The sequence below is a fragment of the Victivallaceae bacterium genome (assembly GCA_036659455.1).
Taxonomy (GTDB): domain Bacteria; phylum Chlamydiota; class Chlamydiia; order Chlamydiales; family Chlamydiaceae; genus JAVXCN01.
On record JAVXCN010000001.1, the window covers coordinates 807,253 to 860,506 of the forward strand.

The 53,254-nt window shown below is 39.0% G+C and carries 39 protein-coding genes, 2 tRNA genes and 2 rRNA genes (1 of these 43 cut by a window edge); 18 read left to right on the forward strand and 25 right to left on the reverse strand.

The features are described from left to right. Positions 1–516 carry the 3' end of a tetratricopeptide repeat protein gene (locus RSA43_03800; protein ID MEG2496404.1) on the forward strand. The gene continues 831 nt to the left of window position 1, outside the view, so the window shows 516 of its 1,347 coding nt (coding positions 832–1,347); its start codon lies beyond the left edge, outside the window; the stop codon is at positions 514–516. A 153-nt stretch (positions 517–669) separates the two neighbouring features. Next, complete coding sequence (gene secA, locus RSA43_03805) at positions 670–3,486, forward strand: preprotein translocase subunit SecA (protein MEG2496405.1); 2,817 nt, start codon at positions 670–672, stop codon at positions 3,484–3,486. A gap of 34 nt (positions 3,487–3,520) precedes the next feature. Here secA and RSA43_03810 read toward each other — a convergent pair whose 3' ends face one another. The 7 genes from RSA43_03810 to RSA43_03840 all read right to left on the reverse strand — a co-directional run bounded on the left by RSA43_03810 (position 3,521) and on the right by RSA43_03840 (position 10,257). After that, complete coding sequence (locus tag RSA43_03810) at positions 3,521–4,051, reverse strand: pyocin knob domain-containing protein (protein ID MEG2496406.1); 531 nt, start codon at positions 4,049–4,051, stop codon at positions 3,521–3,523. Between the two features lie 85 nt (positions 4,052–4,136). Continuing rightward, positions 4,137–5,504, reverse strand: a complete 1,368-nt coding sequence (der, locus tag RSA43_03815; protein ID MEG2496407.1) for a ribosome biogenesis GTPase Der — start codon at positions 5,502–5,504, stop codon at positions 4,137–4,139. Positions 5,505–5,613: 109 nt separating this feature from the next. Next, a complete protein-coding gene (locus RSA43_03820; GenBank protein MEG2496408.1) occupies positions 5,614–6,849 on the reverse strand; it encodes a CCA tRNA nucleotidyltransferase in 1,236 nt (411 codons plus the stop codon). Positions 6,850–6,864: 15 nt separating this feature from the next. Beyond that, on the reverse strand, positions 6,865–8,136 hold the full coding sequence (clpX, locus tag RSA43_03825; GenBank protein MEG2496409.1) for an ATP-dependent Clp protease ATP-binding subunit ClpX: 1,272 nt from the start codon (positions 8,134–8,136) through the stop codon (positions 6,865–6,867). A gap of 12 nt (positions 8,137–8,148) precedes the next feature. Then, a complete protein-coding gene (locus RSA43_03830; protein MEG2496410.1) occupies positions 8,149–8,748 on the reverse strand; it encodes an ATP-dependent Clp protease proteolytic subunit in 600 nt (199 codons plus the stop codon). A gap of 108 nt (positions 8,749–8,856) precedes the next feature. Further along, positions 8,857–10,167, reverse strand: coding sequence for a trigger factor (tig, locus tag RSA43_03835; GenBank protein MEG2496411.1), 1,311 nt, complete (start codon positions 10,165–10,167; stop codon positions 8,857–8,859). An 18-nt stretch (positions 10,168–10,185) separates the two neighbouring features. Continuing rightward, positions 10,186–10,257, reverse strand: a tRNA-Gly gene (locus RSA43_03840). A gap of 265 nt (positions 10,258–10,522) precedes the next feature. Between RSA43_03840 and RSA43_03845 the strand changes: the two genes are divergently transcribed. The 5 genes from RSA43_03845 (at position 10,523) to RSA43_03865 (ending at position 20,396) form a co-directional block, all read left to right on the forward strand. Continuing rightward, on the forward strand, positions 10,523–14,026 hold the full coding sequence (locus tag RSA43_03845) for a DEAD/DEAH box helicase (GenBank protein ID MEG2496412.1): 3,504 nt from the start codon (positions 10,523–10,525) through the stop codon (positions 14,024–14,026). 39 nt (positions 14,027–14,065) lie between these two features. Beyond that, positions 14,066–15,130 (forward strand): rod shape-determining protein, encoded by a 1,065-nt coding sequence (locus RSA43_03850; GenBank protein MEG2496413.1) that lies wholly within the window; start codon positions 14,066–14,068, stop codon positions 15,128–15,130. 3 nt (positions 15,131–15,133) lie between these two features. Continuing rightward, the gene (locus RSA43_03855; protein ID MEG2496414.1) at positions 15,134–16,939 is read left to right on the forward strand and encodes a phosphoenolpyruvate carboxykinase (GTP); all 1,806 of its coding nucleotides are present in this window, start codon (positions 15,134–15,136) and stop codon (positions 16,937–16,939) included. 121 nt (positions 16,940–17,060) lie between these two features. Then, positions 17,061–19,211 (forward strand): CT620/CT621 family type III secretion system effector, encoded by a 2,151-nt coding sequence (locus RSA43_03860; GenBank protein ID MEG2496415.1) that lies wholly within the window; start codon positions 17,061–17,063, stop codon positions 19,209–19,211. Between the two features lie 12 nt (positions 19,212–19,223). Then, positions 19,224–20,396 carry a CT620/CT621 family type III secretion system effector gene (locus tag RSA43_03865; protein ID MEG2496416.1) on the forward strand — a complete coding sequence of 391 codons (1,173 nt, stop codon included), beginning with the start codon at positions 19,224–19,226 and terminating at the stop codon, positions 20,394–20,396. A gap of 8 nt (positions 20,397–20,404) precedes the next feature. On the opposite strand, the gene RSA43_03870 is transcribed toward RSA43_03865, so the two are convergent. The 9 genes from RSA43_03870 to RSA43_03910 all read right to left on the reverse strand — a co-directional run bounded on the left by RSA43_03870 (position 20,405) and on the right by RSA43_03910 (position 29,993). Then, the gene (locus tag RSA43_03870; GenBank protein MEG2496417.1) at positions 20,405–21,412 is read right to left on the reverse strand and encodes a hypothetical protein; all 1,008 of its coding nucleotides are present in this window, start codon (positions 21,410–21,412) and stop codon (positions 20,405–20,407) included. A gap of 128 nt (positions 21,413–21,540) precedes the next feature. Beyond that, the gene (locus tag RSA43_03875; GenBank protein ID MEG2496418.1) at positions 21,541–22,551 is read right to left on the reverse strand and encodes an NAD(P)H-dependent glycerol-3-phosphate dehydrogenase; all 1,011 of its coding nucleotides are present in this window, start codon (positions 22,549–22,551) and stop codon (positions 21,541–21,543) included. Next, positions 22,548–23,930: a UTP--glucose-1-phosphate uridylyltransferase gene (locus tag RSA43_03880; protein ID MEG2496419.1), complete on the reverse strand. Its 1,383-nt coding sequence runs from the start codon at positions 23,928–23,930 to the stop codon at positions 22,548–22,550. Before RSA43_03880 ends, RSA43_03875 begins: the two co-directional genes overlap by 4 nt. A 381-nt stretch (positions 23,931–24,311) precedes the next feature. Then, positions 24,312–25,595 (reverse strand): FliI/YscN family ATPase, encoded by a 1,284-nt coding sequence (locus RSA43_03885; GenBank protein MEG2496420.1) that lies wholly within the window; start codon positions 25,593–25,595, stop codon positions 24,312–24,314. Positions 25,596–25,599: 4 nt separating this feature from the next. Continuing rightward, on the reverse strand, positions 25,600–26,166 hold the full coding sequence (locus RSA43_03890) for a FliH/SctL family protein (protein ID MEG2496421.1): 567 nt from the start codon (positions 26,164–26,166) through the stop codon (positions 25,600–25,602). Between the two features lie 4 nt (positions 26,167–26,170). Then, entirely contained in the window at positions 26,171–27,253 is a 1,083-nt protein-coding gene (locus RSA43_03895; protein ID MEG2496422.1) for a hypothetical protein, read from the reverse strand. A gap of 133 nt (positions 27,254–27,386) precedes the next feature. After that, complete coding sequence (locus tag RSA43_03900) at positions 27,387–28,193, reverse strand: iron-sulfur cluster assembly scaffold protein (GenBank protein MEG2496423.1); 807 nt, start codon at positions 28,191–28,193, stop codon at positions 27,387–27,389. Then, the gene (locus RSA43_03905; protein MEG2496424.1) at positions 28,183–29,313 is read right to left on the reverse strand and encodes an aminotransferase class V-fold PLP-dependent enzyme; all 1,131 of its coding nucleotides are present in this window, start codon (positions 29,311–29,313) and stop codon (positions 28,183–28,185) included. Before RSA43_03905 ends, RSA43_03900 begins: the two co-directional genes overlap by 11 nt. A gap of 2 nt (positions 29,314–29,315) precedes the next feature. After that, the gene (locus tag RSA43_03910) at positions 29,316–29,993 is read right to left on the reverse strand and encodes a 2,3-bisphosphoglycerate-dependent phosphoglycerate mutase (GenBank protein ID MEG2496425.1); all 678 of its coding nucleotides are present in this window, start codon (positions 29,991–29,993) and stop codon (positions 29,316–29,318) included. A 151-nt stretch (positions 29,994–30,144) separates the two neighbouring features. Here RSA43_03910 and RSA43_03915 point away from each other — a divergent pair, with 151 nt between their 5' ends. After that, complete coding sequence (locus RSA43_03915; protein ID MEG2496426.1) at positions 30,145–30,867, forward strand: pseudouridine synthase; 723 nt, start codon at positions 30,145–30,147, stop codon at positions 30,865–30,867. Between the two features lie 146 nt (positions 30,868–31,013). Continuing rightward, a complete protein-coding gene (locus tag RSA43_03920) occupies positions 31,014–31,457 on the forward strand; it encodes a hypothetical protein (GenBank protein ID MEG2496427.1) in 444 nt (147 codons plus the stop codon). Here the strand turns inward: RSA43_03920 and RSA43_03925 are convergent. After that, positions 31,454–32,014, reverse strand: coding sequence for a biotin--[acetyl-CoA-carboxylase] ligase (locus tag RSA43_03925; GenBank protein ID MEG2496428.1), 561 nt, complete (start codon positions 32,012–32,014; stop codon positions 31,454–31,456). The two genes, RSA43_03920 and RSA43_03925, sit on opposite strands and share 4 nt — an antisense overlap. 30 nt (positions 32,015–32,044) lie before the next feature. On the opposite strand from RSA43_03925, the gene RSA43_03930 reads away from it, so the two are divergent. Beyond that, entirely contained in the window at positions 32,045–33,172 is a 1,128-nt protein-coding gene (locus RSA43_03930; GenBank protein MEG2496429.1) for an FtsW/RodA/SpoVE family cell cycle protein, read from the forward strand. On the opposite strand, the gene RSA43_03935 is transcribed toward RSA43_03930, so the two are convergent. Genes RSA43_03935 through serS form a run of 3 tightly spaced genes read right to left on the reverse strand, consistent with a single transcriptional unit; the run spans position 33,169 to position 37,190 of the window. Then, on the reverse strand, positions 33,169–35,154 hold the full coding sequence (locus RSA43_03935) for a cation-translocating P-type ATPase (protein MEG2496430.1): 1,986 nt from the start codon (positions 35,152–35,154) through the stop codon (positions 33,169–33,171). The genes RSA43_03930 and RSA43_03935 overlap by 4 nt on opposite strands. A gap of 6 nt (positions 35,155–35,160) precedes the next feature. Continuing rightward, positions 35,161–35,916, reverse strand: a complete 756-nt coding sequence (locus RSA43_03940; GenBank protein MEG2496431.1) for a VIT1/CCC1 transporter family protein — start codon at positions 35,914–35,916, stop codon at positions 35,161–35,163. Next, positions 35,913–37,190, reverse strand: a complete 1,278-nt coding sequence (serS, locus tag RSA43_03945; GenBank protein ID MEG2496432.1) for a serine--tRNA ligase — start codon at positions 37,188–37,190, stop codon at positions 35,913–35,915. The genes RSA43_03940 and serS overlap by 4 nt, the downstream gene beginning before the upstream one ends. Before the next feature lie 42 nt (positions 37,191–37,232). Between serS and ribD the strand changes: the two genes are divergently transcribed. The 3 genes from ribD to ribH all read left to right on the forward strand — a co-directional run bounded on the left by ribD (position 37,233) and on the right by ribH (position 40,162). Next, a complete protein-coding gene (gene ribD, locus RSA43_03950; protein ID MEG2496433.1) occupies positions 37,233–38,351 on the forward strand; it encodes a bifunctional diaminohydroxyphosphoribosylaminopyrimidine deaminase/5-amino-6-(5-phosphoribosylamino)uracil reductase RibD in 1,119 nt (372 codons plus the stop codon). 98 nt (positions 38,352–38,449) lie between these two features. Beyond that, on the forward strand, positions 38,450–39,655 hold the full coding sequence (locus tag RSA43_03955) for a bifunctional 3,4-dihydroxy-2-butanone-4-phosphate synthase/GTP cyclohydrolase II (GenBank protein ID MEG2496434.1): 1,206 nt from the start codon (positions 38,450–38,452) through the stop codon (positions 39,653–39,655). Positions 39,656–39,676: 21 nt separating this feature from the next. Then, a complete protein-coding gene (gene ribH, locus RSA43_03960) occupies positions 39,677–40,162 on the forward strand; it encodes a 6,7-dimethyl-8-ribityllumazine synthase (GenBank protein ID MEG2496435.1) in 486 nt (161 codons plus the stop codon). A gap of 18 nt (positions 40,163–40,180) precedes the next feature. Here ribH and RSA43_03965 read toward each other — a convergent pair whose 3' ends face one another. Then, complete coding sequence (locus tag RSA43_03965) at positions 40,181–41,548, reverse strand: hypothetical protein (GenBank protein ID MEG2496436.1); 1,368 nt, start codon at positions 41,546–41,548, stop codon at positions 40,181–40,183. Positions 41,549–41,805: 257 nt separating this feature from the next. Here RSA43_03965 and RSA43_03970 point away from each other — a divergent pair, with 257 nt between their 5' ends. From RSA43_03970 to RSA43_03980, 3 genes are all read left to right on the forward strand, one after another. Beyond that, the gene (locus RSA43_03970) at positions 41,806–42,474 is read left to right on the forward strand and encodes a hypothetical protein (GenBank protein ID MEG2496437.1); all 669 of its coding nucleotides are present in this window, start codon (positions 41,806–41,808) and stop codon (positions 42,472–42,474) included. 121 nt (positions 42,475–42,595) lie between these two features. Further along, a complete protein-coding gene (locus RSA43_03975) occupies positions 42,596–43,966 on the forward strand; it encodes an amino acid carrier protein (protein MEG2496438.1) in 1,371 nt (456 codons plus the stop codon). A 98-nt stretch (positions 43,967–44,064) separates the two neighbouring features. Further along, entirely contained in the window at positions 44,065–44,514 is a 450-nt protein-coding gene (locus RSA43_03980) for a YbhB/YbcL family Raf kinase inhibitor-like protein (GenBank protein ID MEG2496439.1), read from the forward strand. 2 nt (positions 44,515–44,516) lie between these two features. Here RSA43_03980 and RSA43_03985 read toward each other — a convergent pair whose 3' ends face one another. From RSA43_03985 to RSA43_04000, 4 genes are all read right to left on the reverse strand, one after another. Beyond that, positions 44,517–45,149 (reverse strand): SET domain-containing protein, encoded by a 633-nt coding sequence (locus tag RSA43_03985; protein ID MEG2496440.1) that lies wholly within the window; start codon positions 45,147–45,149, stop codon positions 44,517–44,519. Between the two features lie 47 nt (positions 45,150–45,196). After that, on the reverse strand, positions 45,197–46,003 hold the full coding sequence (locus RSA43_03990) for an MBL fold metallo-hydrolase (protein MEG2496441.1): 807 nt from the start codon (positions 46,001–46,003) through the stop codon (positions 45,197–45,199). A gap of 4 nt (positions 46,004–46,007) precedes the next feature. Beyond that, positions 46,008–48,281 (reverse strand): DNA translocase FtsK 4TM domain-containing protein, encoded by a 2,274-nt coding sequence (locus RSA43_03995; GenBank protein MEG2496442.1) that lies wholly within the window; start codon positions 48,279–48,281, stop codon positions 46,008–46,010. Between the two features lie 84 nt (positions 48,282–48,365). Beyond that, positions 48,366–48,439 (reverse strand) — tRNA-His (locus RSA43_04000). Positions 48,440–48,871: 432 nt separating this feature from the next. On the opposite strand from RSA43_04000, the gene RSA43_04005 reads away from it, so the two are divergent. Beyond that, positions 48,872–50,420 (forward strand): 16S ribosomal RNA (locus RSA43_04005). Positions 50,421–50,655: 235 nt separating this feature from the next. Then, a 23S ribosomal RNA gene (locus tag RSA43_04010) occupies positions 50,656–53,254 on the forward strand; the annotation flags it as partial.

A 53,254-nucleotide genomic window follows, 5' to 3' on the forward strand; every position in this document is an offset into this window, starting at 1 on the left:
AAGTATGGGGGAAATGCCGCGCAGAAAATACATGATTACCCTTTGGCCGAATATTGTTATGGAGTGGCATTCGATAAAGGAGATTTTGACTTGTTTTCCGAGCAAGATCTTGTGTCTTTCGGTGTTGTTTTGGAAAAACGAGGACGATATAGAAAAGCCGAAGAAGTTTATCGGGAAACCGTTAAACGCTTTCCGGGAAGTTATGACGGTTGCCTGGCTTTAGCCAGAATGTTCGGATTCGGAATCGGTTTTTCCATTCTTCCTGAAGAAGGTTTGCGATTTGCCGGATATATTGTCGAGTTGCGGCAAGATGAATATGCTCTTGAGATATTGAGTGCTTGTAAGGCAAGAATAGGCGATTTTTCACAGGCCTATAAACTTCAGCGTCTTTTGCGCTATTTTGATACTTCCCGGGAGAAAAAACAAAGGCGATATAGAATTTTACGTCATTTGAGAAATCAAATTCCTTTGGATGAAAATCATCTGCCGGATCTCCGATTACTAACGGCTGCTTAATATGAAAAATTTTAATTAAAGGTGTGATCTCTTATCAGGAGATTTGTTTTAATTTTGTTTTGAGCTATCATGGGGAACCAATGTAATTTATGACCGGAAAGCTTGTTCTTTTGGCCGTTACAGAGAATCTTAAAAAGACCGATAAAACTCTATATGTTTAGTGTTATTAAAAATTTATTTGGCTCTGCTCAGGAGCGAACTTTAAAAAAATTTCGTAAGATTGTTATTACTGTGAATTTGTATGACGAAATGTTGGCAGTCTTATCCGATGAAGAGCTGAAGGGAAAAACACAAGAGTTTCGTGAAAGATTTCAACGCGGAGAAACTCTGGATCATATGTTGCCCGAAGCCTATGGCGTGGTAAAAAACGCCTGTCGGCGTTTGTTCGGCACGCGAATGGCTGTTTCCGGATACAATCAAAAATGGGATATGGTTCCCTACGACGTTCAGATTATCGGTGCCATCGCTATGCATAAAGGTTTCATCACCGAAATGCAGACGGGCGAAGGTAAAACTTTAACCGCGATTATGCCCTTATACTTAAATGCTCTTACCGGACAACCGGTGCATTTGGTAACGGTCAATGATTATTTGGCTCAAAGAGACTGTGAATGGGTGGGGTCGGTGTTACGTTGGTTAGGGTTGACCACGGGAGTATTGACTTCAGGCACGGAGCTTACAAAAAGAAAAGAAATCTACCGGCAAGATGTAGTTTATGGAACTGCTTCGGAGTTCGGTTTCGATTATCTTAGAGATAATTCTATGGCTACGGAAGCTGTTGAACAAGTGGGCAGGGGGGGGTACTTTGCCATTATAGATGAAGTTGACTCCGTATTGATAGATGAGGCGCGCACACCTCTTATTATCTCCGGTCCCGGAGGCCAAACCAATCCGGTTTATCAAGAACTTAAAGACAAGGTATCGGTTTTGGTTAAACTTCAAAGAGATCTTTGTAATCGTATCGCTACCGAGTCCAAAGAATTTTTTTCGGATTGTCTTGAAACGGAAACATTGCCTAAAAACACCAAAATGATCGAATCCGTTCAGGATATGTGTCGTCGACTATGGGTTGTAGGCAAGGGTATGCCGTTGAATAGGGTTTTGCGACGAGTAAGGGAGCATCCCGATTTAAGGGCGATTTTAGATAAATGGGATACTTACTACCACTCTGAACAAAATAAGGAAGAGGCCACTCAAAGGCTGTCTGAATTGTATCTGGTTCTTGATGAGAGGAGTAATGATTTTGAATTAACCGATAAAGGGATCCATGCCTGGGCTGAAATCGTCGGCAGTTCCTCGGATGATTTCGTTATGCTTGATATGGGACATGAATATGCGTTAATCGATCGAGATGAGTCTTTACCCGAAGCGGAAAAAATCAATAGAAAACTTGCTTTAACCGAACAAGATACGATTAGAAAGATGCGAGTTCACGCCTTGCGGCAATTATTACGTGCGCATCTTTTAATGGAAAAAGATGTGGACTATATCGTCAGTTCAGGAGAAGTAGTCATTATTGACGAACATACGGGACGACCTCAGTCCGGCAGACGATTTGCTGACGGCTTACATCAAGCTATAGAAGCTAAGGAAGGACTTGTTATCCATAAGGAAACACAAACATATGCAACAGTTACTTTGCAGAATTTTTTCCGATTGTATGATAAGTTAGCGGGGATGACGGGAACTGCTATTACGGAAGCTACCGAATTCAAAGAAATTTACGGACTCTACGTTTTACAAATTCCGACTTATAAGTCATGTCTTCGTAGTGATCATAATGATGAATTTTATATGACGGAAAGGGAAAAATATAACGGTATCATAAAAGAAATCGTTCGTGTCCATTCCGAGGGGAAACCTATTTTAGTAGGTACCGAATCGGTAGAAGTTTCCGAAAAGTTATCGAGAATTTTAAAACAGCATGGTATCGAACATACGGTTCTTAATGCCAAAAATCATGCCAGAGAGGCTGAAATCATAGCTGGGGCCGGTAGGCTTGGAGCCGTCACGGTTGCTACTAACATGGCGGGTCGTGGCACGGATATCAAATTGGACAATGATGCCGTTATCGTAGGTGGTTTGCATGTGTTAGGGACCACTCGACATCAATCTCGTCGTATAGATAGGCAGTTAAGAGGACGTTGTGCACGTTTGGGCGATCCCGGAAGTTCGAAATTTTTTCTGTCTTTTGAAGATCGATTGATGAGGTTATTTGCTTCTCCTAAATTAAATGCTTTGATTCAAAGATTTCGACCTCCCGAAGGAGAGTCGATGTCCGACGGTTTTTTGAATCGATTGATTGAAACGGCTCAAAAAAGGGTTGAAAGTCGTAATTATACGATGAGAAAGCATACCCTAGATTATGACGATGTTATGAATAAACAACGTCAGGAACTTTATAATTTTCGAAATGTTATTTTGCGTTCGGAAAACATTTTTGAAGAAGCCGAGAATATTCTTGGAGCAGCTGTCAGTATAGCTGTGCATTCCATGTTCGGTGGAGATAAAGGCAGATGTGATTTGGAGGGTTTTAGTAATTGGGCGATGAGTGTTTTTCCGATTACTATCGATTCTCAAACATTATCAAAAAATCCGAATACCGTGATTGACGTTGTAACGGATGATTTGATTAAGGTTTTCAGACTGAAATACCAAGAAATAGCTAAGAGCATTTCTCTTGCCGAAAAGGCATGGGATTCTCATGAAATATGTTCCGGTATTATTCGCTCGGTCATTATTTCGCATGTAGATTCTTTGTGGAAAGAACATCTGATAGATATGGATTTATTACGTTCCGAGGTCGGATTGAGAACCGTTGGTCAAAAAGATCCTTTATTGGAATTTAAACAAGAAGGATTTTTATTGTTTGAGGGTTTGGTAAGGGATTTAAAAATAGCCGTTGCAAAACATCTATTTGTTATTGAATTTTCCCAAAGGCCTCAAGCGGATGTTATCATGTTTTCTTAGATGATACTTAAGGCTCTTTGAGAATTGATAAGGTTTATATAAAGATTTGCCATGAAGACCATTCTTGACTTGCGTAATGCCTGATCCAGAAGCTTCTTTTTGTTTCAGAGACTAAAAATTGAACGATATGCTCTTCTTCTAGAGATAGACAGATAAGCATGTTGTTTTTATCACCGTGTTCATCTTCGAAATTTTCCGGTGCATTTGAGTAGCCCGATATATTTTCCAGTTTAATCAGAGCAGCTTCTTTATAGGTATTGAAGTCCAAGTGTTGTTCCGATAATTTCTCATGTTGAACAATGAACCATGATGACCAGGTTTTGTGAGATAGAATACGAGTAAATATTTTCTCGTCGTTCGCAGTAATATAAAACTGTCTTAGATGAGAAGGCAAAAATTCTTCACCAAGAACAATTAATAAATCTCCGTATTCTTTATTTTCTTCAACATAAACACCCGTTGTTACGTAAGTATCTAGAGGTTGACCTTCTTTATTTTCGGTTTCTTGAACCGACTCGAGTTCATTTTCATTATAAGCTGATTCTTCGCGTTCAGGTTGCGTCATACGTCCTCCAAAGAGATTATTTTATTTGTTTTAATTTAATTAATTTAAATATCAATATTAATTATTTTTTAACAATTAAAATTAATTATCTTTTTGGTTTTTCTTTTATCTTAATTTTAAAAGGAATCGCATGGTAATTAAAAGCATCTCGAATATAGTTTTTAATATATTGTTCGTAATTCTTATCAAATAGTGATTTGGAATTTATAAAAAATAAGAACTCAGGAGGACGAGAACCTATTTTAGTCGTATAATAAATACGCAATCGTTTACCGCCGATTATCGGCGGATGATGTCTTTGAATAGCTTGTTCAAGAAGTTTATTGATGGAATGGGTTGTAATTTTTTGATCCAATACGGTTTCTATACCGTTCATAATCGGAAAGACTTTGGAAAGGTTTCTTGATTCAAGAGCGGAGATGCATAAGACGGGAGCATGTTCGAGAAGAACGTCGAAATTACGAACATCTTGGATATAATGTTCCATTCGAACTTCCTGCAACAAATCCCATTTGTTTATGATAACGATAAAAGGTTTGCTTTTAGCCGCAATTAAAGAGAGAAGACGTTTATCTGCCGCTGTTAGTCCGGATTCGGCATCTATGATAAAGAGACAAATATCCGATCTCACAATGGCTTTTTCGGAACGAGAAGTTGAGATCCAATCTACGGATGTTTTAAGGGATTTTTTTTTCGAAATACCTGCCGTATCAATAAAAAGATAATTTTGATCTTGGTAGCGATACATGATATCGATATTATCCCTAGTCGTACCCGGAACATTATCGGTAAGACAGCGATTGTCCTTTAAAAGAGAATTAATAAAGGTTGATTTCCCTACATTGGGTCTACCGATTACGGCTACTTTAATAGTAGTAGTAGTAATAGTAGTAGTGCTATCGGTATTATCGGAGTTTATTTCTTCAATTTCCGAATTCGTATTTTCGTTCTCAATCGGCTTGTCAGCGAGTATCCGCCGGACGGTTTCGAAAATATTCTCAATATGTCTTCCGTGTGCAGCCGAAACCGCTATCATATTAGAGATCCCCAATCCGTAAAACTCAATAATTTCTTTAGAGTCTTTGGGTGTATCAGCCTTATTGGCGATTAAAATTACCGGTTTGTTTAGTCTACGAATGGATTCGGCCAAAAGTAGATCGGGATGAGTAATTCCGCATTTGATATCCACAACGAAGAGAAGAATATCGGAATTGGAAGCGATCTGAAGAGCATGGCTTTTAATGGCTTTTTGGAATTTATCAACGGAAGCATCATCGACGCCTCCGGTATCTATAATTTCATAATCGAACCCGTCTTTTTGAATAATTTTGTGTAGACGATCTCGTGTAGTCCCTTCCGTTGAATTGACAATCGCAATAGAACGTCGACATAGACGGTTAAAAAGAGAGGACTTTCCGACATTAGGTCGGCCTAATATTGCGATACGAATCATGATAAGCTTAGAATAATAAGTAAAATAAAGACAAATTATCCGATATTCAAGATTTCAAAGAAATAAAAACCTTAATTTCATAGAATTCATTGATTATTATGGCTTGTTTTTATTTCCAAAACCCTTTTGCTCGAAGTTTAGCTAAAACTTCGTCCTTATTCGCATAATTGTGTTCTATAGTCAGATATTCGGCTTCTCTTAATAAGTCGCCTAACAATCTTCCCTGGGGAACGCCTTGCATGATCAGATCTTCTGCCGAAAGTAACGGACGTTGAGAAATCAAGCGAAGAATATGAGGCTCTAACTCTTCTTTTAAATTCCGTATTTTCGCCAAAAAATCACTTTTTTCTTTTTGATCCGGTATTAAGATTAGCGCAAATTTCAGAAGCAGATCCGAATTGACGTCGATAAAAAAATGAGTCCAAAAGATTCGGTCAGTTCTTTTAGAGTGAAGATGAGATTTAAGAGAACACCATTTCTTTAATATATCGAACTCTTTATTCGAGATTTTGAATCTTCGAAAAGCTTTTATAATTGTCTCTTCATCAAGACCATTAAACAACGGTTGCAGTAATAATATAGTCGGAAATGATTTAGAGGATGAAATGCTTTCCAAAGCTCGAAAAGATTTTTTAATATGAAAAGTTGTTTGTTGCTTTAATTCGGGAAAGATAGCGACTAACAAACGTAACTCGTGCAATAGAGATAAAGCAATCGTAAATCCGGGGTGTTCGTTCATTTTTTTTAATTCCAACCAAATTCTTTCTACGGAGACGCTTGGAATTAAAGAGGGAGCTGCCTTTGCAATGGCTTTTTTTGTGTTGTCTTCGATTGTAAAATCCAATTTTGCAGCGAAACGCACGGCTCGTATAAGACGTAATTTATCTTCCGAAAAACGTTGGCGCGGAAGTCCTATCGTTCGTAGGATTTTACGTTCTAAATCGGAACGTCCTCCCACGTAATCATAAACTTTTTTGTTTTCAGGATCGTAAAACAAACCATTAATCGTGAAATCTCTTCTGAACGCGTCCTCTTTCATTGAGGCCAATTCAATGCTAACAGGATGTCTTCCGTCGGCATAGTATCCGTCTGAACGAAATGTCGAGATTTCAAAAGAAATATTTTGGTGACGGACGACAACTACTCCGAAATTAGCACCCACCGTGGTGCTCTTAGGAAACATCGTCGTCAAAATTGCGGGAGAAGCAACGGTAGCTATATCGATATCTTTCATCGGAAGATTTAATAACATATCCCTGACACAGCCGCCGACGAAATAAGCCGGACAATCGACCTTACGAAGAATATGTATGATTTCAAGAGCAGCTTGAAAGATAGGATTCATGAGGCCTTCCCTTTTTCAGGCAATTCCTTGCGGAGCATCCCTTCTCGTAATTACCGGAGGTATATTATCGGTAATTGTGCTTTTTTGAATGACGATGCTTTCTATGGAAGGATCCGATGGTACTTCAAACATCAAATCTCTAAGAAGATTTTCTAAAATCATACGCAAAGCGCGAGCACCTGTTTTAGCCTCTTTAGCTTTTTTAGCTATAGCAAACAAGGCTTCTTTTTCAAAAACCAATTTTACACCATCTTCTTCAAACAGTTCGGTATATTGCTTGACAATCGCATTCACGGGTTCCGTTAAAATTTTAACAAGGTCATCAAGAGACAGTTCTTCGCAATGGACTATGCAATTGAAACGCCCAACGAATTCCGGAATCAAGCCGAAAGCAATTAAGTCCTCCGTTTCTACTTGGGAAAGTAATCTTTCTTTCTTATGTTGATTCGTTGCCGATTTTTCATCTGCAAATCCGATTGTTGTTTTGCCTAGACGTTTGGCAATAATTTTATCCAAACTGACAAAAGCTCCTCCGACGATAAATAAAATATTCTCCGTATTGACTTTGATGTACTCTTCTTGAGGGTGTTTACGCCCTCCTTTAGGTGATACATTGGCAATCGTTCCTTCGACGATCTTAAGAAGAGCTTGCTGAACTCCTTCGCCCGACACATCTCTGGTAATGGAAACGTTAGCGGTCGTACGACCGATTTTATCAATCTCATCGATATAAATAATACCTTTTTCAGCCCTTTCGACATCATAATCTGCTGCTTGCAATAGCCGAAGAATAATATTTTCAACATCTTCTCCGACATATCCGGCTTCCGTAAGGGTTGTAGCATCCGCGATGGTAAAAGGTACATCCAAAATTTTAGCCAAAGTTTTGGCTATCAAAGTTTTTCCGGAACCGGTCGGACCGAGTAATAAAACATTCGATTTGCCGTAACTAACTTGTTTATTATGCATCATGGCGCGGATGCGCTTGTAATGATTATAAACGGCAACGGCAATCGTTTTTTTAGCATGTTCTTGCCCTATAACGAATTGATTGATTTTATCGGTTATTTCCGAAGGAATTAACAGTTTGAATTCCTTATGTTCCTTTTTATCAATACTTGTTTCGGCAAAATTTTTAACGTCGGGTTTACTCGCAGAAAGAGCTTGGGAACAAATACTCACGCAGCTCTCGCAAATATAGGCTGATGGGCCGGCAATTAATTTTCTAACGTCTTTTTCACTGCGACCGCAGAAAGAACAAATGGCTAAAGTATTCTGTTTATTCATATCACTACGGTTTTATTTATTCTCTTTATCTTTAGCGGACACAACGACTTTGTCGATAAGACCGTAAGCAATTGCTTCTTCGGGACCCATAAAGAAATCTCTTTCGGAATCCGTGACGATTTTTTCAACGGACTGTCCTGTACATTCGGATAGAATGTTCGACAAATGTTTTTTCAAAGTCAAAATTTCTGCCGCTTGTAACTGAATATCGGCTGAGGTTCCGATGATTCCTCCTGAAGGTTGATGAATCATCATTCGACTGTGAGGAAGAGCAAATCTTTTCCCTTTGGTCCCTGCCGATAAAAGAAGAGCTCCCATGGAAGCCGCCTGTCCTATACAGTAAGTGTTAACGTCACAACCCAGGAATCGCATGGTGTCGAAAATAGCCAATCCTGCGTTGATATATCCTCCGGGAGAATTAATAAAGATTTGAATATCTTTCTTCGGATCTTCGGACATAAGAAACAGTAACTGTGCAATCACAATGTTAGCCAAACCTTCGGTAATTTCCTGTCCGATAATGACTATCCGATCTTTCAGCAAACGAGAGTAAATATCCATGGCTCTCTCGCCGCGTCCCGTGTCCTCTACAACATATGGTACAAGTGTCATAATAAAAACCTTTGATGTTGATTTAATAAACGATACATTCAATAAACACTGGATTCTATGTTTAGAAAGTCGTTAGGTCAAGCTTTTTCAAACTCGAAAAGTCTTTACTTATTGAAGGGACTTAACAGCTTTTTCCAGAACCGCTTCGATCGCTTTGCGATAAACAAGCCGTTCTTTAGCTGTATCCACAATTTCCTGAATGTCTCGATTGGAAAGATCCCGTGGAGGAGGAGTGCCGCCGAATTTTTCTCGCGAGCACATTTCTATCGCATGTTGTAACTCTTCTCTCGAATAACCTAACTTTTCTTGCGTAAAAACTTGTTTAGCCAAGAAGGTAAGTTTCACGAACTCTTCTGCTTTTTGGCGCGCATAAGCGGAAATTTCTTCTTCCTGTCGTTCGATCTCATCATCTGTTTGTGATTTGACAAGCCGAAGATGAATTAATCGTTCTCGTCGAAAATCATCCGTTTTTTCTTTCAGAAACGTTTGAGGTAACTCAAAATCAATGGATTGAGCAAGAGTGGTTTCGGCAAGCATAAATCGCTTGGATCGGATTTCGTCCGCTTTACGATTTTCCAACTGGATCTTGAGCTTTTGTTTAAGGTCGTTAAGGGAATCGGCTTTTAAAGCTCGTGCCGTCTCGTCCGTTAATTCCGGTAATTCGAGTTTCAATACGTCATCTACCACGAAGACCAGTGTATCGCCCCTTAAACTATCTTTCAAATCGGCATACGATACCGTATCCGTTATCGTATCGCCTTTCTTTAATCCCAATAACTTGTCCTTGAAGACCGGAGTCATTTCATCATCACAAAGCTTAAAAAGCTGATTTCGAAAAATAGGAGTTTTTTCTCCCTCTTGATTGCCAATGAAAAGGGATAAAGTTAAAAAGTCTCCTTCAACGGCTGATGTTCCTAAAGAAACCCTATTGGCTAAAAAGAATCGAATTTCATCAAGACCTTTAGCCAGATCTTCATCTGAAATCGTCAAAACTTCTTCCTTTTCCTGCAGCTTGACATTTTTCCATTCCACGGACGGAACTTTTGGAAAGGCTTCATAGGCTAATCGAACGCAGGCTCCTTCGTTTAGATCGAAACTGATCAGATCAACCGTATCGACATGCCTTCCTGAAAGCGGAAAAATACCCGATAGTTCAAGGGTGGCTTTATAAGCACCTTCGACTACGAATTGCGCTCTTTTTTTCGACAATTCCTGCCCCAGACTTTTCTCAACGATTTCGTCCGGTGCTTTCCCTTTTCTGAATCCAGGCAGATTCATATCTTTTTTTAAAACTTTCAAAGCTTTTTTGTGCGCGTCGCGAGCGGTTTCCGGAGATACCTTTATGTCTACGGAAACCCGACAACCCGGAAGTTCTTCCAATTCTAAACGATAAGATGCGTTTTCGAAATTTTTAATCACAATATCCTCGAAATAAAAAGCGGGTGATGAGGCTTGAACTCACGACCTTCACGTTGGCAACGTGGCGCTCTACCACTGAGCTACACCCGCAGCGGGTAAAGGATTCTAGATTTTTCATTTTTTTTTGGCAATGACTTAACAGAAAGGTTTTTGCGAGGTAGTGCGAGACGGTAATATTATAACATTTGTTCGTTACACATTAACCGAGAACGCATCTGTAAAATATTATTTTTATTTTTTTGTCTTTTTGAAGTATTGATTCGTTTTTAAAATTTTTCATTGATTTAGAGAAGCTAAACAGTAATAGTGAACTGGTATAACGAGTAAGAACGCCAGGAAATATTGTAGAGGGTAAATGCTCAACTTCCGCAAGTTAAGAAGAGATTTTTCGACCAATATATTACAAGAAGGGAAAGAACTTTACGAACAGAAAGCTATTCTCAGTGCCAAAATTTTGTCCATAGATGGAGATACGGTACGGTTAGCCGCTAAAGTCAAGGGCCTATATAATAATATTTATGAGTGTGAGATAGAGGTTGATCGAAATGAATCGAACGTTATCGATTCCAATTGCGATTGTACTTACAACTATGATTGTCAACACATCATAGCCTTATTATTTTATTTGGAAGATCATTTTAATGAAATAGTCGTTTCTTATTCTCGAGAAACAGACATTGAATGTAACGAAGATATAAACGAAGACGTTAAACAGGCTCTTAAACAGGCTTTCGAGCATGCCGCTACTAGAGAAGATGAGCGGAGAGACAGAGAATATCAAAAAGAAATCCTTAAGGAATATATTCATGCCTCGCATCTTCTAAGTGCCAATCCCTTTTTCCTATCGCCCGAACGAGTAGAAAAAGACGTTGCCGAATTGGCAATGGTTTTCGTTTCGGCGTCTTCTAACGGAGAATTATTCGTTCACGGTCAACCCGTAGATTTTCAATTGGTATTGAGATTTCCGAATAGGACAAAGCCCTTTTGCATTCCTAACGTAAAATCCTTTTTAGAAGGAGTTTTGTATCAGGAACCGATTTCTTTAGGTGGGAAGAGGCACTTTTTTACGATGAGTTCTTTCAATAAATTGGATAGACGTTTGATTGGCTTGTTATTGAGATATGCTCGATATACCAATAATGCAACCGATGAAAAATTTTTAAGAGTCGCACATATTTTTCCTCCTTCTCTCGGTGTCGTGTTATCCAAGGTTTATGATCTACACATGAGTGAAAAACATACTTATTCTTTTGATAAGGAATGTTTTTCGAATATTTTTTGCAGCAATTTGGAAGAGCCTTTGTATTGGTCAACGTCTCCTGCAAAGGTAAAATTTACTTTGGATTATTTCGAAACGCCCTATAAAGCATTATTGATGACGCCTTCGATTGTCATAGACGAAGAGGAACTACAGCCTGAGCAGATTTTTCTTTTGGAATCGGATGATCCCGGTTTGATTCATGGAGGTGTTTATAGACGATTTACTCCTCAAATCAGACGTATGCATTTGCGCTCGTTAACTCGGTTACGAGAGGTTACCGTACCGGAAGCTCTTTTCGGTTCTTTCAGAGAGAATTCTTTACCTATTTTTCAGGAATATGCTGAAGTGGCAAATATTAAGTCCTTGAACTCGTTCGTGACCTTGCCTTGGGTGGACGAAATCAAATGCATTTGCGATCTAGTGTATTTGGATGGTGAATTGGAAGCTAGGTTATATTTCCTGTATGGCGATATAAAGATATCGGCCTCTCCGGCTTTGTTACAATATCAAGATGTTACGGCATTTATCGGTACGGAAGGAATTTTAGCAAGAAATCTCGTTAAGGAAAGAAAGATTTTGGAAGAAGTTTTTTCCGATTTTATCTATGACGAGAGAGACGGCAATTATAAAATTAAGAGCGAGAAAAAAATTGTTGAATTTATGACTGAAACGGTTCCTCTTAACCAACATAGAATCGTTTTCAACTGTCCAAAAAATCTTTCGGAACAATTTATTTATGATGAAACTGGATTTGAGTTGCGACTTAGAGAATCTTCAGTTATCGGGTGTTATGAAGCGGAGTTGGTCGTACACGGTTTACTGAAAGGCATTAGCATTGATCTTTTATGGGATTGTATCGGTTCCAAAAAATGTTTCTTGGAGTTACCCTCCAAAAACAATCAAAGAAAACAAGGTAAACGCACGACGCGGCAAGGCAGTGCCGGATTGCCGTGTATTTTAGTTTTGGATTTGGAAAAATTAGCTCCCGTCGTTCAGGTATTCAACGAAATCGGTTTTTCTGTTTTAGACGATACCGTGAAAGTTTGTCCGCTTTGGAGTTTAACCGATATTTCCGAAAAACAATTCATCAATCTTCCTGTTGATTTTCAGATTACGGACACGTTACTTGAAATTCAAAAGCAAATTAACGGTGACATCGATTTCTCCGTTCAGGAAATTCCTTCTCAAATAAAAGCCGTTTTACGTAACTATCAAAAAGAGGGTGTCCATTGGCTTGAACGTCTGAGAAAGATGCACTTAAACGGTATACTTGCCGATGATATGGGACTAGGTAAGACTTTACAAGCAATCATTGCTGTTACTCAGAGTCGTTTCGAAAAGCAAGGGGGAAGATCTATCGTAGTCTGTCCTACTTCTTTGGTTTACAATTGGAAAGAAGAGTTTCGTAAGTTTAATCCGGAATTACGGACTTTAGTAGTGGACGGCGTCCCGGTTCAAAGGCGGAAGCAATTAGCCGTTTTACCCGATTATGATGTTATCATCACCTCTTATAATTTACTGCAAAAAGACATAGACGTTTATAAAGAAATGGCATTTGATTACGTAGTTCTTGATGAAGCTCATCATATCAAAAATAGAGCTACGAGAAATGCCAAATCGGTCAAATTAATAAAAGCCTCTCATAAACTTATTCTTACGGGTACTCCAATTGAAAATTCTTTGGAGGAATTGTGGAGTTTATTTGATTTCTTGATGCCCGGCTTTTTGAGCACGTACGATAAATTCGTAGGTAAATATATCAGAACATGCGGATTGATGGGCAACAAGTCCGATAATATGGACTCTCTCAAGAAAAAGGTAGCTCCTTTTATTTTGAGAAGAATGAAGGAAGATGTGCTCGAAGATTTGCCTCCGGTTTCTGAAATTTTATATCATTGTCACTTAACCGATTCACAAAAAGAGCTTTATCAATCATTCACGGCAAGTGCTAAATTGGAGTTATCTAGGTTAGTGAAACAGGAAGGTTTCGATAAGATACATATCCATGTTTTAGCTACGTTAACTCGCTTGAAACAAATTTGCTGTCACCCGGCTATCTTTGCTAAAGATAAACCCGAACCCGGTGACTCGGCAAAATATGATATGTTAATTGATTTATTAAATTCTTTGATTGAGAGCGGTCATAAGACTGTAGTATTTAGCCAATATACGAAAATGTTGACTATCATAAAATCCGATTTGGAAGACAGAGGAATTCCATTCGTTTATTTGGACGGTTCCATTAAGAATCGATTGGAAATAGTCAACAAATTTAATGAAGATTCTACCATTCCCGTTTTCTTGGTATCTCTGAAAGCCGGAGGAACCGGCTTGAATCTTGTAGGAGCCGATACGGTTATTCATTATGATATGTGGTGGAATCCTGCCGTTGAAAATCAAGCAACGGATAGGGTACATAGAATCGGTCAAAATCGTTCGGTTTCTTCATATAAATTAGTCACTCTTAATACCATTGAGGAAAAGATTCTAAATTTACAGAACAGGAAAAAGAGTCTTGTAAAGAAAGTAATCAATTCGGATGATGAGGTTATTTCCAAATTGACTTGGGAAGAAGTATTGGAATTACTTCAGATTTAATATATGGCTCATCATAAAAACTATCCCGGTTTCAGAACCATGTACAACGTGATTTACAATACTACTTTGCGTCGATTGGATAAGTTCTTCAATTTTTTTTCGGGTAATATCGGTATAGATTTAGGAACGGCCAATACTTTGGTTTATGTAAGAGGACGAGGGATTGTGCTTAGCGAGCCTTCCGTTGTTGCCGTTGATGCTCAAACGAATGAAGTTTTAGCCGTCGGACATAAAGCCAAAGCCATGTTGGGGAAAACTCCCAGAAAGATATTGGCAGTGCGTCCTATGAAAGACGGTGTTATTGCCGATTTCGAAATAGCCGAAGGCATGCTTAAAGCACTTATTAAAAGAGTTACTCCCTCCAGGAGTCTATTCCGTCCTAAAATTTTAATAGCCGTTCCTTCCGGAATTACCGGCGTTGAGAAACGTGCGGTTGAAGACTCCGCGCTTCACGCAGGAGCGCAGGAAGTGATTCTCATTGAAGAACCTATGGCTGCTGCCATAGGGGTGGATTTACCGGTTCATGAGCCGGCTGCCAGTATGATTATCGATATAGGTGGTGGAACTACTGAAATAGCGATCATTTCATTAGGAGGTATCGTAGAGTCGAGATCTCTGAGAATTGCCGGAGACGAGTTTGATGAATGTATTATCAATTACATGAGACGTACTTATAATTTGATGATCGGTCCGAGAACTGCGGAAGAGATTAAGATTACTATAGGTTCTGCGTTCTCGTTAGGAGATAAAGAGCTTGAAATGGAGGTCAGAGGACGTGATCAGGTTGCGGGATTACCTGTAACGAAACGTATCAATTCCGTTGAAATTCGAGAATGTTTAGCGGAACCGATTCAACAGATTATTGAATGTGTCAGATTGACTTTAGAAAAATGTCCACCCGAATTATCTGCCGATCTGGTAGAAAGAGGGATGGTGCTGGCAGGCGGGGGTGCCTTGATAAAAGGGTTGGATAAAGCGCTGACGAAAAATACCGGTTTATCGGTCATTATAGCACCGCATCCGCTATTAGCCGTTTGTCTCGGGACTGGGAAGGCTTTGGAAAACCTCGATAAGTTTAAAAAAAGAAAAGGTGCAATGGTTTAAACTATGGGCTTTAGTTGGGAACTTTCGATAAAGAATAAGTCTTTGAAATCTTGGATTCAAGAAATCGCTGAATTGGTTACTCCCGATTCGATAATGGTTTGTGATGGGTCGGATCAAGAATATGAAGCTTTGTGTCGTCAAATGGTTGAAAAAGGATCATTGATTCAATTAAACCCTGCTTTACGTCCGAACAGTTTTTTGGCAAGGTCTTCTCCGGAAGATGTAGCTCGAGTTGAACAACGAACATTTATTTGCTCCGATAAAAAAGAAGACGCCGGACCTACTAATAATTGGGAAGAACCGAAGGTCATGCGAGATCGTTTATTGAAATTATTCAAGGGATGCATGCAAGGAAGAATTATGTATGTCGTTCCTTTTAGCATGGCTCCTATCGGATCTACGTTTTCCGTAATAGGTGTTGAAATTACCGATTCTCCTTATGTCGTGTGTTCTATGAAAATAATGACGCGGATGGGCAAGCTTGCTTTAGATGCTTTAGGTGAAACGGGCCGGTTTGTGAAATGTTTACACAGTGTCGGTTATCCTTTGAGTTCCGGCCAAAAAGACGTTGCCTGGCCTTGTTCTCCTGAAAATACTTATATTGCACATTTTCAGGATGATTACAGCATTATGTCTTACGGAAGCGGTTATGGAGGCAACGCTTTGTTAGGTAAAAAGTGTCTTGCCTTACGCATAGCTTCTTATATCGGAAAAAATCAAGGCTGGTTAGCAGAACATATGTTAATCATAGGGGTCACGAATCCTGAGGGACAAAAGAAATATTTTGCTGCCTCGTTCCCTAGTGCTTGCGGTAAAACGAATTTGGCTATGTTAAGTTCTACTTTACCCGGATGGAAGGTAGAGTGTGTAGGGGATGATATTGCTTGGATGAGAATAGGTTTTGATAATCGGTTGTATGCCGTCAATCCCGAAAAAGGTTTTTTTGGAGTTGCTCCCGGCACCGCTGCCAAGACGAATCCCAACGCATTGGCTTCTTGCAGTAAGAACTCTATTTTTACGAATGTTGCTCTTACTTCCGAAGGAGACGTATGGTGGGAAGGTCTGACTGACGTCCCTCCGGAAGGTCTGATCGATTGGCTTGGAAAACCTTGGAAACCCGGAGATAAGCCGGCGGCTCAGCCGAATTCACGGTTTACCGCTCCAATCGAACAATGTCCGGTATTGGATCCTTTATGGAATGAAAGCGAAGGCGTCCCGATAGATGCCATTATTTTCGGAGGTCGGCGTTCCGATACGATTCCTTTAGTTTATGAAGCTTTGGATTGGAATCACGGTGTTTTAATAGGTGCCGGTATGTCTTCCGTGACAACAGCGGCAATAGTAGGAAAACAGGGAGAGTTAAGACATGACCCTTTTGCCATGCTACCTTTTTGCGGCTATAACATGGGCGAATACTTTAATCATTGGTTAAGCTTACCCTTGTTGCATAACGATCTGAAATTACCTAAAATATTTGGAGTAAACTGGTTTAGAAAAGATTCGGAAGGTAGATTTGTGTGGCCGGGATTCGGAAACAACGTCCGTGTTTTGGAATGGATTTTTAAAAGAACGAATCAGGAAGAGGGAATTTATCAAGAAAGTCCTATAGGACGTCTTCCGAATCAAACCGGATTGAATACGGAAGGATTGGATTTAAACGAAAAAGATTTTCAGCATCTTACAGGTATCGATCCTTTATTGTGGAAAGAAGAAATGGAAAATATTCGTAATTATTTATTGATGTTCGGTGATAAATGTCCTTCGGTTTTATTGCGGACGATTGATTCAATAGAATCGAAATTAAAATAATAATAGTTCGAAGTTGTTTTAGTTTTATATCTTAATTTTTTATTTAATAATTTTTATTTATAATAATTTATTTTTAATAATTTTATTTTTAAAATGTGAATAAAAGTATTAAGAATATTTTATGACCGCTCCACTGTATTTTGTTAATTATGCCAAACAGGTAACTTCGGCTTTAGCAGGGGATCCTTTAGATTTGGAGGATTCGTTAAAAACCGTCTCTTTTGATTTTCAATATCTAAACTCGCAAGTCAGTGATCTCAAGCATCTTCTCGGCGTTCTTAAAAATGATCGATCCGATAATGTTAATTTTTATCGAGAGCTTTTACGTAGATACGAAAGAAAGGATCTTTCCGAGGTCGGAAATATTTGGTCGATGGCTATCGGAGCTTCTTTGCCTACTGAAGTCGAAAATATAAATATTAAAATCGCCATTGACGGTTTACTAGCGCTTAATGCGAAATTAAGTATCGATTGCACCCCGGAAGAAGCTAAGGTTTTATCGGCATATTTGGGCATACTTCTTATTTTAGAGTCGGCATATCCTAGTTTATCGGCTGATCAAAAAACTACTTTAGATCAACTTCCTAAAGTAATGGCACAAGATCTCGAAGCAGTATCGGATAAGGATTTTATGAAAGTCTATTGGCAAGGGATCATAGACATTTATCAGAAAATACAGACTAATCTTTATCAAGCCGTACAACCTTTAGATGATCAAATAACTGCCGTCGAAGGAGAGATTCAAGAGGCGGAAGTAATGAATCAATTAGTTTCGCAGTTAAACAATACTTTTCGTAATTTCGTGAATGTTACTTGGTCTATTGAACCGAGTTATATAGATGGTTTGAAAACTTTGGATGATCCTAGTCTTTTTTCTTTAGTTCGATCGTTGGAAGGGATTACTCAGCTTTATTTTGATTTACCTCAAGTATACGACGGAGTATCTCCCACAGCTCAAAATATTTTAAATGAAATTATTCAGGTTTTCGATAACGCTCTGATAACGCCTACCGTAAGATTAGGAGATATAATCGCTTTATGTTGTCTCCAGCATATTGCTTGTATTGAGAAAGTGAAAAATCCTTCAGTCACGGGAGCTGATTTACAACAGCTAATACGAGAGTTTTCGGGCAAATATAATTTATCCGGTCTTACTACTTTCAAAAGGAGATTGGATATAGCGATCGAAGCTATTGGGAGAGGCGAACTGGTTACTTATATGGGTCGGAATGTCTTTGACAATCAATGGACTCCGAGCAATGAATTTATTTCCGGAATTAATAAGCTTGTGATCAAGGAGCGTAAATTCAGTTTATCCGATTATACTAATTTGATTGCTCCTGTTTATAAAAATTATTTTGATAAGTATCAAAAATATTTAACGGATCAAAATCTGACAACCAATAATCTTAAGGCTTCATTGGACAGTTTAAACATCGACAAACAGTCGTTTTATCCGGTCATGGTTGAAGCTCAGGATAATTTCGTAGTTATTATGCCTCTACAGACTTCTTTGGCTTCTTTAATGTTGGATAAATATCTTCCTGAGCAAGAGTTTTATCTGCAATCCTTAGGAGTGCAATTATCTTTTTCGGATAAAGCGGCCGGGTACATTAATCGCATTCTAGATTTTTGTCGTCGTTTTCAGACCGCCGATGTGTACTATGCCGGTACTATTTATTTTAGGCAGATGAATTTTGCGGGCATTAAGAATGCTATTCGAAATGCTCAAATAGTTTTGTCTGATGAGATGACAAGATGTAAGGCAGATATAGCCAGGGCTCAATTAGCTATTAAGACAATTCAGGATATTCAGTCTGAAATTAATGCGGATACCGCTCTTTCAACCGTCCAGAAGCAAGAGTTATCAAAGGTGATGAGCGGTTATAAAAACAATTTTGAGTCTCTTATCAAGAATTTATGTATTTTGTATAACCTCATTTCAGGATTAACCGTTAAAGCCAAAGAAAAGCCGACTGAAACTTATGAAGCTTTTGATGTCGTGGGGCCTGAAGGATGGGCTCGTCTTCTATCATTGTATGAGAGTTTTGTAATTGACGGAGGACAGGTAGGCATATTCTATGGGGGGGAACAAACTGTTCAAACCGTTTTGGAATCCGCTCATCACGGTTATAGCGATTTTAACCAAAATCAGCAGCTGGCTCTTCAGTTAGAGATAGCTTCCGTTCAACAGGAATGGACGATTATTTCTACTTCTCTAGGCATTATTAACCAGATTTATTCAGGTATCACTCGAAAAATTAAGCAGTAAGGATAAAGATTTATGGACTCTTTTAATGTGAATAAAGTACATCATTCGGTGACGGGAATTATTTTCGAGAATCATCTTGAATCCGAAAAACAAGGCATTATGAAGCCTTCGTTAAACTTGTACAGCGATTTTATGCAATTGGAACAGCAGTCTAAGAGTTTGAAATATTTTTTGAGATTTTTAGAAAATCATTATGTCGATCGACAAATTCTAAGATCATTTAAAAAATCTCTTATTGAAAACAGCCAAGCCGCTTCTCTTATCACAATGTTAATAAGCGAAAAAAATCAAAAAGATTGTCGTAAAGCTGATGAAAAAGCGTTAATGAAAGAGGCGGAACAATTTGCCGCGGTACCTGCTCCTGCTCCTGCGGATCTACCGATGATTTCTTTGGAAGACATGCCCTTACAATCGGCTTTTGCGAGCATATTATTGAATAAATATATGCCTCGTCAAGATGATGATTTAAAGATTCTTGCTAAAGAATTTCATTTTTCGACGATCGGGCAGTCTATAGTTTCCGAATTATTCGGTTATTTAGCCGATTTCAACTCTGCTCCCTTGTATTATGATTTGTGTGGTTATTTGTCTCAGACCGAAAGCATGAATGTTTATACCGAGGGTTATGAAGACGCTCGGAATAAAATAATAAGAGAAAAAAGTTTTTGTGCAAGAGATCTTGAAACAATCGGCATGTTGAATCAGAAAATAGATAACATGATGGGATTGTTATTGACGTCGTATGGTGATCTTTCCGATGAACAGAAACAGAGTATCAAAGTTCAATTAAACGGCTACAAATTACATCTTGAAATCCTGGAACAACAAGTTAGTGATCTGGTCAGTTTGTTGAATAGATTGGATTTGTCTCCATTAGGCCCGGATGCTGGGGGAGCTTTTGAAATTTTGAATGCCGAGACCATTATGCCGATGTTAAAAAAAACGGAAGGCAATGTCGTTGATGGAGAAATCAATGTCACCACAGGGGAAATCAAAGGTGGTTTTTTACCGTTTTTCAATACTTGTAATTCCGATTTACAGTCTTACGGTGACTTAGCTCAAACGCAACAAATGGCAGTGCAACTCGAGATGGCCGCCATCCAACAGGAGTGGAATATAGTTGCTACCTCTTTAAAGACTTTGCACAAAATCTATAAGGGCATTATCTCTGACATCAAACGATAAACATTCGTCTAAAGTTGAATTTTGAAATGGCAAGAAACGGCTCTTTGATACCCCCAGGTACCCTCGAGATTGAGGCTCGCGCTGTCTTGAATGACGTAACTGAGTCCTGCGTTTACGTTTAAATGATGAGTATTTTTAATTTTTCTCATTAAGAATTTCAAATCCGGAAAAGCTGTTGTTAATTGAGTAAACAGTTTTTCCGGAGATCCGGCTTTGAAGTACGTATTTCCGGTAGCTAGGCTAACATAAGGTACGAGATTATTGGTAACACGTGTCGCAATCCCCACGTTAATCGACCATTCCTTGTATCCTATGGAATTGTTTGAAGTATCGTCTTCATGTTCTATGAAAAGTTCCGGTTCCGCCGCTTGATGGAGTATTACGTAATTCAAAGGACAGGAAGCATGCTTATAATCCACACCCCCAGAGAGGAAACTATTGCCGTCTTTCCAAAAGACTTTTTTAGCTCCGAGATGCCACATAAAGCCGTAATTCGTTTGTACTTCAATTACTCCGTCCGTAGGAGCGGATAAAGCCGTCGGAATCCTAAAGGCAGCCATAGGTAAACGATAATAGGCCGATAAGCCCCCGATAGTTCCATATAAATCGATATCCCAAATAGGTGTGAAACAGTTACTGGTATCTTGAATAGTAATGGTTCCGGTTGCCCCGCTACTGGCAATCGTCATATTATTGACCTGAAGTTCTTTGTAAAGAGTCGGTCCGTTTGCAATCAAGATAATAGGAACTTCTTTAACTCCGGCACTTTCAGAATAAATATAATTTCCCGAGAAACCGAATCGGGAGGATATTTTGAAATCCGCAATCGAACGTGCACAAGACGACGAGATCAATAAATTATAAGTCGAATCATTACCCCAAGTCGTACGTGATAAGAGTATGGGATCAGCAGGATTACCTGAAGAAAGCCCGAAAGCTTGTTTGGAAAAAATAATACAAATAAAGAGCAATAAAAATTTGATAGAATAAGTCCGTATGCTTTTAAAAAGTGACATAGCGTAAATCGAATCCTTTATTAATTGCGGTTGTCGTCAGTATTCGCCAATATAACCAACTGAAATCAATTTAACCATTTTCTTTTATTGGACCAATAAAAATTTTTCTAAATAGTCACTTCGTAAAATTAAAGGTACTCTTCCTTCGTATGACGTTGCATAAGCAGTTTGACTCCGTCAAAAGGATCTAATCCTTCATAGAGGGTTTTATAAACGGTATCGGTGATAGGAAGTTCTATTTTATGATGTAAAGCGATTTGACTTGCCGAAACGGCCGTATAAGCTCCTTCTACTGCCATACCGATTTTATTTTTTGCTTCTTCAAAAGTCAATCCTTCGGCAATTAATTTGCCGCAACGATAATTGCGACTTAATTTCGAAAAGCAAGTCACGCAAAGATCGCCCATACCGGACAATCCGTTGATAGTGTCGATACGGCAACCCAGGACGGATGCGAATTTGCGAATTTCATGTAATCCTCGGGTTATTAGACCGGCTTTTGCATTATCGCCGAATTTTAAACCGTCGGAAATTCCGCAAGCAATAGCAATGATATTTTTCAGTGCGCCTCCTAAGGAAACGCCTCTAATATCGGAATTCGGATAAACACGAAATTTTGGTGAAGAAAAGGCTTCGTGAATGGCCGAAATGACGGAAGTATCATATCCGCTGCAAACAACGGAACACGGCATATTGCATAAGACTTCCTGTGCTATCGATGGCCCGCTGAGACATCCGATGTATTTTTTTGCTTTTTCTCCGAAAATCTCTATTACGACGTCACTTAGAAATAAACCGGTGTTTTGTTCGATTCCCTTTGAAGTCAATATGAAAGGAACGTTAATTTCTTCTGAAATTTTTTTCAGTTGATTACATACCGGACGTATACCGGCACAAGTGACACTTTCAACAATCATTGATGAATCGGCGATGGCTTCAGTTAGATTATCGGAGAATTCAATATTTTCATGGACTTGAAAATCCGGAATTTTCGGATGAACTCCCTTATGTATGAGTTGATCGAACAGCGCTTTATTATGGGACCAGCCTACGACTCGATAACCCTTTTCGGCTAATAGGTTGGCTAAACAGAAGCCCCATATTCCCAAACCGAGACAGGTGATTTTTTTTTTAATCATAAGGCCTCAATAAAAGATTCTTCAAAGAACGCTTTTTTTCGCCATTGATGAACGGAATTCAGAGCCGAAGGGTAATAAAAATCGGCATCTAATTCAAATGTCGCATTTGGAGATAATTCTACTCCAGTGAGATCTTGAAACAATTGTCGTTCTCTTTGAGAAAGAGCTTGATGAACGGTAATCAAACTATCGTTACCTTCCAAATTTTTTAGAGGAGCAAAACATTCGGCTCGAGGATAAACTAAGGTACCGCATTTATCTGCAAAAGTAAATAAATCAAAGACGAATTCCTCAAACTTCCAAGAATCGATAATTTTAGACTGATTTTTATCATCACAATTGCGATTCCAAATTTTAGCCGATTTTTTGTTTTTATATATAGGTAGTTGAACATGATGAACCTTTTTGATAAAGTCCATGGAAAGGCAATACAGGCCTATATTGGCAATCGGATAAGTCAACGTTTCCTCAGAATTTATTGAAAAGCGTTGTTCATCGGAGATTTCGAAGTATTCAATGACAATGGTTTTCCCCGTTTCGGGCTGTCTCGCCAAAATACCGACGTTTTCTTTAGGGGTTTGTCTGAATGAAGCTTTGATGGTGACATCATTGCGGTGCTTATTGTGAAAACCGAAGAGATCGGCATCGAAAGGGAGTCCAAGAGGGTTATCGATAGGGATAATGCTAGCCATTTCCACTCCCATCTCCCGCCATTTCCCGTAAATAGGACTTTGAAATAAATTTTTTGCTACGCAGCCGTTACCGTTGGGGCCGAAGGCGATCTTATCACATTCTTCAAAGAATAAATTTCCGGAACCATCCAAGAGAGGCCATAGTGGCTGACAAAAAAAATCGACTTGTGAAGGATTTAAGCCGAAATAATCGTTATCTCGGAAATAAGAGACGATCTTATCGGCGTTAAGCGGAGAAACCATAAAGGCTAGAGGTAAGTCTTGATTAGCCCATTTGCTTGCCGATTTCGTTTTTTCTGCAATCAGTTGAAATAAGGATTTCTTTTTTACGGGAGAGACAGGAAAAAATCCTTTGGGAGCGTCGTATTTTAAACGTGAACCTTGTCCTCCGGCGAGAACAATACAAGCAACTTTTTTTTCTTGTAATAAACGGTTCCCTAAAGAGCAATAATCCCCATCAGACCCCACCAATACAAAATCGGAAGGAGGTTCGAAATTTCTTACCGATTTACCTTGAGTCAATAGTCTGCGAAGATAAAGAAAAAACTTCGAATCTAACCGCTCAATTTGCCGAAATACTCTTTCTTTCTGTAAAAGAGTCAAATCATCCCAATTATCAAAAACATGCAATTGATTGATTTGACGGATTTTCTCGGTTATATACTCACGACTCGAGGCAGGAGGCATGTTTAGCAACCTCTTGCTGTATTATTTTTTTTTTCCATTTGAAGTACTGTTCGATTTTTATTCGGTTAGCGATTCTTATTTTAGTTATAGCAGTTTCCAGCTTTTTATGGATTTCATACAATTTTTTTTCTTTGATTTTGATATGATTGCGTATATTTATTTTGTTTTTTTCCGATTTTTCTAAAAAAAAATCGTATTCGGCGACATTTCTACCGGAAAAAAATTCATTGGTTTTGATTTTGGATAATTTTTGATGCAAAGTTTCAATTTGTTCCAATTCGTATTTTTTCGACGATAATTCGGATAAAAGTGTCCCTGCTTGGTGGAGCAATCGACACTTATCAACAAAAAATAACTTTAAAAAAATCGGTTTTAGTTCCGTCACGATGAGATCAAATTTTGTAGTTCGGTTACAACCTCTTGGAATGAATAATAATCATTAAAAGATTGTTTAATAAACATCTGAATAGAGGGTAATTTTTTGATGGCCTTATCCAAGAGTGGATTGACGCCTTGATGGTAAGCACCTAATTGAATCAGATCACGGGAATCTAAATAAATTTTCAGCAATGTTTTCAGATATTCGGCATCTTTTAGGTGTGAAGAAGATATTATGGAAGACATGACTCTGGATAAGCTGTTCGTTATATTAACGGAAGGATAATCGAACAATCCTTCCAAAGGATTTGAAAGAATGATATGTCCGTCCAAGAAAGAATGAACTCTGAAAGGATTCGGCTCCATTGTTTTTTCTTGAGATAAGGCAGAAAAAATTCCCGTTATGGATCCTTTCTTCGTATTACCGGTCCGTTCCAATAATTGAGCCAAAGAAAGATTTACCGAAGGGAAAAGCGTTGAATTTTTTTGAGAACCGGAAGATACGGCGAGCTCTTTAAGAGATTGCTCATAACGGGATATGGAATCCATAATGAGCAGCACGTTCAAATTCAGATCTCTGAAGTATTCGGCTATGGACATAGCCGAATTAGCTGCTAAAATTTTAGAGGCCGGTGTTTCATCGGATGTCGATAAAACAAGGATGGATTTTTTAAGTCGTTGTTCCCCTAACTTCTCTATAAATTCTTGAGCTTCTCTTCCTCGTTCTCCAATTAAGGCAATGACGTTCAGATCCGAAGTGCGTGATTTCGAAATTTGAGCCAGTAAGGTGGATTTTCCGTAACCGGGTTCGGAAAAAATTCCTATTTTTTGTCCGATGCCTATTGTACAGAAAGCATCTATGACTTTTATTCCGGTTTCGAATACCGATGTGATGGGTTGTCTTTTGAGAGGAGGAGGAGGAGGGTTCTCCACTAAGCGTCGTTTCCCTTTAATCGGTCCTTTTTCGTCTATAGGGTGTCCTTCGGAATTAATCACTCTTCCCAAAAGCTCATAGCCGACTCGGATTCGATGACGCAATCCTGTGGGATAAACGAGATCTCCGGGCGATAATGCCGTTAAGGAGCACACGGCAGTCAGGAGAATCATATTTTCATTGAATCCGGAAACAATCGTGGTAAGCATCCCGGATTTTCCATAGATGTAACAGACTTCTCCTATGAATCCTTTAAAACCGGATACTTCGATAATCGTACCCGCGATTCTTAAGACATAACCGCATTGCTTAGGACATGTCCAGGACACCAGTCGGGTGTCGTATTCGAGCATACAATTATAATTCCAAGTGGTTGAGTAAGTTATCTATTTCAGTTGGTATATCATAAAATATAAGAGAATCGGGAGTATTAATTTTGAAACTTCCCTCATTTAAGGATTCTTCCGAAGACCAAGTCACGTTCAAAGGTAGATGACAATCATTTCTTCGTGCCCAATCGTTTAATTTTTTTAAATCTTTGGGGGAAAGAAAAACTTTGACTGACTTCGGAAAACATTCCAAATGTTTGGAAATAACGTTTGAGACGGTTTCCGTTAGACCTGAGATCGTCGTTAATCGTTTCAATAATATTTTTTCACATAAGCGAATACAAAAGGTAATCAATTCGGATTGAATATCCGTTTTTAAAGTCGTAGTTTTTTCCAAGAGATTGTTTACTACTTTTTTAAATATGTTAATGAGTATATCCATTTCATTTTGGGATTTTTCATATCCGGAGATTTCTCCTTCTTTAAAACCCTCTTTGAAGGCTCTCGCTGTCTCTTCTTTTATCAAATTTTCCAGATGGGATTTTGATTTTTGAGGGCCGGAGGTGATATCGAGAATATTTTGGGTTTCGTTCATAAAGTTATTTACCGTATTCATCTAAAAAATTGCGCATGTTTTCGGGTAGGAGGTTTTTTATTTCTCGAGTTCTCTTTTCATCAAGATAGGAGAGTATTAAAGCGACCTTATCCACATCTTGTTTGCTCAATAAATCCGCTAATTTTTTCAGAGGATTTTTTTTATCCCTTACGGGTATATCGTAACAACCGGATCCGGTAGAGGTAGTCTTTTTCAACAGATAGTAGTAGGCCGCCAATATGAATAGTCCGCTGATTGTTAAATATACGGTTCCGAAAATCCATTTCGGGAGTCTTAAAAGTCTCGTATCCATGGAATGTTCGGAAAAAAACGGAACCGAATTTACGGATACAATGGGAACCAGCCCTTCTTTTGAAATAAATGTTTGGGATTTATTGATCAGATTATCCATTAATAATGCTTTGGATTTCGAAGAAATCGTTTTTAAAAAATCGGTATTTAATATGATGTCCAGATAACCTTCCCAATCATTTCTGGAGTTTTTTTTTAACTGAAAATTTAGAAAATAGTGTTTTTTCGGCATTAGGTTACTTATATGCAGTGACAATGAGTTTTTGATTTTATTTTCTTGTTGCTCGACAGCAAGTTCCTCTTGATGAAATTCCGTAGAATAAGATACTCCGTTATGATCCGTAACGGAAATCATGTTCGTATGAATATGTCCTAGATGTCCTTTGATATAACCGATAAGAGAGTGTACCTGATTGTTCGTAAGTATTTTTATATCTTCGGTAGGAGTAATAATTAAAGAAAGCTTGGATAGTTCTCGATCATTTTCGTCTAAGAAAAAAGCTGCTTTAGCGGATTCTATAAAACTGAATGAAGTTAAATCTCTTTCTATTTGTTCTTTAAAAAGTCTTTGTCCCGTTAGATCGAATTCTCCGTTTTCATTGAATTTCATCATTCCCGAAAATGAAAAGGGTTTATCGGTCATTTGCAACGAAGTTTTTTTTTCCGAATGAGAATTTAAAGGAGTTATAGGGGCATTTTTCATTTTTAGATTTAGAGATATGAAAACAACGACGCCTCCAAGAATCAAGAGGAGTAATTTTTTTCTTTGGATCATGGAATGGATCCGGTTAAGAATATCTTTGCCGTACGTCACGTTTGTTATCTATCCCCTTTTTTAACAACCTGTAACAAAAATAAAAAAAATTTACAATTTTTTATGGATGGGAACGGATGATTTCAATTATGCCTCAGGCATCCGAAGGTTTGAAAAAGAGAGAATTTTCTTCTACTTGAACTTCAATATCTGAATACACATAAGATTTTAATATTTCAATGATGGAATTTAACGTAGAACCGACGGCAGAGTAACAACCCGTACAAGCCCCTTGGTATGCTATAGTTACCGTGTTATGAATCACGTTAAGAACGGAAATATCTCCTCCGTCCATTCGGATATAAGGAATTATACAAGCCTCCAGTGCAACTAGAATGCGTTGTTTTTTGTCGTCATCCGATAAACCTTCCCAATCTTCCTTGTTTAGCGGAGGCAGAAGAGATTCAAGATCAGGATTGTCTTCTTCCCGAGACACGAAAGAAGACAAAGGAATTCCGGGAATCATAGTGCAACTTTCGGCCAGACCATCGAGAACATCTATAATAAGTCCGAAATACATTATGCAGGATGAAGGAAGAGATACCCCGGAAGAATCTTTGAGGTTGAGATCGATAGTTTCGAAAGATACGTTATAGGCGTTCGTGTATTCTTTACCGATCATCATTTCACAGGCCGTTTCACCGATAGCAATCAGAGCAGGGTTTCCGAATGCCTGAAATTTGGCATCAACGATAAATCCTGTTTCGCTATCGATTAACCAATATATATGGATCATGTTTCCGACCAGAACATGTCCTTTGTGTTCTTTGATTAGGGTCAATTCTTGATTACGAGCTTCTTCATCGGTAAAAGTACCGACGCAACGGGGAGAAAGAATTTTATTAACGGCTTTTTGACCGTAAGATTCCCAGCCGTAAAGAATTTCGGGTTTAAAAGTCATATCTTATATCCTCGGTTATATGACTCATAAGTTTGTCGACTCCACCGGCGATATGGGTTATTGCCGAGGCGATATCCTTTTCGATAATGAAAGGAGATAGAGCAAAAGATAAGCAGGAAAAAGCTTGAGTTGCAGAAATTCCCGAAGCTTGAAGAATTTCAGGAAGAGATTGGAATATGTTGTTTCCTAGAGCCGGATAGATTTGATTTTGATTGAGAATAAATGCGAGAGATTCGGCAGCTATTCCTTCAAAATGCACAACGGTTACATCCGGTACTTGATCGATGCCCTCAAAGACTATGGAAGCAGTCGGAATACGGTCAATAATACGGTCTTCAAGTAAATGTTTTAGTCGATTGATTTCCAGATTTATAAAATCACTTTCTTTAGCTAAACATAAGGCCGTTTCTCCGAGAGCAATATTACCTGCCAGTGTTTGAGAGGGGTGAGTCTCGTTAAAATCGGGAAAGAAGACCTGTAAATTACGAAAAAGTTTTTTTTTAATGAAAATACCGCCGGTTCCGGGAATCCCATTTAGGGAAATTCCAGAAAAAGAAATGAAATCTGCTTGAGTATTTAAAGGCGTTAAAGGAATTTTTCCTAAACCATGGGAGATATCCACATGAATCAAGATATCTCTTTGTTTGCAAATGTCGAAAATTTCTTCCCACGGTTGTATAATACCGGTAAGACCATTGACCAAAGAAAAAGAGAATAAAAGAGTTCTAGGTGACAGTGAAGCAATAAGAGCTTCTTGTTTTATTATTCCGTCCGTACAAGGAACCCAATCATATTGACTACCGTAAATTTGCATATTTTTTACCGTAGCAATGTATTGTTTCTCGGCGGTAGCAGGTATTAAAAAACCGTTTTTACCTTGATGTCGCAAAGAATTTAAAAAAACGGCAGGAAATAACGACGAAGCGGGATGTCCGCCGTTCCCTAAAAATCTAAAAACATAATCTTCCGGCGAACATCCCGTTAAGGCTCTAATGGATTCTTCAGCTTTCGCTAAAAGACTTCTTATGTTTTCTAAAGAACCGAAAAAATCGGAATAAGAGCAAAAAGCTTCTTTTACTTGTGGGAATAAGGGGCCGCAAGTGCGGTTATTAAACCACATCATCAGCGATACTTCGAAAAATTGCCGTTTTCATATTTATATATGATTGGATATCCCGTAGGAATTTCCAATGAAAGGACTTCTTCTTCACTAAGCCGGTCTATTTCCATAACTAGAGAACGCAACGAATTACCGTGAGCGGCTATTAAAACGTTTTTATCGTTATCCAGATCTTTCTTAATAAAGTCATTGAAGTAAGGAACTGCCCTTTGAGCAGTGTCGAAAAGACTTTCTCCTTCAGGAGGTTGAGTTCGGAAACTTCTTCTCCAAAGAGCCACTTGTTCTTTCCCGAATTCCTTTTCCGTAGCGGCTTTATTTTTTCCTTGAAGCTTACCGTACATTCTTTCGTTAAGTGACGAATTTTGAATAAGAGGAATAAGTTGCTTTTTTTCTTCCGGGTTATCGAAAAATGATTTTTCAAACGCCTTGGAATCTTCATCATGAACCAAAAACGGAACTTTACCCGATTCATGACTTGTCATCGCGAGTAAGGCGGTCATAAGACTTCGGACCAAGCAAGAAGTGTAAATAATGTCTACCGGTAAGTGACGAATGACCGAACCGGCTTTTAAAGCTTCGTTAATTCCGGTCTCGCTTAACGGGATGTCTACCCAGCCCGTAAATAAATTTTTTTCATTCCAAACGGATTTTCCATGACGTAGTAGGATGAGTAGAGGCATAAAACGATCTCGAGTGATTAATTAGTTTTAAAAGAATCTTAATATTGAATCAATGTCAAGTTTAATTTAAGATACCTTATTATTTCAATATATTAGACACTAATTCATTTTACGGGCAAAATATCTGATTTTATATGAGTAGATTTCGCAAGTGACAAAGATCAGATTGAATAAATTTTTATCCTCGGCGGGAGTGGCTTCACGAAGAGGCTGTGACAAGTTGATTTTTGACGGCAAAATCATGGTTAATGGCGTAGTTGCCGAAGGACCGTTTATTGCCGTCGATCCTCAAAAAGACGTCGTGATGTATGACGAAGAAAGAGTCATATTGCAAAACAAAGTATATTTTATGCTGCATAAACCGGAAGGTTATTTGTGCTCGTCTCAAAAAAAATTTCTTAATGATAAATTGGTTATAGATCTTTTTGCTCATTTGCCCTACAGAGTTTTTACGGTAGGTCGATTGGATAAAGAGACGACCGGTTTGCTTTTGATTACGAATGACGGTGATTTTGCCAATAAAATCATTCATCCTTCATACGGAATTACGAAGGAATATCTTTTAAAGGTGTCGCAAGACGTCTCCGATTTTCAATTAAAGTCTTTTATGAACGGAGGTCTGATTGACGGTTCGATCATAAAACCGGTTTCGGTTACGAAAATACGTAGGGGAACTCTCAAAGTAGTAGTGGGCGAAGGCAAAAAGCATGAAGTTCGCTTGTTAGCCGAAATAGCAGGATTAAACCTATTATCTTTAGCTAGAATTCGTATAGGAAGCTTAGTGCTCGGAGGACTGCCTTACGGCGGATATCGTGAATTGACGACCTCTGAAATCGATGCTTGTTTACATAATCGTGATAGGATAAAAAGATAAATTTTCGACCGATAAATAAGGTATTCGTCACCGTGTTTGTTTGTGTTTCAGTTTTGCTCATTTGTTTTTTGTCCGGACTATCTTGGGGCAGTTATATCCGTTTGAGGAATCTTGTTCGATCAACAGTTGTATCTTGGCAATTAATAATGATTCAGGAAACGGAAAAACGACTCGCTTTAAAGGAAGCGTTCAGTCATTCATTATTTGACAACGAATTTAAAAGCGAATCGGACAATCTTTCGGAGGAGATCGATATTCTGATTAGTATGCGGGAGGTTTCTTGGAGATGTTTTTTAAATAAGGCGGAAGATTTTGCGAGTTGTTTGGAAGAGATGACAGCTGGATTGAAACAATGTTTTGAGCGATTAGATGCATGTATTGAATCCATGGACGTAATGTCTGAAGAGGATAAGTTGTTTTTTATGACGCGATTAGAAAATTTTTGGGCTGCAGCCAATTTATCTTCTTTTTATGAAAATTCGTTGTATAAAATCGTTGAAGCTTATAACTGTCAAAGAATGGGATTGTTCTATAGCTTAGCCAGAGAAGGGTTTCGTTTTAAGGAGCTTGTCATGGGCGGTTATTTCTAATCCCACATCGTTAAATGTCCAAATGTTTGTAGTACGTTTTTAATAATATATTTCGTAATCGTTTTTTTTATTTTCGATATATCATGTTTTTTTCCGATTTCTTGAAAAAGAGAAGTGGCGGGTTGAGGGATTAGATTTAGAAAATCGATACCGGTATTGATATTCAATCCTAAGCCTAAGATGATGCAAAGCTTTTCGTTGATAGGGATTGTTTCACAAAGAATTCCGGCTATTTTTTTATCGTTTACCATCACATCATTAGGCCATTTGATGCGAAAGTTTTTAATATTTTCTTTTTCGAGCAAGTTGCATATCGCTCGGGACCCGATAGTCGTTAACAATGCATTGTCAAGCTCTTGTATTTTAAGAAAAAATGCAAAAGATGTTGTCAGATTTTTTTCCGAAGATAACCACGATTTTCCGAAAGTACCTTTTCCTTCGGATTGATAGAGAGCATGGAGTACCGTTAGAGCTTCCGTTTTTAAGGAATGAATGATTGTTTTCATTAATTGATTAGTCGAGCGTACTTGTAAAAAATTGAAATAAATTATCTTCATAAGATTTGTGAATTTCCTGATAATTCGGATATGAGTAATTATAAGTACTTAAGATATATTAATCGGTTTAGCATCATAATTATTTTAATATTGATGGGTATTAGTCTTACAGTGATTTCTTCCGTTGATCCATCCTTGAGTTCTTCCGGAAAAACTTTTTTTACTCCGAAATCCTTGATGCAACTCAGACATTTTATTTTGGGATGGGGAATTTTTTGTTTCTTTGCTGTGATTGATTACAACAGCCTTAGAAATTGGGCTTTACCTATTTATATAATCACTATTATTAGTTTAATCGGACTTTTTTTTACCCCGGCTGTTCAAAGTGTTCATCGGTGGTATCGGCTGCCTTTGATCGGGCTTAGCGTTCAACCTTCGGAATATGCTAAACTTGTGATTGTTATTATGTTAAGTTTTTTTTTAGACAATAAAAAATATGTAATATCTTCTTGGTTAACTGCAGGTTGGGCTTTTACAATCGTTTGCATACCTTTTTATTTGATTTTAAAGGAGCCGGATTTAGGCACTGCTTTAATTTTATGGCTGAATGCTCTCGTTGTTTTTTATTTAGCTAAGATTAAGCCTTTATTGATCCGTATTTTATCTTGTCTGGGAATAGTAAGTGCCTGTGTTTTATTGACTGTTTTTTTAGGTGTTCTACCCTTCGATAAAGTCAAACCGTCAGCTTTAAAGATTTTGAAAGAATATCAATACGAACGTCTCAATCCGGATAATCATCATCAACGCGCTTCAGTAACTTCAATAGGTATCGGAGGGTTTTCCGGACAAGGTTGGCGTTCGGGAGAATTTGCCGGAAGAGGTTGGTTGCCTTATAGTTACACCGATTCTGTTTTTTCGGCTTTTGGAGAAGAGTTCGGTTTTATCGGTTTGTTATTTTTAATTTCTCTTTTCTACGGACTGATTTATTTCGGCTATAAAACTACAATGGTTGCAAAAGATGATTTCGGTAAATTGTTATCCGCAGGGATTACGGTTTATATTACCATGCACGTGCTTATTAATATCAGTATGATGTGCGGATGTCTTCCCATTACCGGAGTTCCTTTAATTTTAGTTTCATACGGAGGTTCTTCTGTCGTGGCTACGATGTCGGCATTAGGAATCCTGCAAAGCATTTACAGTCGCCGACTTTTTTAGGTTTTCAGTAATCTTAATGCATTTAACCCGACGATTATCGTGCTGCCCTCATGGAGAATAACGGCTAACCAAAGAGGGATTATTCCGAATAACGCGGGTACGGAAATAAGTAAAATGATAGCGGCAGCCAGTCCGAGATTTTGCAGAACAATGTTTTGAGTTTGCTTAGCTTTATTGATTAACCAAATTAAACCGGTTAAATTATCCCGTAATAAAACTACATCCGCTGCCTCTATTGCAGAGGCACTACCTACTTGTCCCATGGCCACTCCCACGGTGGCTTGTGCGAGTGAAGGAGCGTCATTAATACCGTCACCCACCATAATTAAGTTGTGTTTCTCTGCCAAATTACGGATTGCATGTAATTTTTCGGCAGGATCGAGATCATAAAGAACTTCAGTAATATTTAATTCGGAGGCAATATTGAGAGCACTTGTTTTATGATCACCCGTTAGCATAATGGTTGTCATATTAAGATTTTTCAATTGCTTGATGACTTCGCAAGCTTCCGGTCTAGGAGAATCTTTAAAGCGAAACAAAAGCACTCCCGTGGTTGTTTTAAGCAAAGAACAAGTGTCTCCCTTTTCCTTGGATTCCGTAATGCATCTCGTTAGCTCAAGACGTAGATCTTCGGATACCATAGGCATGATAAATTCCGATTTTCCGATGAATACCTTTTCTTCCTCGATCAGAGCCTCGACTCCGATCCCGGGGATCATATGGTAAGCAGTCAAATGTAGAGGAACAACTCCTTCTTTTTGTGAAAAATCAACGATAGCTTGAGCAATCGGATGAGAAGATGACTGTTCTAAGGCCATTGCAAGAGATAAAGGATTGTAATCGGGAAATTTTCCGAAAATTTGATATCCTATGCAAGTGAGTTCGCCGATGGTCAGAGTTCCCGTTTTGTCCATAACTATGGCATCACATTTATTTACGGCATCCAGAGTGATTCCTCCTTTTAAGAGAATGCCTTTTTTGGCGCACGCATTGATGGCACTCAAATAAGCAATGGGTACGGCAATAATTAATGCACAAGGAGAAGCCGCTATGAGAAAAGATAATGCTTTATAGAAAGAGCTTTCTTGTCCCAAAAAAGGTGTGGATGATATGAGAGGTAGCCCAATAGCAACAACAGTAGCAATAATAAAAATAGTTGCTGCATAAATCGAAGAATATCGATCTAATTTTCTTTGCAAACGCGGTTTCGTATTTTGAGCTTGAACTACCAGTTGGATAATACGTTCTACGGTAGAATCCGAACCTAGTCTGGTGACTTCCAAATCGAAAGCTCCTTCGATGTTATAGGCACCCGCAGGTATTTGATCGGCTTCTTTACAGGCTTGCGGAATTTTCTCTCCTGTGAGGTGCATAAGATTGAGAGATGAAGACCCTCTTATGATAATACCGTCTAAAGGAACTACCTCTCCGCTTTTTATCTTAATAATTTGTCCGACTTTAACTTGTTTAATCAAAGTTTTGGCAAGCGTTCCGTCTTCATTAATGACCCAAACTACATTGGGAGTTAATTTTTTAAGAGAGGAAAGAGTATTTTTTGTTTTAGAGGAAACCATTTGGCTCATAGCTTCCGAAATAGCGAATAATACGAGTAGAAGAGCTCCTTCTTTTTCTCCATTGATAAATATGGAGCCGAAAGCCGCTACGGTCATTAAACTATCGATATTAACGGATTTATTCAAGACGTCTTCGATAGATTTTATAACGGCAGGAGTGCCTGCTATGAAAAATGTGAGTAGGATTAGAAAATTGCATAAATTAAGAGCATGTAATTTATAGGCAAGGAGACCCGATGTGTATATAACGGCTGAAAATAGTGCGGATTTCAGAGATAAATAAGAACTGAATTTACGATCTTTCTTAGAGAGTAAGGGACTGGTATTTTCCGACATGCCCGATTCGAAAAAATCCGTTAGCAATTCCGGATTAAATCTATTCGGTACAAAAAAAAACTTTTTAAACATAGATACCTACTTCAGTAGATTAACGAATATTCGCAATGATTCGAATACGGTTATAAAAAAACCGATATTCCAAACGAAAGAAGTAACCGTATTAGTGCCTAAATAATAGGCGCGGATAACAGCTGAAAGAGAAAATACAAGACCCACGACACATCCTGAAATCGTATATGAAGGTATCAAAATCGAAGGTATTAGGATAACTAATACGGGAAGAGTTATTAAAACGAATCTCAGACCCTGTTTTAACGGATGAAGATATGTTTCATTATCCAATTTTAGTTCTTCCTGAATCATACTATTAAGAAGAAGCTGAGAGTCTGAGGTCAGATAATCGGCAATTTCTTCCAATAATTTTCCTTGAAATCCTTTTGCTTCATATATAGCTATTATTTCTTCTTTTTCTTCTTCAGGATTGTCTTCTATCTCTTTTCTTTCTTCATTTATTTTGTTGTGAGCAAATTGTAAGTGATTCCAGGAATTTAACGTAATCATACTCGCACGGATGAAAATAAGAGAGACCGAAAAGAGACAAAGAGGTGCGAAAGTAAGCTTTATCGAAGGATAAATAAAATATAAAAAAGTTCTGAGCAAAAATAATAAGCAGCAAAAATCTCTCGTTTCCTTAATAAAAATATGTAGTAACGGACGATTATTATCGTGAGACTCATCAACCGAAACTCCTAATTTTTGTTTAACTTTTTCAAGATGAGTTTTTACGGTATCTCTTGAAAAATGAGAGTTCGGCTTTTGAGGATCCATCATAATATCTCGATTCTTTCCATTCCGTTTAGATATTTTCTTAAAACTTGAGGAATAATGATAGAGCCATCGACGGTTTGATTATTTTCAAGCAAAGCAACCATCAATCGAGGAGTTGCCAGACCGGAACCGTTTAAAGTATGTGCGAAATGAAGACGGTTGTCTTGATCCTTATAACGGATATTGGACCGTCTGGCCTGATAGTCACTACAGTTCGATATGGAGGACACTTCATAGTAACGGCTTTGTCCGGGAAGCCATACCTCAACGTCGATTGTCCTGCATGCCGTAAAGGACATGTCTCCTGTGCTTAATAAGGATAATTGATAATGGAGCCCTAAAGAAATAAGAATATCTTCTGCCGTTGCCAGCATTTTATCAAAAATTATTTGATTCTGTTCGGGAGTCGTAAAAGCAAACATTTCTATCTTGTGAAATTGATGAACTCTGACAAGTCCTCGTTCTTGAGCTCCTGCAGCTCCGGCTTCTCTTCTGAAACAGGGTGAAAAGGCTGCATAAGTAAGAGGAAGTTCGGACTCGCGGAATATTTCATTGGAATGCAATCCGTTTAATACGACTTCTGCGGTTGGGATAAGGTAAAGACTTTGGTTGCCGTCTTCTACTTTATAATATTGACCGTCGAATTTGGGTATTTGCCCCGATCCGAATAAAATGTCTTTTTTTACCAAAAGCGGGGGCAACCAAAGTTCGAACCCATGTTCAACCTGTTTATCCATCATAAAGGATAATAAGGCCCATTCAAGTTTGGCTCCGAGATTTCGATAAGCAGGCCAACCCGAACCGGTCGTCTTTGCAGTTCTCTCAAAATCAAACAGAACGTGTTTATCGTTTAACTCCAAATGATTTAGAGGATGAAAATTAAAAGTAGGTTTTTCGGACCACGATTTAATAACGATGTTGCCTTCCTTCCCTTCGGCTACGGGAACGGTTTCTTCCGGATAATTCGGAAGATACGACATTCGTCGGAAAAATTCGTCTTTCGTCTGAGTCAATTGTTGTTCAAGAAAAGCGATTTTTTCTTTCAAATCATCAACTTCTTGAATTAATTGAATCTTTAGATTGGGATCGCTTTTGGCTAATCGTATTTTTTCCGAAAGAGTTTTTTTATGGGAAACCAATCGTTCGGATTCGGTTTTTAGATTTCTGATCCGTTCGTCAAGAGTCAAAATTTCGGATAAGGAAACATCCGAAACTTTTCTTTTTAGGAGCTTTTCGCATTGTTCGGGATTCTTGCGGATTAACTTTATGTCGAGCATACTACAACTGCCGTGACCGTGTTTTCAATGTGAGTCAAGTATATGGAAGAGCATGATCGTCAACAACTGTTTTTTATGCGAGAAGCTATTTCATTTTCGCTTAAGGGGCGGTATTTATCTCCTCCGAATCCTTGGGTAGGTGCCTTGATCGTAAAAGACAATCGCATAATATCTGCTGGATGGCATGAAGGTCCAGGTACTTTACATGCTGAGGAGGTTGCTATAAGAGGAGCGGAAAAAGACACGGATTTTTCTTCATGCCTATTATACGTCACTCTGGAACCTTGCAGTCATTTCGGAAAACGACCTCCGTGCGTAGATTTATTGATTCGACAATGTTTTAAAAAAGTGATTGTTGGAATAAAAGATCCGGATGTGCGTGTTGCCGGGCAAGGGATAGAAAAACTTCTAAAGGCTGGTATTGAAACGATTGTCGGGATCGGAAGGCAAGAAGTTGAAAGGTCTTTAAGTGATTATTTATATCAAAGAAGTTGTGCTAGACCGCGAGTAGTTTTAAAAACCGCTTTAAGCATCGACGGTTGTTTTTCCGCAAAAGACGGTTCTTCTCAATGGATTACTGATGAAGAATCCAGATTGGACGCGGCAATGGAACGAGCTGCTTCGCAAGCAATTATAGTAGGTAGCAAAACCGTAATTAGAGATAACCCTCTATTGACCGTACGTCACCCGAATATTCAGTCATTTAATCCTCCTTTAAGGGTGGTTTTGGATTCTTCGGGCAGAGTTTCGGGAGATGAAAAGATTTTTTGCACTCAAGAAGCGCCTACTCTCTATGTGACTACCGATCGATGTCCTAAGAAATTAATACTGCGATTGAATGCGAAAGACGTTGAAACGATTACTTTACAGGGAAAATTCGGTTTTATAGATCTCGTCCGTCTTATCGAAATATTGCAACGGAAGAATTGCTTGAGGATTTTGGTTGAGGGAGGAGCTGCTGTTCATGGTGCTTTTTTAAGAGAGAAACTGGCTGATTTTTTTATCGTATATTATGGTCCTTGTATTTTAGGAGAGGGTCATCGAGGATTCTCAATGCCGTCATTGGGTATTCATAATATTGCGGAGAAATATGTTTTGACATTGGATGATGTCCACAAAGTTGGGAGAGGTTTCCGCGCCGATTATAGTTGCCCTCGTTAATGTTAAAAATTTTTTATGTTGTCATTTTTTTAAAAAGACCTGTTTTGCATTGGATATTTTTGATATTCTGTCCCCTTATTTTATTTTAGTGTCAATGAATGGATGGATTTTCTTCTTTAGGAGATGTTCTTGAGGCTCTCAACAGGGGTGACTTTATTCTGATAGTGGATGATCCCAACAGAGAGAATGAAGGGGATTTGATGATTGCCGCCGAAAAGGTAACGACGGAAAAGATGTCGTTTCTTCTTCAACATACCAGCGGAGTCGTTTGTACTGCTATGGATGCCGCAAGTCTAAAGCGTCTCGAAATTCCTTTAATGGTTCCCGAAAGCAGCGATCGATTCAAAACAAGATTTACCATATCCGTCGATGCGGCAAAAGGTGTGACTACGGGGGTATCGGCTTCCGATAGAGGAAAAACGGCTCGTTTATTAGCAGACCCCGAAAGTCTTCCGGTTGATTTTGTTAGGCCCGGACATTTATTTCCTCTTAAGGCTACTGAAGGCGGTGTTTTGAAAAGGACCGGTCATACCGAAGCGGCTGTTGATCTAACTCGTTTGGCGGGGATCAACCCTTGTTGTGTTATAGCAGAGGTTGTCAATCCCGATTACTCTATTGCTCGTTTAGATGATCTCAGAATTTTTTCCCGGCAATATTCAATTCCGATCACTTCTATTGACGAACTTGTTCGATTCCGAAGAAAATCGGAAGTTTTGGTTAAGCGAATTTCATCGTCTCGTTTGCCTACGCGTTTCGGAGAATTTATTATTCATGTTTATGAATCATTAATTGACAACGTACAACATCTGGCTGTGGTTAAGGGGGATGTTTATGAGAAACAAAATGTTATGGTTCGTGTTCATTCCGAATGTTTAACCGGTGACATTCTGTTATCTACTCGATGCGATTGCGGTAATCAACTCGAATCCTCTTTACAAATTATATCCAATATAGGCGGAGGAGTCGTCGTATATTTGAGAGGACAGGAAGGAAGAGGAATCGGCTTAGGACATAAGATTCAGGCTTATGCTCTTCAGGATTTAGGCTTGGATACCGTAGAAGCCAACCTTGAATTAGGCTTACTTGTAGATTCGCGGGAATATGGAATAGGAGCCCAGATTTTAGCTGATTTGGGTTTAACGACTATTCGACTTTTAACGAACAATCCTGCGAAGTACAGTGGTTTATCCGGATTCGGCTTGAAAATCGTTGAAAGAGTCGCTCTTCCGGTAGTACTTAATGATGAAAATACAAAGTATTTAGAAACAAAAAAAAACAAATTAGGACATTGGTTAAATATTTAAAAGTATAACCGGACAAAGAATATGGATAAATTTGATTTGAAAAATCGGGTAGCGGAGGGAAATTATCTAGCGGAAGGATTATCGATTGGTATAGTCGCTTCTAAATTTAATTATCCGGTTGTAAAGCTTTTGATAGAAGGAGCAAGTAGCGGATTTGTACAACACGGAGGAAAGATTCAAGATCTTTCGGTTGTAAAAGTTCCCGGTGCTTTTGAAATTTCGGTGACAGTTAAGAAGTTGCTGCAAAGTGATAGACGTCTTGATGCAATTGTTTGTTTAGGAGCTGTTATTAAAGGAGAAACTCAACACTTTGAACATGTTTGTAATCAAGTAGCTGCAGGAATTCATTCCTTATCTTTGGAATTTGTTATCCCGATTACTTTTTCCATTCTTACGACAATGACTGCGGAAGAAGCTTTTGCTCGCGCAGGGGTTAAGGGCGCCAACTTAGGTTACGAAGGTATAAAGACAGCTATAGAGATGGCTAATCTATTCAAAACGTTGTAGGCCGATTGATAAAGTCTACTAGACAATGAGATTTACCTGCCCGTTGGCATGAATTCTGATGCTGAATTCTTTATGGTTAAGATCGATTTCGTTATAAGAACTTAAAGCATCTTCAAAATGCAATTCCGTGTCCGTTTCCAGGAGATTCTTTGTTTTCATATCATTATAGGTTAATAACGTCTGAGAAAAGATTTTAAGTGTGGAGGCAATGACCTCTTTTCGATTATTATCTTCTATTACCAAACGAGAAGACAGACTTTTGATTAAGTCCGAAAGACCCTTCATATTTAACTTTTTAGGGGTGTCCGCATGGAAACAATGAGCGATAAAAACTTTGGCTTCAAGTTCGGAAAGTTTTGAAAAGCCTTCTTTCAGGAATATTCCATCGGATGATTTCTCCTCACAACCGACTAAAACAGCTATTCGAGTCAAAGCTTCATCGATTTTATTCGTAGGATCAAATCCGAAAGATTTAGCCTTAGAGGATAAATAATAGTAATATGCGACTTTTGCTCCGTAATCTTTTAGTAAACGATTAGCTTGAATAAAGGAGGAAAAATCTTTGTAAAAAACAGCATCACAGCCGAATTGTCCACAAGCGCTCAAAAAATAAAGAGATAAATCGACTGAGGCAAGCACGGGATCATTGACCGAGTTTAATTTTTCCCAAGCAAAGAACGATTCAGTTAAATTAAAGACGTTGGGATAATCGATTATGTGACCGACTTGCTGCAGATAAGTTTTTAAATGTTCAGACAAACGAGCATAAGAAGGAGCCAGTTCGGGAAATCTGTTAAGAACTTGAAATGCCTTTTTTCGGAAAACCGATTCATTGTCTTCCCTGAAATAAGGTTGAAAAATCTGACGTGCTTTTAAAGAGTTGCCTATCCTTCTAAAGATAACCGCACTTTCAAAAAATCTGACACTTTGCTCTTTCCCTGATTGAATACTCAAAGAAGCCGACAATTGCTTGAAATATTTGTGTATGGATATAAATTGCTTGAAGGGTAGGACTGCTCCTTCCTGCAGAGACAATAATGAATTATAGGCTGTTTTCGAGCCGTCCAAAATTAGGTTGAGATAAGCTAAACTTCTAATAGCTTCATCGAATTCCGGAGATTGTTTATTGAATAGATCTAAAGAAAAGCATAGCCGATGTTTTTCTCTGGATTCGGGAATGTTCAAAGGTATCAGAGAATATTGAGAATCGGCTAACCATAAGAGCTCCGGATATTCTCGAAGTTTTTCCTCCACCCATTGTTCGGAACCTATCTTTACAAACAAATTCTTGCTAAAGCTAGGGGTCTTCGCCTGAGATAGAACGGAAAAGGACGAAAAGGCTAATAGGAGGATTACAAATCCGGCGACTCGTTGTTTCAGCAACATCTATTCAGTCTCCTCTCGTCTTTTTTATAGAATAAGCGTCATTCATAACAAAAATTCCAATATCAAATCAACCTTAGAAAAACAAGAATGTTTTCATTTAAATGTATTAATTTTTTTGGATATTTGCAGAATTTTTCCTTTAAGTTATAATACGAGTATATTTCCTTTTTAATTTAGGTATTGTCCTTTAATTAAGCAGGATTTTTTTAAAGCCCATATCGGATTGTTCATCGTTGTGTTAGTGTTGGTTTTAAAGTATGGATAAGATTAAGATGTGGTTAATGTGTGCGTTTTTGTTCGGCGCGGCATTGGCACCGGTTTCTTCGAATGCAATGAGTTTATTTTTAAGAAGAAAGAAAAAATCTTCTAATGAGCAAGTGATGCCTTTGCAAGAAAAACAGTCGGTGCAAAGATCTGCCGGATTTTTTTCTAAAAAAAAGATAAAGCCGCGAGTGCTTCCCAGGACCTTGAGAAAGAGTAAGACGAAAGAGGCTATGATGCTCCCTCAAAATTTTAAGAAATATACCGAACCGCTAACTTCACAGGATGAGCAGGATATAAGATATGTCGTGTCTTCTTGTGCGAATAAATCTTCTTTGGGTATTGCCATGTCGCAATCCGAAATAATGGCCGCTCTCGGAAGAATTCAGAGTTTGCATCCCTTCAACTTTCTTGAGAGTATTCATTCGGACTCAAAATTGAAAAGCGAATTTATTGAAATGCAAAATCGCAGTTGGATCTGGAATCTTTTCATTTCTAGACTTAAAGAGATCTTTGCGTCCGTGAAGGCAAAGGGGCTTTTTTTAGATAAAGACATAGCCGATTTTGCTGCGTCCATCGGTATGGAAACGGAAGTCATTTCTTCTCTGATAGATAAAGGTCTTTGGGATGATCTAATTAATTTATATCTAAATCAGATTTCTTAATATTTTTTTATCTATTATAGATACCCTCTTTATGTGATGACATCATTTAGATGATCTAATTTCTTGTTTTGTGTTAATATTTTTGGACGGTTTGTCTTACTGAACACGTTTGGAGGTGTTGATGTTCGGTTTCCTTGTCAATTTTAACGATATATTGACTTTCTATGTACTCTTCCCGATGTTATTGATTTTAGGTGGGATTCTAACTTGGAAATTCAGAGGTATGCAATTTCGAGGATTGGGTGCCAGTTGTCGTTTTTTGACGACCGGAGCTATGCATTCGTCCGGCCAAGATCATGAAATTTCAAGATATGAGTCGATTACCGCCGTTTTGGCGGGTAATTTAGGAACGGGTAATATTGCCGGAATTGCAGTAGCTCTTACTACCGGAGGGCCGGGAGCTTTGGTCTGGATGTGGGTAGCGGCTTTTTTTGGCGGAATCGTGCAATTTGCCGGTTCTTATCTCGGTTGCAAATATCGTTATCTGAAAAAAGAACAATATATCGGAGGACCTATCGGTTGTTTATTCAATGCACTGAATAGCCGAAAATTGGCCTGTTTATTCTGTTTTTTCACTATTACGACTGCTTTTTTGGCAGGCAATATGATGCAGATGAATTGTATCGTTTTATCTGCCGTAGATATCATTGATACCAACGCTAAAATCAGTATTTTCATTCTGGGGCTTTTCATCATGGTCCCTGTTTGGATGGTTTTGATTAAGGGAGGTAACGGGATTGCAAGATTCTCTTCCAGAATAGTTCCCTTTATAGCGATTATTTATTTGTCGGGTTGTTGCTATGTAATCATTAAGCATATCGATCAGTTATTACCCGTTTTGCGTTATGTTTTCTCTTCCGTATTCGGAGTGAAAGCAGGTGTTTCCGGTGTTGCAGGTTATACTCTATCCCGTGTTTTATCCACCGGAATGAACAGAGCTATATTGGCTACCGACTGTGGGAGTGGTGTAGTATCGCTATTACAATCAAATAGTAATACTAAAAATCCTGTAATAGATGGCTTGGTGACTTTGTTTCCCCCGATGGTTGTTATGACGGTTTGTACTGTTACCGGATTGGCTTTGTTGGTTTCCGGAGCCTATCCGCATTCAGGGGCGTTAAGTGCCTCAATGGTTCGATGGGCTTTTGTGAAAGCAGCGGGCCCTTGCATAGGTTCCTTATCGGTATTCTCTGTTATGATTCTGTTTGGATATACGACTATTTTAGCCTGGTTTTCCTGTGCTGAAAAAAGTCTATCCTTCTTATCCGATAATATTTTTTGGCATAAATGCCTTAAAATTTTGTATATCGGGATAGTTCCTTTCGGAGGATTTTTAGGGACGAAATTTATTTGGGTATTATCCGACTTGAGTTTTATCGGTATGGTGACATTGAATTTGTATGCCGTTTTAAGATTATTGAAAGATGTATTTGAGTTAAAACATCCTTTAGCTGAACTTTCACCCGTCGATTCTACGGCAGTTATTGATTAATCGAATTCGTTTCGGAATGACCGTATATGAATTTCTTTGTTTTTTATGTTTCTCACCTGTTATAACGAGGAGTCTGAAGTTTATAAAAAGGTTTTCGGATGTTGCTGAAAAGTGAATTCTTTAAAGAGGGCGGTAATATTCCTGCCAAGTATACTTGCCAAGGCATAGATATCAGCCCTCCCTTAATTTTTGAAGAAATTCCTGACAATACTTTGAGTCTGGCTCTTCTTATGGAAGATCCGGATGTTCCTTTGAATCTTAGGAAAGATGGGTTATGGGTACATTGGATTTTATATAATCTCGATGCGCAGATGACTTTTCTAGAAGAAGGCGAAAAAAACGGTGTTTGTGGTTTTAATACGGGGGGGACTTTGGGATATATGGGACCATGTCCGCCTGATCGCAAACACAGGTATTTTTTTACTCTTTATGCTCTGGATCGATTAACCGATTTTCAGGAGGGGTTATCCAGGTCCGAATTTTTACAATTAATCGAACCTCATGTTATCGAAAAAAGTGTGTTAATGGGCACTTATGAGAAATTTTAAGATTATTTAGGAGTTAACTCAGGGAATTTTTTACGGTGTTTCCAATATAATGGTCCATAGTGGTAAGTGATTTCTTCTCCCACCGTAATGTCTTTCGTTGCTCGGATAATTACTCTAAAAATTCCGTTATGAAATACTCCGATTGACTCAGCGTTCGGGTTATCACTGTGATTGATGAACCGAGTTAAATTTCCGGATTCTTCACTGTCAATGGTCAGATGATTCAATGAGATAAATGGTAGCGGATAACGGAAACAGTAATCATTTTCATCTTTCCAAAAGACTTTTCTCGGTCTTAAAATTCCTGCATATTCTCCGATAAACTGCCATTTTGCGATCCTATCTTTTGCAAAAACACCATATCCGATATGCGGACCGGTCCAGCAAAGAGCCAAAGAGTTCATTAATTGCCCGATTAAATCTTTTTTATGAAATTTACCGAGCCATAACGCTAAAGGATCAATAAGTCCTTTGGTATACGCTTTAGCATAAAGTTTTTTTACTTTACGCTCGGTTTTCCAATTAATGTATTTTAGGGACGGAATAAATTTAAAGTTCAGTAATTTTTCGATTCTTTCAATGGATAGCTCTTTGGTTTCCAGGACATTGTTATTGAAAGAGAGTTTAATTTTCACGTTAAATGCAGATTGTAGTCTTATCCTTTCGGAAGTCAAATCCTATTTCAATCGAAGAAGTTTTTCAATGCTTTTTCGTTAGAACATTCAAAATAGCAAGGCAATGAAATTGTATGTTGTTCCGCAATGGTAATTTTGATAGGAAGTTCTTTAGTATAGCTTAAAACGGTTTCAAGAGCTTTTTTTCTAGAGTTGCATTCCTCCGAAAGATGAGCTAGGTAGACTTGTCGTAATTGCGGACCCGCAATGATTTGAAGTATTTTTCCGCAATCTTCATTAGATAAATGACCCATCTTACTGAGAATTCTGTTTTTATGAACAGTAGATCTGTTGCTATTATGTACCATAGCGACATCGTGATTTGATTCGAGATAGAGATAATCGCATCCTAAAAGTCCTTGTTTCACGGGAGGAGTAATATGTCCCAAATCCGTACAAATGCCTATTTTAAATTTTCCGGTTTCAATAACGAATCCGACTGGATCTATTGCATCATGACAAGTGTTGAAACTTTTAATTCGAAGATCTCGAAAATCGAAATATGAACCAGTAGAAAATATTTTAAACTTAGGTAAAAAATCCAGTTGATTGTACACCGCTTGTGCGGTTTCCAAATTGGTTATGACGGGTACATCGAAAGCTTTGATGAAAGTTTTTAATCCGGAAATGTGATCCCAATGTTCATGAGAAATAAAGACGGCGTCGATTTCTTCGGGAACAACGGCAATTGCTTGTAACCGTTCGATTAAACCAGTTTTGGTTATTCCGAGATCGATAAGGATTTTGGTATTTTCGATACCTAAGTAGAGACAGTTGCCTTTAGATCCGGAAGCAAGGGGACAAAATCCTATCATTGTTTCAATTTTCGTTTAACCGGCCGATAATTTTTCTGGGTTTTGCTCCCTCAGAGGGTCCAATAATTCCGGCCGATTCAAGTTGATCCATCAGACTTGCGGCTCTTGCATAGCCGATGCGTAATTTCCTCTGAAGGAAAGTTGTTGAGGCATTTCCGGTGGACAATACGATTCCCGTAGCCTCACGGAATAAAGGATCACTACTTGATGGATCTTTTACTTCATCAAAAGAACGTTCAAAGGAAGGTATGATATATTCCAACGGCATTTTTGAGCATAGATCTTTGATAATTTTATTTATATCCTCATCTTTAACATAAGCACCTTGGGCTCTGATTGTACCGAAATGATTAGGTGCCAATAAGAGCATGTCTCCGTTCCCCATCAAATTTTCGGCTCCAGGCTCATCTATAATGATTTGGCTATTGACGCGATTCGAAACCTTAAAAGATATTCTTGACGGAAAATTGGCTTTGATAAGTCCCGTAATTACTTCTCTTGAAGGTCTTTGAGTAGCTAAAATCATGTGGATGCCGACTGCACGAGCCATTTGAGCAATACGGATAATTGGTGTTTCCATATCTTGAGAAGAAGATAATAGAAGATCGGCCAGTTCATCGATTATTCCCACAATGAAAGGAAATTTTTTCGGAATATCCGGATGTTCTTCCAGGTCTTCTTGAGACAATTGTCTTGCATTGAAGGATTGAATGTTGCGTAAACCTAACCGACGGAGTATTTCATATCTTCGCTCCATTTCCTTAACTAACCAGGTTAAAGCATTGTGTGCTGCGTATCCCTCGGTAATGACTGGAGATAACATATGAGGAAGTTTCGAATAACCGGTTAATTCCACTTTTTTAGGATCTATAATCATTAAACGTATATCGGAAGGAAAGGAAGTCATAATAATAGACATTATAATCGTGTTTATGCAAACGGATTTTCCCGAACCGGTTGTTCCTGCAATGATTAAGTGAGGCATTGAAGCGAGATCCGTCCAAAGATTGTCTCCGTTAGCTTTTTTTCCTAAAAGTAAAGGGATCTGAAGTTTTTGAGATTGTTTAAGATAATTTTCTAAAAGTTCTCGAAATTCAACGGATTGAGGACGTGGATTGGGAATCTCTATTCCTACGGCAGCTTTCCCGGGAATAGGGGCGATGATGCGAATGCTCGAAGCTTGGAGATTAAGCGCAATATCGCTTTCTAGGGCTTTTATTTTTTGAACCTTTACTCCTGCCTGAGGTAGTACTTCAAATGCCGTTAATGTAGGACCCGAACAAATAGCTCCCAACCCGACTTCAATTCCGAATTTGGCCAAAGTCTCTTTGAGTATTATAGCTTGTTTTTCCAGAAATGCTTTATTTGAAGAAATGTCCGGCGCATTATTTTTTGATAATAGAGTGTGTAGCGGTAAAGGAGTTGTCGAATTCCGGAACTGAGAAACGGTTGTATTTTTGGAATCCTTGATCTGTAGCATTTCAGGTGAATACGGTAAGCGATTTTGAGGATGCGGAGGGTTATCGCTAGCGGATGAATTTAAAGGCGATTTCGTTTTTAAAATCGGCTCGGATTTCGGAGATTTTTCTGAGCCTATCGTCTTTATACAATCCGTTTTCGGAAAATATTGGTTTTTAGAGATTTTTTTTTTAATCTTAATAATTAGATTTTTGATTTTTTCTTTATTTTTAAAATATTTTTTTATGTTTATTTGTTTAATTCCTGACCAATTAATGGGTTTAGGCTCAATGAAATAAATAAGGGACGTAATACAAAAAGAAGAAAAAAGACAAATCGATCCCAGCTCACCCAGAAGTTTTTTAAGAGATAAAGAAGAACGTACCGAACTTTGACCCGAATAGATGATGTGAAAAGGGACTCCACCTAAACAATAATGAGTTTTGTATCTAAAGATCTTGTTATTCAGATAATCGGGAAGAGCATGGATAGTGTCCGGAATTGAAAGAATAAGGTTTAACGAGACTAGAAAGATCAAGAAGTACACGCTTTTTCTTTTAATCTTTGAATCGATCTCTCCTAGGATTAACTGAAAGATTAGCCAACATAGAAAACCGGGAATCATTAAAGCGGCTATTCCAAATAAATATACAAGAGAATAACTCAAAGCACCGCCGAAAGTTCCGATCCAGTTTTTGTCAAAAGACAAGGTAAGGTCGAAGCTAATCAAGCTTAGGATCGAAAATCCTGATAATAAAAGAAGAGTGAGTATTTTAAATACACGGGGCATTCTGAAGGGGGAAAATAAAGATTTTCTCATCGGCATACGGATCATTTATGTTTTATGATCTTTTTATACCAGTGAATTCAAAAGAAAAAAAGAATGTTTTAAATCAGTGAAGAGGGCGAACGACGGGACTTGAACCCGCGGCCTCTGGAACCACAATCCAATGCTCTAACCAACTGAGCTACGTTCGCCATAGAAATCGAGCAACCGAATATACAAAAAACGGTTATAAAGAATCCATAAAGAAGTACATTGGAAGTACATTGATCGAATCTCAAATTCCGTTTTCAAGATTTATAACGACGGATTCGATGTTGTTATTTGAACCGAATTTATGAAACAAAAAAGACTCTTCAGAGAGGGACATGGCATGTTTTTATAAAAAACACAAGTTTTCATAAAAAGCCATTGTATTAAAATAAGGCTTTTCAGTAGTATCTTGCTTTCTCGTTGAGTGGAATACACGCTAAATGAGAAAGATAGCGACTCCTGAGAGGGTCGTTTTCCGCGAATCTTAGGGTTAGCGGAAATTTCTTGATAATGCAAATAAGATAGAATACAAGCCAGTATATTATGCTTGTGGGTTTTTTAAATAAAACCCGTTAATTTTTATAGTTTAATTTTTTTCTGAGAATTTGATCTTGGTTCAGATTGAACGCTGGCGGCGTGGATGAGGCATGCAAGTCGAACGGGGCAATAACTTCGGTTATTGTTTAGTGGCGGAAGGGTTAGTAATACATAGATAACCTGCCTTCAACTTGGGAATAACGGCTGGAAACGGTCGCTAATACCGAATGTGGCGTAATTGGGCATCCAATAACGTTAAAGCAGGGGACTTTAGGGCCTTGCGGTTGATGAGGGGTCTATGGGATATCAGCTTGTTGGTGAGGTAAAGGCTCACCAAGGCTATGACGTCTAGGCGGATTGAGAGATTGATCGCCAACACTGGGACTGAGACACTGCCCAGACTCTTACGGGAGGCTGCAGTCGAGAATCTTTCGCAATGGGCGAAAGCCTGACGAAGCGACGCCGCGTGTGTGATGAAGGCTCTAGGGTTGTAAAGCACTTTCGCTTGGGAACAAGAACGGTCGGCTAATATCCGACTAATTTGAGCGTACTAGGTAAAGAAGCACCGGCTAACTCCGTGCCAGCAGCTGCGGTAATACGGAGGGTGCAAGCGTTAATCGGATTTATTGGGCGTAAAGGGCGTGTAGGCGGAAAGGTAAGTTAGTTGTTAAATCTTAGAGCTCAACTCTAAGTCAGCATCTAATACTATCTATCTAGAGGACAGATGGAGAAAAGGGAATTCCACGTGTAGCGGTGAAATGCGTAGATATGTGGAAGAACACCGGTGGCGAAGGCGCTTTTCTAATTTGGACCTGACGCTGAGGCGCGAAAGCAAGGGGAGCAAACAGGATTAGATACCCTGGTAGTCCTTGCTGTAAACGATGCACACTTGATGTGAGTGGAATCAACCCCACTCGTGTCGTAGCTAACGCGTTAAGTGTGCCGCCTGAGGAGTACACTCGCAAGGGTGAAACTCAAAAGAATTGACGGGGGCCCGCACAAGCAGTGGAGCATGTGGTTTAATTCGATGCAACGCGAAGAACCTTACCTGGGTTTGACATGTATTTGACAGTAACAGAAATGTTATCTTCCGTAAGGACAAATACACAGGTGCTGCATGGCTGTCGTCAGCTCGTGCCGTGAGGTGTTGGGTTAAGTCCCGCAACGAGCGCAACCCTTATCACTAGTTGCCAACATTTAAGGTGGGAACTCTAGTGAGACTGCCTGGGTTAACCAGGAGGAAGGCGAGGATGACGTCAAGTCAGCATGGCCCTTATGTCCAGGGCTACACACGTGCTACAATGGCTAATACAGAAGGTTGCTAAGCCGCAAGGCGGAGCAAATCCCCAAAGTTAGCCCCAGTTCGGATTGTAATCTGCAACTCGATTACATGAAGTTGGAATTGCTAGTAATGGCGCGTCAGCTATAGCGCCGTGAATACGTTCCCGGGCCTTGTACACACCGCCCGTCACATCATGGGAGTTGGTTTCACCTTAAATCACTGACTCAACCGCAAGGAGAGAGGTGCCCAAGGTGAGGCTGATGACTGGGATGAAGTCGTAACAAGGTAGCCCTACCGGAAGGTGGGGCTGGATCACCTCCTTTTAAGGACAAGGATAATCGATTTTTAAATAAATCGGTTTGACTAGGTTGAACAAGTGTGATGTATTTGATTTGTATTCTGTCTTTTTCGCATTCTCAAGAATAGATTTCTAATTGACTAAATGATATGTTATTAAAATAAATAGTATATAAGTATTTTCACATACAATAATTGACGTTTAAGAATATTATGTTTACGGTGAAAAGTTAACTTATATGGATCAATCAAAGAAACATAAACCAAGTTATTAAGAGCTGTTGGTGGATGCCTTGGCATTGATAGGCGATGAAGGACGTGTGTACCTGCGATAATTTTCGGGGAGCTGGTAAAAAGCTTAGATCCGGAAGTTTCCGAATGGGGAAACCCGATGAAATGAAAGTTTCATCATTATATGTTGAATACATAGACATATGAAGCGATACCTGCTGAACTGAAACATCTTAGTAAGCAGAGGAAAAGAAATCAAAAGAGATTCCCGAAGTAGCGGCGAGCGAAACGGGATCAGCCCAAACCTTGAATTTATTCGAGGTGTTGTAGGGTCGATAATATGGGATTTCAATTTTTTTAGTCGAATACATCTGGAAAGTTGAACGATACGGGGTGATAGTCCCTTAGACGAAAAGAAAATGAACCTTATTCGATACCTGAGTAGGGCCGGACACGTGAAACCCGGTCTGAATCTGGGGAGACCACTCTCCAAGGCTAAATACTAATCAATGACCTATAGTGAACCAGTACTGTGAAGGAAAGGTGAAAAGAACCCCTGTTAGGGGAGTGAAATAGAACCTGAAACCAGCAGCTTATAAGCGGTCGAAGATCTATTCCTTTTTTTTAAAAAGGAAGATTGACGGCGTGCCTTTTGCATGATGAGCCAGGGAGTTATGTTAGACGGCGAGGTTAAGGGATTTACATTCTGGAGCCGAAGCGAAAGCGAGTTTTAAAAAGCGAATAGTCGTTTAATGTAGACACGAAACCAAGTGATCTATTTATGACCAGGTTGAAGCGGGGGTAAGACTTCGTGGAGGACCGAACCAGTACATGTTGAAAAATGTTTGGATGAGTTGTGAATAGGGGTGAAAGGCCAATCAAACTTGGAGATATCTTGTTCTCTCCGAAATAACTTTAGGGTTAGCCTCGGATATTAATTCTTTGGGGGTAGAGCACTGAATTTTAGCGGGGGTCTACCGACCTACCAACGGAAATCAAACTCCGAATACCAAAGATGAGTCCGGGAGATAGACAGTGGGGGCTAAGCTTCATTGTCGAGAGGGGAACAGCCCAGATCGCCGATTAAGGCCCCAAATTTTATGCTAAGTGAGTAAGGAAGTAGCGGTTCTAAGACAGTTGGAATGTTGGCTTAGAGGCAGCAATCATTTAAAGAGTGCGTAACAGCTCACCAATCGAGAACCACTGCACCGATAATATACGGGACTAAGCATAGAGCCGACATCGCGGGTGTGTAATTTTTTTACACGCGGTAGGAGAGCGTAGTATTCAGCACTGAAGGTATATCGTAAGAAGTACTGGAGCGGATACTAGTGATGATCCATGGCATAAGTAAACGATAAAGGGAGTGAAAATCTCCCTCGCCGTAAGCCCAAGGTTTCCAGGGTAAAGCTCGTCTTCCCTGGGTTAGTCGGCCCCTAAGTCGAGGTGGAAACACGTAGACGATGGAGTAACAGGTTAAATATTCCTGTACCGCCTAAAGCTATAGCGATGGAATGACGGAGTAAGTTAAGCACGCGGACTGTTGGATATGTCCGTAAGACAATGAGATCGGTTAGTAGGTAAATCCGCTAACATAAGATTGGGTTGTTTTCAAGGGGAATCTACGGAGGAACCGATGGTGTGGCGCGAGGCTTTCAAGAAATAATTTCTAGCTGCTGATGGTGACCGTACCAAAACCGACACAGGTGGGCGAGATGAGTATTCTAAGGCGCGCGAGATAACTTTCGTTAAGGAACTCGGCAAATTATCCCCGTAACTTCGGGAGAAGGGGAGCCTTTTGAGGTAATTACACTAGCTGTATGAGCCTCGGGAGGCCGCAGAGAAATGGCCCAAGCGACTGTTTAGCAAAAACACAGCACTATGCAAACCTCTAGGGGAAGTATATGGTGTGACGCCTGCCCAATGCCAAAAGGTTAAAGGGATTTGTCAGCCGTAAGGCGAAGCATTGAACCCAAGCCCTGGTGAATGGCCGCCGTAACTATAACGGTGCTAAGGTAGCGAAATTCCTTGTCGGGTAAGTTCCGACCTGCACGAATGGTGTAACGATTTGGGCACTGTCTCAACGAAAGACTCGGTGAAATTGTAGTAGCAGTGAAGATGCTGTTTACCTGCAAAAGGACGAAAAGACCCCGTGAACCTTTACTGTACTTTGGTATTGGCTTTTGATTTGTTATGTGTAGAATAGCCGGGAGACTATGAACATTCTTCGTTAGGAGAGTGGGAGTCGCCGTTGAAATACCGGTCTTAACAAGTTGAGAATCTAACGTTAACTCCATGAATCTGGAGAACGGACATTGCCAGACGGGCAGTTTTACTGGGGCGGTATCCTCCTAAAGAGTAACGGAGGAGCGCAATGCTTATTTCATCGTGGTTGGCAATCACGAGTAGAGCGTAAAGGTATAAAATAGGTTGACTGTGAGACTTACAAGTCGAACAGAGACGAAAGTCGGCCTTAGTGATCCGGCGGTGGAAAGTGGAATCGCCGTCGCTTAACGGATAAAAGGTACTCCGGGGATAACAGGCTAATCGCCACCAAGAGTTCATATCGACGTGGCGGTTTGGCACCTCGATGTCGGCTCATCGCATCCTGGGGCTGGAGAAGGTCCCA

Bases quoted from the DNA above. Each gene is read 5' to 3' on its own strand.
- serS (MEG2496432.1), bottom strand. From the start codon at position 37,190: ATGCTCGACATAAAGTTAATCCGCAAGAATCCCGAACAATGCGAAAAG.
- RSA43_03970 (MEG2496437.1), top strand. From the start codon at position 41,806: ATGGATAAGATTAAGATGTGGTTAATGTGTGCGTTTTTGTTCGGCGCG.
- RSA43_03965 (MEG2496436.1), bottom strand. From the start codon at position 41,548: ATGTTGCTGAAACAACGAGTCGCCGGATTTGTAATCCTCCTATTAGCC.
- RSA43_03925 (MEG2496428.1), bottom strand. From the start codon at position 32,014: ATGAAGATAATTTATTTCAATTTTTTACAAGTACGCTCGACTAATCAA.
- RSA43_03910 (MEG2496425.1), bottom strand. From the start codon at position 29,993: ATGCCTCTACTCATCCTACTACGTCATGGAAAATCCGTTTGGAATGAA.
- RSA43_03855 (MEG2496414.1), top strand. From the start codon at position 15,134: ATGGGCTTTAGTTGGGAACTTTCGATAAAGAATAAGTCTTTGAAATCT.
- RSA43_03880 (MEG2496419.1), bottom strand. From the start codon at position 23,930: ATGCCTCCTGCCTCGAGTCGTGAGTATATAACCGAGAAAATCCGTCAA.
- RSA43_03940 (MEG2496431.1), bottom strand. From the start codon at position 35,916: ATGATGGATCCTCAAAAGCCGAACTCTCATTTTTCAAGAGATACCGTA.
- RSA43_03845 (MEG2496412.1), top strand. From the start codon at position 10,523: ATGCTCAACTTCCGCAAGTTAAGAAGAGATTTTTCGACCAATATATTA.
- RSA43_03870 (MEG2496417.1), bottom strand. From the start codon at position 21,412: ATGTCACTTTTTAAAAGCATACGGACTTATTCTATCAAATTTTTATTG.
- RSA43_03900 (MEG2496423.1), bottom strand. From the start codon at position 28,193: ATGACTTTTAAACCCGAAATTCTTTACGGCTGGGAATCTTACGGTCAA.
- RSA43_03980 (MEG2496439.1), top strand. From the start codon at position 44,065: ATGTTGCTGAAAAGTGAATTCTTTAAAGAGGGCGGTAATATTCCTGCC.
- RSA43_03830 (MEG2496410.1), bottom strand. From the start codon at position 8,748: ATGACACTTGTACCATATGTTGTAGAGGACACGGGACGCGGCGAGAGA.
- RSA43_03865 (MEG2496416.1), top strand. From the start codon at position 19,224: ATGGACTCTTTTAATGTGAATAAAGTACATCATTCGGTGACGGGAATT.
- RSA43_03930 (MEG2496429.1), top strand. From the start codon at position 32,045: ATGAGTAATTATAAGTACTTAAGATATATTAATCGGTTTAGCATCATA.
- ribD (MEG2496433.1), top strand. From the start codon at position 37,233: ATGGAAGAGCATGATCGTCAACAACTGTTTTTTATGCGAGAAGCTATT.
- RSA43_03955 (MEG2496434.1), top strand. From the start codon at position 38,450: ATGGATGGATTTTCTTCTTTAGGAGATGTTCTTGAGGCTCTCAACAGG.
- RSA43_03850 (MEG2496413.1), top strand. From the start codon at position 14,066: ATGTACAACGTGATTTACAATACTACTTTGCGTCGATTGGATAAGTTC.
- RSA43_03905 (MEG2496424.1), bottom strand. From the start codon at position 29,313: ATGTGGTTTAATAACCGCACTTGCGGCCCCTTATTCCCACAAGTAAAA.
- RSA43_03885 (MEG2496420.1), bottom strand. From the start codon at position 25,595: ATGCTCGAATACGACACCCGACTGGTGTCCTGGACATGTCCTAAGCAA.
- RSA43_03860 (MEG2496415.1), top strand. From the start codon at position 17,061: ATGACCGCTCCACTGTATTTTGTTAATTATGCCAAACAGGTAACTTCG.
- RSA43_03975 (MEG2496438.1), top strand. From the start codon at position 42,596: ATGTTCGGTTTCCTTGTCAATTTTAACGATATATTGACTTTCTATGTA.
- secA (MEG2496405.1), top strand. From the start codon at position 670: ATGTTTAGTGTTATTAAAAATTTATTTGGCTCTGCTCAGGAGCGAACT.
- RSA43_03875 (MEG2496418.1), bottom strand. From the start codon at position 22,551: ATGATTAAAAAAAAAATCACCTGTCTCGGTTTGGGAATATGGGGCTTC.
- RSA43_03920 (MEG2496427.1), top strand. From the start codon at position 31,014: ATGATTCAGGAAACGGAAAAACGACTCGCTTTAAAGGAAGCGTTCAGT.
- RSA43_03890 (MEG2496421.1), bottom strand. From the start codon at position 26,166: ATGAACGAAACCCAAAATATTCTCGATATCACCTCCGGCCCTCAAAAA.
- ribH (MEG2496435.1), top strand. From the start codon at position 39,677: ATGGATAAATTTGATTTGAAAAATCGGGTAGCGGAGGGAAATTATCTA.
- RSA43_03820 (MEG2496408.1), bottom strand. From the start codon at position 6,849: ATGAATCCTATCTTTCAAGCTGCTCTTGAAATCATACATATTCTTCGT.
- RSA43_03935 (MEG2496430.1), bottom strand. From the start codon at position 35,154: ATGTTTAAAAAGTTTTTTTTTGTACCGAATAGATTTAATCCGGAATTG.
- RSA43_03895 (MEG2496422.1), bottom strand. From the start codon at position 27,253: ATGATCCAAAGAAAAAAATTACTCCTCTTGATTCTTGGAGGCGTCGTT.
- RSA43_03810 (MEG2496406.1), bottom strand. From the start codon at position 4,051: ATGACGCAACCTGAACGCGAAGAATCAGCTTATAATGAAAATGAACTC.
- clpX (MEG2496409.1), bottom strand. From the start codon at position 8,136: ATGAATAAACAGAATACTTTAGCCATTTGTTCTTTCTGCGGTCGCAGT.
- RSA43_03995 (MEG2496442.1), bottom strand. From the start codon at position 48,281: ATGAGAAAATCTTTATTTTCCCCCTTCAGAATGCCCCGTGTATTTAAA.
- RSA43_03990 (MEG2496441.1), bottom strand. From the start codon at position 46,003: ATGATAGGATTTTGTCCCCTTGCTTCCGGATCTAAAGGCAACTGTCTC.
- der (MEG2496407.1), bottom strand. From the start codon at position 5,504: ATGATTCGTATCGCAATATTAGGCCGACCTAATGTCGGAAAGTCCTCT.